The following is a 57,671-nucleotide window of genomic DNA, read 5'->3' as shown; positions in this document are numbered from 1 at the left end:
GGGGCCGGTTTCGCGGAAGTTCAGATGGGCACGAGCTGCCGGATCGAGGGCATACACTCGCGCTCGGGCACTTTGCTCGGAGAGTCGATACAGGTGGAAAGCGGTGGGGGAGAGCGGTTCGAGCACGCCGCCCGAACTGATCTGGAACCAGGTGCGGGTGCCGGCACTGTCAGCAAAAGCAACCAGGTCACCGACCCGCGCCTCCCCGATACCGGGAAGATACCCGGCCGGCTCACCAACGGTGGGAACCTGGAGCGGCGTGAGAGGCGGCCCTTCCGCCCAGAGTTCCACCCACGCAGGCGGCGCCTCAAACACAGGTAAGCCCGGAAATTCGCTACGGAAAGCCGCTTCTGGAATGTCCACCCGGTAGCGCTGGCCAGTAGCAATGAGCCACAAAATTCCCGGTGTTCGTACCAGCACCGCGCCCCGATATTCCGGGAGCGGAGCTGAGGCCGCCAGGGATAACGGCGTGGCCGTGCCCTGCATATTTTCTTTGTCGTCCTCCCGTGAAGCTGTAACAGTTGCGGGGCAAGCCACCAGCCACGGGTCACGCAGCTCGGCTGCGCTCGGTAAAGAATCGGGGGCGCCCGGGATTCCCACGGGCACCCCGCGCGGTACATCTGCGAGCCGGGAAGCTGGGAGCGCATGGGTTTCCAGCCCTTCGGGGTACAAAAGGTAAGCGGCAGCCAGGGTGGTGAGGGGATGGAGAATTCCACCGGAACTGAGATAGCGTGCCCCGCTATCCGTGGCGATCACAATCGCGCCATCTTCCCAACCGTCAGGAAGCTGCGGGGAGAGCACCCGCGCTGCACCGGTACCAGCCGCGGTTACCAGGGCAAGCCCAAGAGCTCCGGCTAGCCCAGCTAATCCGGGGCGGGGAGCTTCCTCATGAGCCGGCAGCCCCCACCATAACGCGCCCTCGATGCCGCGGCGCCGGAAACGGCGGGAGCTCACAATAGTGCGCGCGTTTACCATGGGCTGACCGCAATAACTATCCCGACTCCGAGCAGCGCGGTGAGAGCCTGCTCAGCGATCTCCACTCGCCGGGTGAGAAGAAGCTGAGCCTCGGAACGCTCGCCGCGGCCCCGATCCTCGGTAGACTCCAGGGTCTCCGAGGCTTCCCGGTGGCTCCCATACCCGAGGAAAAGAGCGGGAATACTCACCAGCGCTGGAGCTACCAGGCACGCAAGAAGACCCGGTGCTGCGTACGTTGCCGGATTCCGCATGGCCAACACGCAGAGCTCCATAAAAAGAAGAAGGAAGAAGACAAGCCGAAGTACAAACGCGGCGTCGGCGCGCATACTTAGGGCACGCAGCCCGAGCACAGTTACTGCCGTGCAACAGGTGGCCGCGCTGAGAATATCCGGGCGGTAGGCCAGCGGTAGCAGCGCGGCGATCACGAAGACGGCGCCGGCTTCGCAGCCCAGGGCGCGCAGGGCGAGGATGCGGGCCCAGTTTTCCGTACTGTGCTCCGCGGGTGATTCCGCTATACCGGTGGCGGGTATTTCCGGCGGGGGCGCGCTCAACCGCAAGACAAGCGGCGCAATCAGGCGGGCCGTGCAGACCAGGGCCACCACGATCACGAGGGCGGCCGGTTCGGCAAGCCGGGCGTCGAGCAGGGCGCTGCCACCCCAAGCCAGCAAAGCAAGTGCCCAGGGCAGCAGCATACTGCGGCTACCCGGCACGGGGACTACCACCCGGGCGAGCAGCGCGATGAGGAGAAGAACAATTCCAGCTGCTATCCCGCGTAGTCCCACGCCAGTTTCCGCCTCTGGTAATACCAGCGGGGCAGCCCGCCACCCGCAGGCGGCTCCCGCCCAGCCACTGGCCGCAAGCGGTGCTACCACCACCAGCTGTGCCCGTGCGCTCGCGCTCGGGCCTTCCCGCCTGCGAGCATGCGTCCAATTCATGCGGGCAAGACCGAGAAAAACGAGCGCAAGGCTGGCTAGGACGGGAAGTGCGAGCGCGTGGGGAAGCGGAGCCAGGGCGCTACATCCGGCCAGGCCCAGTCCTGCTACCGCAGCTGTTCCGGTAGCGCAGATACGGATCGTAGCCGGAGCAAGTTCGCCGCGCTCGGTCAGGGTGGAATGGCTGATACAGCTGAGAATCGGGTCGCTGCGCGGGGGCGTGGGCGGCGCGGGTCCGTCAATAAAAAGGCAGATTCCGGGGGAGAGCTGGTCGGCCGCCGGCAGGCTCGGATCCAGGCGTCTCCCGGTGGCGGTACGAACCGTCCAGCTGGGAGCCGCGAAATCCGGGGCGAGGAGGCGCAGCACCTCGGGAATGAGCGCGGTTAATGAGAGCGAACTGGCCAGCTCGAATTCGCCGCGCCGGCCCGCGCAATGCACGCAGACCGGAATCGCAATATCCACCGGTCGCGCGCCGCGTATTCCTTCGAGCTCTCCGGCCATCTGCCCTCCTTTCTGCGCTGTTACTGACCCCGGCTATTCGCCTGCGTTCTCGCCACCTCGCACCCTCGCCCTCGGCACCCGGAAGCCTGCTCGCACGGCCGCAGGTGCGCGGGGTGAGGGCACGGTATCAAGAAGGCCACAACCTGACCAGAGCTCATCCACAGGCCAGAGAGTTATCCACAAGCCCAGCTGGCCCGTTGCGAGAGAAATGCGTCGTCGTACCGAAGCTGTGGATAGCACCTCGCCAAGAATCCATAGCCCCGCTAGGGTGTGCCGGAAGGAGAGCGCGCTCGCGAAAGGAGGAATCCATGGAGGCCCTGTGTATTCCCGCGCCACCCGCGTGTTATCACGGCAGCGGGCAGAAAATGAATGCCGTCATGTTCCTCCCCGCGCTGCTATCCGTGGTGATGCTCGTGATTCTCACGTCCACTACCCGGCGCTCTCCCCACCTGCTTCTCCTCATGGGAACGCTCGGGGTTCTCATGCTCGCGCTCGCGCTGCTCAACGTGGGCCTGGGGCTGCGGCGTAACGCCGGGGAACGCGAAGGCGCGCGGCGGGACTACCTTGCCGCCCTGGCCAGGTGCGAAGCCGAAGCCGAGCGCATACTGGAGGCTTGCGTTCGCGAGGAAACGCAACGCTATCCGGCCCCGCTCGTGCTCCCGCTGCGCCTGGGCCGCAGCAAGCCAGCGCCACCGGGACCGATCCGGGTGGGGCAGGCGCTGCTCGCGCCGCCGTATACCGTCAAGCTTGCGGAGGATCCACCCGGGGAGCGCGACGCCGCCGCCCGCCGGGCGCGGGACCGCTGTGCCACGGAGGTGCAGCGCCAGATCCCCGGCCCTGCCCTCCTCGACCTGCCCGCGTATTCCACCGTGACGGTGGAGGGGGATGCGGCCTGGGCCTGGGCGCGGGCCCTCCTCTGCCAGCTCGCGGCGAGCATTACGCCTGGTGATCTCGCTATTACCCCGGGCGATCATGTGCCCGCGGCCGAGGCGGCTTGGCTCAGTTGGCTGCCCCCGTACGCCGTCTCGGAGCCGGGGCTTGGAAAGGTCATATACCTTATTATTAAGGGTCATTTCGGGGAGCCTGATTGCCCAGGTTCCTCTTCCCACTTCACTTTGCATTTCCGGGAAAAATCAGAGCGCGAAAAATCGCATCCGGAAGAAGCTGGCCTGCCTGATCAACCCCGCGCGCTCGCACGCGATTGGCCGGTGCAGCGCGAGCCGGGCACGCTCCCCGAACCCGGCAGTCTCGTTGTGCTTGTGGATTATCCGGCCGGCGCCCAGCCAGCACATCTCAGCCTCGCCGATAGCACCGGGGTGCACCGGGGCATTCCCGATCTGCTCGACCTGGACGGAGCTGCCTACTGTGCCCGGGCGCTCTATCGGGCTCGTGGCACGGCAATGCGGGATTCCACTAGCGCGCAGGGTTTTGCGAAGCTGCTCGGATTGCCATCCCTCACGCCGCCTTCGCCAACTCACCGCACGGACTCCCCGCTGCGCGTGCCGCTCGGGCTCGATCCGCCGGGCGCCCCGGTGTGGCTCGATCTCAACGAGGCCGCGGCCGGTGGGATGGGCCCGCACGGTCTGCTCGTGGGCGCAACCGGCTCCGGGAAGTCGGAGTTGTTGCGTACGCTCCTCCTCGGGCTTTGCCTCACCCATTCACCCGAACAGCTCAATCTGGTCCTCATCGATTACAAGGGCGGGGCGAGTTTCCATCCTTTTGCCGAGCTGCCCCACACCGCGGCCCTGGTCACCAACCTGGAACGCGATAGCTCCCTGAGCGAGCGCATGGAGGAAACTCTGCGCGGGGAAATGAATCGCCGCCAACACCTGCTTGCTGAGCATGGCGAGCACTCCCACCTGGGAGAATACGAGGCGGCGCGTGCTCGCGGTGCCCACAGCGGCCCGCGTCTTGCGCCACTCCTTATTATTATTGACGAATTCGCCGAGCTCCTCAGCGACCACCCCGATCTCATCGACACCATCGTGGCTATTGGGCGCCTGGGCCGCTCGCTCGGCATCCACCTGCTGCTCGCCACCCAGCGCCTGGACGAAGGCCGGTTGCGCGGCCTGGATTCGCACCTGTCCTACCGGATCGCGCTGCGCACTTTTTCCGAGTACGAATCCCGCGCGGTGATCGGCACCCCGGATGCCGCACACCTCCCGCCCCAGCCCGGTTGCGGTTTCCTTGCCTGCGGCGGCGCGCCGCATCGCTTCACCGGGTTTTATGTTTCTGCGCCGCTCGCGGCCCGCCCGGCTCAGGTTCCCGCGGTACGACGACGCAGCTCCGGGCCGCCAGCCACTCCTCCCATTAATGCCGTTCCCGGGCTGGGCGCTGTTCAGAACGGACCATCCGCACTCGCCGCGGCACTCGAACCCCTGCGGGGGATCGGGCCGCGGGCCCACCCGATTTGGTTGGAGCCGCTGACTCGCCCGCGTCACCTCACCGAGCTCATCGCGGTGCGTACCTCAGCCCGGTTTGGGATATATGCGCCGAGCCAGCGCGCCGCCCCGCTCCGGCTCACGCTCGGCGAACGCGATCTTCCGCTGCTCCAACGCCGCGAAGCGCTCCATATTGATCTCGCGGATTCTCATCTTTTGGTGCTCGGTGCACCGGGAGCAGGATGTGATGAAGCGCTGCGGACCATTGCCGGGGCCATCGCGCTGGGATTTACCCCGGCCGAAGCGCACTACGCCCTGTGCGATGCTTCGGGGGCGGAACTTACCGCGCTTATTAATGTGCCGCATATATGTTTCCGGGTAGATCATTCCGAGCCGGAGCGAATGCGCGCCGGATTGGTCGAGCTGAGGAACGTACTTCGCGCTCGCGAAGCCGCGCGCAGCGGGGAGTCAGCCAGCTCCGATCATTTCGGAGAAATATTTATTTTCCTGCGCGGTTGGTCGGCGCTACGGGCACGCCCTGAGGTGGACGAGGCCTTAACCGAACTCATCGAGCGCGGCCCGGCCAGCCGAATCCACGTTATTACCACGGCAGCTCGCCCCACCGAGATCCCCGCGCACCTGCGCGATTTCTTCACTACCCGGCTGGAGCTGCGCCTGGCTGATCCCTATGACTCCCATGCCCCGCACCGGCGGGCCGCCACCGTGCCGGTGGGTTGCCCGGGCCGGGGGATAACTCCCGCCGGGGAACATTTTTTGCTCGCCACCACCCAGCCGCCCCCGGACTCACCCGGCCTCGGCAGGGGCGATCTCCTCGCCGAGATCCGCGCGGCTTGGTCCGGGCCGCCCGCACCCCAATTGTGGGAACTACCCGCCAACTTCACCTACCAGGAATTACTCGCGGGAGGTTCTCGCCACAAGCCTTCGCTACAGTCGCTGCAGCTGGGATTGAGCGCCCGGCATCGCGGGCCGGCCCTCCTCGATCTTGCCGCTACCGGGCACGCTCTTATTATTGGTGAGGCAGGTTCGGGAAAAACCGCGGTGCTGCGCCTCCTCGCCCGGCAATTCGCGCACGTATCCCCGCTCCCGCGGCTTTTCCTTATCGACCCGCATGGCCACTTGCGCACGTGCCTCCCGCCTGAACTCATCGCGGGAAGTTACCGCAGTGCCGCGCAGGCCCGGGCGGATATGGAAGCCCTCGCCCAGGTGCTCGCCGCTCGTCGCACCCAAGCGCACAGCACGGCGGACCGTGCCCATACTCCAGATACAACCGGCCGCACCGAGCCCGCCCCGCCGCTATCCCCGTCACCCGCGCCGATTATTGTCATGGTGGATGATGCGGAACTCCTCGATCCGCAAAGTTTTCCGCTCGCACCCCTCGCCGAGGTATTCGTGGATGCTGCGGAACTCGGGTGGCACCTTATCCTGGTCACCGCGGAACCGGCGCACCTCAGCCATCTCCCGCTGTGGCGGCGGCTCCTGGCCACCTCCCCGGCGGTCTTCCTGCTTTCCGGAGATTTTCGTTATCGCGGTGTGAGTTCCCGCCGTGATATTCCGGGCCGAGCCCAGCTCGTAATCGGCTCGGCAGTAGATACCGTACAGATTGCGTGGACCCCGCCTGCACCGAAAAACCCGCGGGCTAACGTTGGCAGCCCGGGCACCAGAAGAGGCGCCGCCCCGCCATGAGTTCCTCCCGGATAATTGCGCCGCAGCGCACGCACGGGCGGCCGGTGCGGTGATACACCGCGAAACGTGAGAGCTCCGGATCCCCTTCGGGAATCGGGTCGGGCTGGAATTCGGGCGGGATCGTCACAATAATCCCGGAATCCACATCGCGGCCCATGCACAGCACCAGGTCATCCCACAGCTCGCGATACCGGGATTCGGAAACTTTATTGGCCGGCCGCAGCGGGGAAATCCCGGTGCGCCACAAACAATCAGCCCGATAAATATTGCCCGGGCCCGCCACAACAGCCTGGTCCATCACCACCTGGCCGGCCGGGATTTTCCGGCGGCGCGCCCCGGCCACGAACCGCTGCCGGTCGCCCTCCTCATTGCGAATAGGATCGGGGCCGAGCCGCGCAATCACCCCCAGGACTTCCTCCCCGCTGAGAATCTCACAGCGGGCAGGGCCGGTGAGCTGGGCAACCGCCTCCGGCCCGGCGAGGCGCAAGCGAGTTGTCGGCGTCGTCGCCAATTCTCCCAGGACTTGAATATTGTCTTCCGGTAGACCATCGCGACCACCCGTCGGCACCTCTACCAGGCGCGTGGTGCCATCTTGCCCGCCGTCGATGGTTTTACGCATGCCCGAATCTTCGGTGGGGCTCACCCGAATCCCGGCACCGTGCAAACCGGCCACCCCCGGCCCCGCAAAAGCCCATTTTCCGTAAAGGCCCAAATGAATATGGAGCCAGGTGGCCTGCGGGTCGCCAAGCTCAACGGCAGGAATACCACCCGCCGCGGCGGCCTGTTCAGAAGCGGGAAGAAAAGGCCAGAAAAGGTGCTTGCCCCAGGCATGAGCCTGCCCGGCACGCAATCCGTCCAGCAGGGCCGCACCTTCAGCGAAACGCCCCTGCGGGGAACTGGCGGCCACGGCGTCCCCGCCAAAAAGCGCCGTGAGAATACGTCCGTGACGATGAATAGCGTGACCTTCCGGCACCGCTCCTCCTCCATTCGGTATGCAATTCATCCAGTATAGGCGGGCGGGTTTGGGTGCGTCGCTTGCAGGAGTAAGGAGAACAACGCAATTAGCACATCTTCTAACTTGAGTGGAATAGACTCAAGAAAGCTTGCGTTGCTATGAGTGGATCGGCGAAGTGGTGAACAGGTAGCCGCCGCCGATGTAAGGAGTTGTCATGGATAAACTAACAACGAAGTCGCAGGAAGCTTTGGCGCAGGCCATTCGCACGGCGACGGATGCGGGCAATCCCCAGGTGGAGCCGGTGCATCTCTTGAGCGCTTTGCTCGCCCAGGAAGGTGGGATTGCCCTTGCTCTGCTCGAAGCGGTGGGTGCTAATCGCGTGGAGATCGCGGAGCGGGTATCCGGGGCGCTGGCTTCGCTGCCGCGTTCGGCGGGGGATTCGGTGCAAAATCCCGGGGCATCGCGCCCGCTCTCGCGGGTGATTTCGGAGGCCGGCAAAGAAGCGACCAGCTTGGGGGATGCCTATATTTCTACTGAGCATCTCCTCATGGCGATTGCGGCTTCGCAGTCCCAGGCGGGGGAGATCCTCCGGAACGCCGGTGCCTCGCATGAGGCGCTGCGGGCTACCCTGCCGCGTGTGCGCACCTCGAAGGTGGATAGCGCGGATCCGGAAGGCACGTTCCAGGCGTTGGAGAAATACGGTCAGGATCTCACCGCGATGGCTCGGGAAGGGAAAATGGATCCGGTGATCGGCCGCGATAGCGAAATTCGCCGCGTGATCCAGGTCCTTTCTCGGCGTACCAAGAATAATCCGGTGCTTATCGGGGAACCGGGCGTTGGGAAAACCGCTGTTGTGGAGGGTTTGGCGCAGCGCATGGTCAATGGCGATGTGCCGGAATCTTTGCGCGGCAAGCGGCTTATTCAGCTGGATGTTGCCTCCATGGTTGCCGGTGCGAAATACCGTGGTGAATTCGAGGAACGCTTCAAGGCTGTCCTAAATGAGATTCGGGAGGCAGCGGGTGAAATCGTTACCTTCATTGATGAGATCCACACTATCGTGGGGGCCGGTGGAGGTTCCGAAGGTGCTATGGATGCCGGAAATATGCTCAAACCGATGCTCGCGCGCGGGGAATTGCGACTCATTGGTGCTACCACCCTGGATGAGTACCGCGAAAATATTGAGAAGGATCCGGCTTTGGAGCGCCGCTTCCAGCAGATTTTCGTGGGCGAGCCCTCGGTGGAAGATACCATCACAATTTTGCGTGGTATCGCCCCGAAATACGAGGCACACCATAAAGTAACAATTACGGACGGTGCTCTTGTTGCCGCGGCGCAGCTTTCGAATCGCTATATTACCGGCCGTCAGCTTCCCGATAAGGCCATTGATCTTATTGACGAAGCAGCTTCCCGCCTGCGCATGGAATTGGATTCCTCCCCGGAGGAAATCGACGTTTTGCAACGCCAGGTGGATCGCCTCACCATGGAGGAGTCCTATCTTTCTGAAACTCAGGACGACGACGCAGCTACCGCCGACCGCCTAGAAACCATCCGCGGGGAATTGGCGGATCGCAAAGAAGAATTAGCTGCCCTGACCGCTCGGTGGGAAAATGAGAAGGCCGGGCGCAACCGGGTGGGTGATTTGCGGGTCAAGCTTGATGAGCTGCGCACCGAGTTTGAGTTAGCGGTCCGCGAGGGCCGGTATGAGGATGCCGGGCGGCTCCAAAATGGCGATATTCCGGATGTGGAACGCCAGATCGCGGCGGCGGAAGCTGCCGAAGCGGATGGCCAGGCTCGCGATCATGAACCGATGATTGCCGAACGGGTGGATTCTGAGGAAGTCGCCGAAGTGGTGGCGGCCTGGACAGGCGTGCCGGTGGGTAAACTCATGCAGGGCGAAACGGAGAAACTCCTCCATATGGAGGAGGAGATCGGGCATCGCCTTATTGGCCAGCAGGATGCGGTGCGGGCGGTTTCCGATGCGGTGCGCCGTTCCCGTGCCGGGGTGCAGGATCCGAACCGGCCCGATGGTTCCTTCCTCTTCCTCGGGCCTACAGGTGTGGGGAAAACGGAATTGGCGAAGTCGCTGGCGGACTTTATGTTCGACGACGAGCGCGCCATGGTGCGTATCGATATGTCGGAGTACGCCGAAAAGCACTCGGTTTCGCGGCTGGTCGGGGCACCTCCGGGATACGTGGGTTATGAGGAAGGTGGTCAGCTCACCGAAGCGGTGCGGCGGCGGCCTTACTCGGTGATTCTGCTTGATGAAGTGGAAAAGGCCCACCCGGATGTGTTCGATATTCTGCTCCAGGTTTTGGACGACGGGCGCCTCGCGGACGGCCAGGGCCGTACCGTGGACTTCCGCAATACCCTCCTCATCTTGACCTCGAATTTGGGTTCGCAGGCTTTGGCTGATCCCACCATGGATGCGGCGACCCAATATGACACGGTCATGGCTGCGGTTCGGGCGCACTTCAAGCCGGAGTTCCTCAACCGCTTGGATGACGTGATTGTTTTCCATCCGCTGAGCATGGAGGAAATCGGCAAGATTGTGGATCTGCAAATCACGCAGTTGGAGCAGCGGCTGGGTGAGCGGCGTATGCACCTGGATGTGAGCCCGGCGGCGCGCGATTACCTGACGATGGACGGATACGATCCAGCCTACGGGGCCCGCCCGCTACGCCGGCTCATCCAGCGGGAGATCGGTGACCAGCTAGCTCGCATGATCCTCGCCGGTGACGCTCATGACGGGGATACCATCCGGGTGGATACCCAGGAAAATGCCACGGCCAGTGGTGGGACTTTGGGCCGTAGCTATGCCCTGCGGCTCAGCACTGAATCCTAATAACTAAATGGCCCTATCTATGTCCGGGGTGCGCCGATGCGGCACACCCCGGACGTTCTGTTTACGTGAAGTGTGGTAGCGGCAACGCCATTGAGTGAGATATTGCGACAGATGCGCCGTTTTCTGCGATGCCGGTGCACGCGATGTGGTTGCCGAAATTAAGTGGCGCCAAGGTATTGACAGATGGTTAAGATGTCCTTTAGCGTAGCCTTAACGGCGCTTATCCGAGCGTCGTCAGGGGTCATAAGTCCCAACCGTTCAACGGCGAACAGGAGGCAGATCATGAAGACTATCCGAAAAGTAGGTGCCGCATTCGCGGCAACAATGCTATCAATCGTGGCGTTTATGCCATCAGCCAGTGCTATCCAGGTGGGTGGCTACAAGAAGTGCAACTTTAATCAAGCCCATGTTGGTGTGTATGCAAAGCAGCAAACCGCGGAATACATGGTGGTAAAAGTCCGAAGCGACGTGCTTTACAATGCGGCGGGTCGGTTTGAAGTGAGCGTTGTTTCTAATCACTTCAATGGTAATTGGAGTGCTGCGGCACCGGAGCTTCTTCGTGCGCCTACCCATGCTACCTGCACTCCAATAGACTGGTAAACCATATCTCATACGCGTGCGGTGGCGGGGAAGCGCTGTCTTCCTCGCCACCACGTGTATCACGAAATGTGGTGGCTTATGAAGTGTAAAAAGTTGGCCGTTTTGTTCGTCGCTCTTATGGTGGCGGGGGGCTGTGGAACTAGTAGTTCCGGTTCCGGAAGCGTGGGAGAATCTGGAAATCAGGCGGCTGCGGCTTCAGCATCCGAATGGGATCCAAATAGTTGGAAGGCGAAGATAAAGATTTCGCCGCGTTACAAGACGGAAGAGGAGAAACTCGCTTTCCGTGCCCAATGGTTGAAACGTGATGCGGAGTTTTTGGAATTGGAGACTCCGCCGGATGTTCCGCTTGTGGAATGGCAAGAATCTCTGGAATTGATGGATCATAAGAATGCTGAGTGCTTCAGGGAAAGAGGTTTTAGCGCTCATGCGATACCGCAGGGTGGAGTTATTTTTAACCCAGCTATTCCAGAGTCTCAATATGAGGCGTACAAAGTTGCTGCGTACGAGTGCCAAGCGATGTATTTTCCTAATCCGGAATTTCTTACTGACTGGTCGGAAGATCAATTGCGAGTGATATGGGATTACTGGGACGAATACTATATTCCCTGCTTGGCGGCACACGGGTTTACCGTTGATACGTCTAAGCGGCCTGCCCGGGAAACGTTTGTGGCAACATTTCACACCGATGCTGCAAACCGATGGTTCCCCAGCAATGATGGAGCTCTCCTGACTCAGATTCCTCCTGAGGTATGGAAAACTTGTCCGAAAACTCCTCCAGCTTCCCAATTTTATGGATTGGAATGAGGCGCGGTTGTGAAACACAAGATCGGATCTGCTCTCGGACTCGTACTTACAGTACTGACTGGCTGCGCTGCTGGCGGTTCTGATTCCGGAACTGCTGGCAATGCTGACAGTGAATTGGCAGCGTCCGCTGCATCCGAATGGAATCCGAATTCTTGGAAGTCTGATATAGAGATTTCTCCTAAGTTTACAAGTGAGGAAGATAAGCTAGCTTTCCGGAAACGCTGGCTGGAGCGTAATGCCGAGACGATCGGAGTTATGAACCCACCTGATATTGCTTTAGTTGAGTGGATGGATTCTCCGCGCGCGGACAATGAAAAGAATGCGGAGTGTTTGCGGAGTAGAGGGTTTTCCGCTGAGGTTCCCCCGCAGGGGGGAATTCTGTTTGATCCTCCGATCCCTGAATCGCAGCAGGAGGCTTTAGGTATGGCAGCCTATGAATGTAAATCGATGTACTTCCTTAACCCAGAGTTTCTTGCGAATTTGACAGAGTATCAGTTGCGGATGTAGTGGGATTACTGGGATGAATACTATATCCCCTGCCTGGCGGCGCATGGCTTTACCGTTGATACTTCCGAGCGTCCGGGGCGGGAAGCTTACGCGACGACGTTTTACTCTGATGCTGAGCATCGCTGGTGGCCGGATAATAAGGGTGAGCTTTCTTTCCGAATCACGCCGGAAGTTATGAAGGTGTGTCCGGAAACGCCGCCGATGACAGAGTTTTATGGGATTGACTGATCTGCTGGCGATAGGGGTGTTGCATGAAGCATAGAGTTCTACCTGTTTTTAGCTCGCTACTCATAGTGGTGGGCGGTTGCGCCGCGGATGGTTCCGATTCTGGAAGTGCCGGCGTAACCAGTCACGGCACCGCTGTAGCTCCAGCATCCGAATGGGATCCGATTAGTTGGAAAGCGAAGATCAAAATCTCGCCCCGCTACACCACCGAGGAGGAGAAGTTTGCCTTCCGAGAGCGATGGTTGAAACGTGATGCAGAGTTCTTGGGAATTGACGATCCTCCCGATGTTCCCTTGGTTGAATGGCAAGAGTCATCGGAACAGTCGGATATCAAAATGGCTGAGTGTTTGACCGGCAAGGGTTTTGGATTCCACGTCAATCCCAAAGGTGGGATCGCTTCCAATGGGAGTATTCCAGAATCGCAAGAGCAGGCATATAAGTTAGCTAGTTACGAATGCAATGCGATGTATTTCCTCAATCCGGAATTTCTTACTGACTGGTCGGAAGATCAATTGCGGGTGGTCTGGGACTACTGGGATGAATACTATATTCCGTGCCTCGCCGCGCATGGTTATAAGGTTGATATCTCCAAACGTCCCGCTCGGGAAACCTATGTTGCTAAGTTCCATACCGATCCGGAGCATCGCTGGTGGCCGGATAACGGCGGTTCTCTCGGATTCCGAATCCCGGTAGAGGTATGGAAAGTCTGCCCGGAGACTCCTCCCGCCACAGAATTCTATGGCATAAAATAACCCCATGATATTTACCATTCACGTGTAAGCGCGTGGCTACCACGAAAGGCGTGCCGCCATGAATAAGAAAATTACTCAGATCCTCGTAGGCGTGATAGCGCTCCTCCTCGTGGCGGCACTGGCATTCTGGGCGGGCCGCACCACCCTGAAACCCCCGGAGCGGATCACCCAAACGGGAGCGGAGACAATGACCGTCACCGTAACTGAGCAAAATATTGGTCGCACCCTCACACTCTCCACCACGGTAGAACGCGCGGCACAACCAGTTGCCGTGAACCAGCTCAACGGCACCATCACCTCCGTTGCCGCAGACGGAGAATTCCACGCCGGCGACACCCTCTACACCGTTGGAAACACCGAGGTAATCGCGGCAGAAGGTTCCACCCCCTTCTGGCGGCCCCTCGCCGAAGGAACCGAAGGTGAGGACGTCTCCCAATACCAGCGGCTCCTTGCCACCCTCGGTTATTCGCGAACCGTGGCAGATGGGAAATTTGGCCCCGCCACCACCGCGGCAACGAAAGCGTGGCAAAAAGCGCGCGGGCAGGAACAGAGCGGCGTCGTCGGCCTGGGAGAACTTGTGGCAGTGCCGCAACTACCAGCTGCGCTCACCCTGGACCGCAGTATTGCCTGGCCCGGTGCGGCCCTGAACGGAAGTGAAAATATTATTAACTCGGTGTCTGGAACACCCAGTTTTTATATGGAAATCACGCGCGAACAGCAGGCCATGATTCAGCCGGGAATGGGTATTCGCGTCAAGCTGGGTGAACAGCCCCTCATCGGTATTACCGGTGAGCCGGAGGAAACAGAAGGGGGCCAGGTCAAGGTCCCTGTTACCGCGGAAGACGGCGGGCTGCTGTGCGGCACTCGGTGCGGGGAATTGCCGGCCAGCCAAAAAGCCTATCTCCTTACCGATATTGAGATCGTGCCCGCGGTGACCGGGCCTACCGTGCCGGTCTCTGCGCTTTCTACGATGCCGGATGGGACCGTGAGCGTGAGGGTCGTGGGGGAGGCGGCGCCGCGCACCGTCACGGTTCAGACCGTGGCCGGCGGTCTGGCGGTAGTCGAGGGCGTGCGGGCCGGGGAAAGCGTGTATGCGCTGGCCGACGCGAAGAAGGCCGGCGCGCCCGGTGGGTCCGGCGCTGATACCGACCCCAGCGCAGATGCAGAAACCGAAGCCACCCCGAGTCCGGAAAGCACGAAGTAATGGACGCGCCCGGTATCGCCACCCGTGAGCTGCGCTTCCGCTACCGGAAAGGCGCCGAAGAACTCTTCGACGGCCTCACCCACGTTTTCGCCCCCGCCGCCATTACCGCGGTTACCGGGGCCTCGGGGCGCGGCAAATCCACCCTGCTCTACCTCCTCGGGCTCACCCTCACGCCCAGCTCCGGGCAGGTCCTTATCGACGGCGCCGCCGCCAGCGAGCTCACCGACCGGGAACGCTCGCGCCTGCGCGCCCGCCGCATCGGCTTCGTTTTCCAAGATTCCGAACTTGACCCCACCCGCCCCGTGCTCGATTCCGTGATGGAACCCGGGCTTTACGCGGGCCATTCGCTGGCAGCCACCCGCACCCGCGCCCGCGAACTCCTGGCCGGCCTGGGCCTGGAGCACCGCGCCGACCACCGGCCCGGGCAAATATCCGGCGGGCAGGCCCAGCGCGTGGCGGTCTGCCGCGCCCTCGTCAATTCCCCCACCTTTATCCTGGCCGACGAACCAACCGGAAACCTCGACCCGGATAATGCCAACCTTGTGCTCGGCGCCCTGCGCGAAGCCGCGGAATCCGGATGCAGTGTCATTATTGCCACCCACGATCCCACGGTGGTCAACGCAGCAGATGAGGTGGTGCGGCTATGAAATTCTCTGTTCTGCTACGCGAAGGCGCGAAAAATGCGCGCGGGGCCCTGGTCACCACCATCCTGGTGGCACTGGTGCTCGGGGTGATGTGCGCGGCATCGCTGGTGACGGTGGGCCGCCAGGCCGCCACCGAAGCCGAGCTGCACCGCCAGCTCACCGGCCCGCAAGCCCGCCAGCTCACCCTTGTCGATCAGAATAATGCCGGGCTGCTCCCCGAAGCATTCTTGGAAACCCTGCACGGCACCTCCGGGGTGGCCGGGGCGGTGGGATACCGAAGCACGGTAGACGTGGTCAATGGGCCGCTCGGCCCGGCCTCCCAACTGTTTGCCCTGGTGGAAACCGGCGGAGACATCTCCAAAATAATTACATTAACTGCTGGGCGTTATCCCGGTCCGGGGGAAGCGATCGTGCCCGAGGCCATGCTGCCGCAGCTGCGCCTGGCCTTCCCCAGCGGCTACGTGGAATCGCGCGGCGGGCGGCAATGGGCCGTGGTCGGCTCCTTCACACCCGGCGGCGGATTTGAGGACCTCGATAATTACCTTCTGGCCGGGGGCGGCTCGGGCGCCTACGTGCGGGTGACCGCGCTGGCCAACGACGTCGAAAATATTGGCGCGGTTACCGATGTTGCACTCGCGGCCATCGGTGATTTCGACCCCACCAAACTCATTATCCGCAGTTCCGTCAGCCAAGCGAAACAGGGCGTGGCCGTGACCGGGCAGGTCGCGGGCATGGGCCGCGCCCTCCTCATCCTCATTCTCGGGGTGGGGGCGCTCTTCATCGCCGCGGTGGTGCTGGCCGATGTGCTGATCCGCCGCCGCGACCTGGGCCGGCGCCGCACCCTCGGCATCACCCGCGGCGGGCTGGTGGCCCTGGTGATCGCGCGTATCGCCTACCCGGCTGTGGGCGGCACCGCGCTGGGAATAGCCGCGGCCTGGGCTTATTGCCGGCTGAGTGGCAATCCGGTCGCCCTCGATTTTTCGGTGGCGGTGGGGGTGCTCGCGGTGCTCGTGGCGCTGCTCGCCTGCATTCCCCCGGCGATTTTCGCTGCCTACCGTGACCCGGTGGAGGTCATGCGCACGCCGTAGCCGCGCGCATTACACTGGCTGTCATGTACGTGGCGAGTCGTTTTGCGTTGGAACCGGAACGTGCGGTGGAACTAGCTGCCCAAATCGGGGTGGGAGAATTAATAACGGCCGGCCCGCGCGGCCTGGATGCCACACTCCTTCCTTTTAATATTTTTTACGACGACGCCGGCACCCTTCACCTCCACAGCCATATGGCACGTATTAATCCCCAGGCAGCCGATACCGGACCTTGCCTCATGGTGGTGACCGGCCCGAATACCTATATATCGCCCTCCGATATGCCACCCGGCCCGGACGATGCGCCGCTGGCTCGGGTTCCCACCTGGAATTACCTCACCGTGCACCTACGCGGCGAACTCACTATCCACGAGGATCCCGCCTGGCTCATCCCCACCCTGCGCGAACTGGTTGACGCCCACGAAATTGCTCACCACGGAGGTACCTGGCGTCCGGATACCCACGCGCGGCCGGACCAGCTGCGGCGCATGCTGCGCGCCATCGTGGGCGTGGATGTTAAAGTTACGGAGATTATTGGCAAGGCCAAGCTCTCCCAGAACTTATCCGCGGAGGAAATTGCTGCCACCGCGGCCAACTTGCGGCGGCGTCGTGACAAGAGCGCATCCACGCAGATAGCCGAGCTCATGGAAAACCTAGCCATCCCCACTGCCGCGGCGCGTGCAGAAGCCGTGGAGCGGGCGAAACACGGCCGTTGGGCCGCACGAGCCCGCACGGAAACCGAATAAACCACGGCAACCGAATAACCCGCTCGCGGCGGCAAACGTGCCCTATCTCACGTACACTGTGAGCATGGCATTTCTTGAGGACAGCGTGGACCCCCTGGATCTTTCTGCCGTGCAGCTGGCGCGGCTCATGCGCACCGGCCGCCTAGACCCCGTTGCGCATACCGAACGGGTACTGGAGCGCGCCCGCAGCCGCGGCGCCGCGGTGGGCGCATTTACTCACATCGCGGAAGAATTTTCGCTGCGCCAGGCCCGCGCCGCCACCGCGCAACTCAAGGAGGGCAAAGGCGGCCCGCTCACCGGGGTACCCTTCCCCATCAAAGACCTTGACGACGTAGCCGGCCTGCCCACCGAATACGGCTCGCGGGCCATGCGCGGAAATATCGCCACCACCACCGGCGGGGTAGCCCAGTCGATCCTGGACGCCGGCACCGTGACCATCGGGAAAACCACCACCCCGGAATTCGGCTTCGTCGGCTACACCGAACCGGCTGGCCTCGCCCCTGCCCGCACCCCGTGGGACCTTACACGCAGCGCCGGTGGATCCTCCGGGGGGAGCGGCCGCGGCGGTTGCGGCCGGCGTGGTCCCCATTGCGCACGGGAACGACGGCGGCGGCTCGGTCCGCATTCCCGCTGCCCACTGCGGGGTACTCGGCATCAAACCCAGCCGCGGGCTGGTCTCGCCCGGCCCCGCTTCCTCTTTCTTCTCCGATAGCGGGCTGGCTACCGCCGGAGTACTGGCACGCACCGCCCGGGATCTCGCGGCCGGATTGGATGTTATCGCCCGGCGCCGGCCCGGGGATTGGAGTCCCTACCCGGGCTCGGGAGACTACCTGGCCACTCTGGACGCGGAATTTGGGTGCGGGCCGCAATCACGCAGCCGCGCCCTCGCCCTGGCCGATCTGCGGGTCGGGGTGCTCACCGAACCGCTCAATGTTGATACTGAGATTCACCCCGCCTGCCTGGAGGCCGTGGCGCGGGCAGCAGAAGATTTCGGTGCCATGGGCGCGCGCGTGGAAGGCATCGCGCGGCCCTTCGGCCCCGAAGCCTGGCAGTCCTTTATGCCGATCTGGCAGGCGGGTGCTGCCGCCATTCCACTCCCGCCCGAAAGTGAGTCCCTCCTCACCCCGATGAGCCAGTGGCTGCGCGCTCGCGGGCGGGAAGCATCTGCGCCGCAGCTCATGGCCGGCTTGCAGGGGATGTACGCGATTGCGCGGCGCATGGGGGAGGCGTTCGCGGGTTTCGACGTGATCCTCAGCCCGGCGCTCGGCACCCCGCCGGCCGATCCTACCTGGGTGTGCTGCCCGGATGATCCGGCCGAGGATTTCCGCCGCCAGTGCATCGTGAGCCCGTGGACCAGCTCCTGGAATATGTTTGGGCCCGCCGCGGTATCCATCCCGATCCACCGCGCGGAAGTGGGCGGCACTCTGCTGCCTTTCGGGGTACACGTGGGCGCAACCCGCTTCGGGGAAGAACAACTCCTGCTCGCCATCGTGGCCGCCCTGGAAACCCTGGATCCCTGGCCGCTTATCCGGCCACCGCACTCCGAATCGTAGGCGTATAAATATCAACCGGCTCAGGGGAGTGTTCACGTTGTAGACACTCTGGACAGATGCGCACCATTCTGTGCGATGATAGCCTGCATCCGGTATTCCCACGCGTCACGCACTGCCGGTCTATCGCTCAAGGGTGAGAGGCTGAGCGGGAGGGGTGCATAACTTCTCCACTGGTTGGTAGATATGCGCGGCGGGGTGGGGAGGCTGCGCCGTGTGCGCCGTCGTCCCAACTCTGCCCGAACCCTGGCCGCCGTGCAGGAATGACATCACCGGATTCCCCGACGGGATCCCTCCCGTCACGAAGTTAGGAGAAGGTGTGACAGGTTTTAACTGGCGCCGCCTGGGCGGATTATCCGTCACGGCTGCGCTCGCCTTAAGCGTACTCACTACTCCGGCGCTCGCTGCGGATCAGCCTGCGCCGTCGAATCCCGCCGGCGCTTTCGCCGGTCTCTATCTCTCCCGATAACCCCGAGCTGGCTGCTTTCCAGGATCTGCAGGGCTCCACCGAGCGGGTGCGGGTTATCGTGCTCCTCAAGGACCAGTCGCGCCTGGGCAGCGATGCTGGTGAGGCGCAGAGCTTGGCCACCCAGGAAGACCTGGTGGCCCAGTGGTCGGAGAAGTACGGTCTGCAGCCTGAGCGCCAGTTCGGCTACCTCGTCAACGGTTTCGCCGCGACGATGCCGGCGGACAAGATGGCGGCGCTGGAAGCGGAAGCCGCGGTGGCCTCGGTCAAGCGTGAACGTGTCTATCAGACGACCAACGTTGCCGCTACCGAGCGTGCGGCGGATATTTCTCGCGCCGTCGCTCAGAGTGCGGGTGCCACGAAGGCCCTCGTCCAGGGTGCCCTCGCAGCCCAGCCGCAGGAGAATGTGCCCCTCGAAGATGCCTCGCGTGATATGCAGGGCGCGCCCGCGGCCTTGGCGGATGCCGGCGCGGATGGCACCGGCATGGTTATTGCGATTGTGGATACGGGTATCGACCCGAGCCACCGCGATATGCGGATCGACAATTGCGATACCGCGAAGATTAAGAATATTAACACCGCTGCGAACCCCGCCTTCACGTGTAAGGTTCCCAACGGCTACAACTACGCCGACGATAATTTCGAGATCATCGATACCACCTCGTCTATGCACGGCATGCACGTGGCCGGTATTGCCGCGGCGAACGGCTTGGATGAGGGGCAAACTTTTGCCACCACCGGACGGGTGGAAGGCATGGCCCCCAATGCCCAGCTGCTGGCCATGAAGGTCTTTTCCAATGACCCGGCGCGTTCGCGCGGCGCGGCCGACGGCGATATTATTGCCGCCATTGAAGATTCCGTGAAGCTCGGCGCTGACGTTATTAATCTGTCGCTGGGCTCCGATAACGGCTTCGGATACTCCAACGGCGCGGGCCTGGCTATTGAAGAAGCTCGCGCTAAGGGTGTGCTTCCGGTTATTTCCGCAGGTAACTCCGGGCTCAACTTCTCACCGGGCGGCACCGAAGACGATATGTTCGGTAAATGGGACGACGGCGTGATCGGTTCGCCTTCGGCTCACGACGCCACTCTCTCGGTCGCCTCGATTGATAATAATCTGGAAACCCGCTCGGTCGCCCGCGTGACCGTGAACGGCGCAGCCGAAGACCTCTTCTACGAACTCGCCACCGGCAAGCCGGATAATGTGGCCCGCGAAGCGGTGGCCGCAGGAACCGGTAAGCCGGAAGAATTCCCGGAAGGTACCGCCGGTAAATACGCTCTGATTGAGCGCGGCGGCATCACCTTCGGGGAGAAGTTCGGTAACGCACAGAAGGCCGGTGCGGCCGGCGTTATTATCTACAACCACGAAGCCGGCGGGGATTCCATGATCTCCATGGGCGGTATTGACGAATACACCTTCCCGGGTGGCGTTATGTTCCGCTCCGATGCGCTGCGCCTGGTGGAGGCCATCAAGGCCGGCACCCCGGTCACCATCGCCCTCACGGATGAAGCCCGGACCACGCCCTCGGCCACGGCCGGTGCGCCCTCCAGCTTCACTTCCTGGGGCCCGACCTCCAACCTGGACTTCAAGCCGAATATTTCTGGTGTGGGCGGTAACGTCTACTCCACGCTGAATTCCAATACCTACGGCTCGATGTCCGGTACCTCCATGGCCGCCCCGAACGTGGCCGGTTCCATGGCCAGCGTGCTTCAGGTGCTCGGGCAGCGCTTCCCGGATATGTCCCGGGCGGATCGCCTCAGCCTGGCGGAAACACTGCTCATGAATACCGCGGAAATTCCGCGGCACGACGGCGTTCCGTACGCCCCGCGCCAGATCGGTGCCGGTTTGGTGCGCGTGGATCACGCCCTGGCATCCCAGGTGCACGCCCGTGTAGATGGTGCCAATTCGGTGGCCCTGGGCCAGGTGAACGGGCCGGTGTCCTTCACCGTGACCCTGACCAACCACGGCGATAAAGAAGCTGCCTACGCGATTCCGCGCCAGGAAGTCGTCAACGAAACGAATAATGCTAACGACATTACCTCCACCTTCATTTCCAAGGAAACGCTGACGGCGGATCGTAAGGTCCTTACCGTGGCGCCCGGGGAAACCACCCAGGTCACCTTCACGCTCACCCCGAGCAAGGGTAACCACTTCGTGGAAGGCTGGGCGGTGCTCGCCGGCGTGCAGGAAACCCCGGATATTAAGGTGCCCTACCTGGGCTTCGCCGGGGACTGGAACGCCGAACCTATTTTCGTGGCTCCGGGCCAGACCTGGGGTGAGGGCAATACCTCCACCTCCCAGCTGACCACCACGATCTTCGGGATGACCCTCCCCGTGAAGAACAATATCTTCGGGGAATTCTGGCTCTCGCCCAATAAGGACAATAACGTTGATGCGATTGTCCCGAATCTGACGCAGCTGCGTAACGCGGAAGAAGCCCAGTTCGAAATCTACGATGCCAACGGTAAGCTCGTCACGCGCGTGGGTGAGGAACAGGAACTCTCCCGCCAGATCGCCGGCACTGCCCTCGGCACGAAGAATATTGCGCAGCCCTACCGCAGCCACGCTTTCGATGGCACCGTGTGGGAAGCGGCCAGCGCGAGCTTCAAGGCGATTCCGGACGGGCGCTACACCTATCGCGTCAAGGCGCGTCTGGGTGACCGCTTCGACTGGCAGACCCTCGATATGCCCTTCGGTGTGGATACCGTTGCTCCCGAAGTTTCCGTGGGTGAACCCTTCGAGCGTGATGGCCAGAAGATCCTGCCCTTCACCGTGACCGAAACCGGCTCGGGGATTTTCTCCTCACCGATGGTGGAAACGGATAAGGGCACCGATATCAAGCCGGTCACCAAGAATTCCGATTCTTCCTTCGAAGTGGTGCTCCCCGAGGGCGTTTCCTACGTCATCGTCACCGTGGCCGACAAGGGCATGAATAACACCATGGTCACCAAGGTGCTCGGCGCGAACGCCATTGAGATCCCGAGCCTGAACACCTACAACACCCAGGTGTTCACCCCGAATCACCGCCTCGTCAAGGACGGCAAGCTGACCGTGTTCGGCCTGGCCTCCGATGCGGTGGCACGCGTGAGCGTGGCCGGTGCGGATGCGGAGCTCGGTGGCGGATTCTTCGCCGCCCAGGTCCCGCTGACCGAAGGCACCCAGAACATCCCCGTGATTGCCTACGGTGATAACGGCCGCGAAATCACCCGCACGGTGCTGACCGTCACCTACGATACGGTGGCCCCGAGCGTGGCGATTACATCCCTCAATGCCGGCGGTAAGCAGCCGGTGGCCGAGGATGGTTCGGTTACGATCACCGGTAATGTGCGTGATGAGCGCGCCGGCGCTACCCTCACCGTCAAGGTGAACGGTAAGGCCGCTGAGGTGGATGCCACCGGTGGATTCACCAGCACTTTCACCCCGGAAGCTGATGCTCTCAGCGCCACCGTGGTGGCCTCCGATGGTGGAAATACCACCACCGAAACGGTTACCTACGAAGGCCGGGAGGTCGTGGCGGAAGATACGTCGTCGTACCAGGCCCCCACGTTCACGAATGTGCAGTGCTTCGGCACCACCTGCCTGCCGGATATGTCCACCGCGGAAAAGACGGCGGACGGCAAGCTGGTGCTGCGCGGTACGGCGCAGGGCGTTTCCGCCTTCGTGCTCCAGCCGCGCGTGACCGTGAACGAGGCCGGCGACTACGTGGTTCCGGACGCGATCAACGTGACGGTCCAGGCCGATGGCACCTTCGAAGCCGCCGTGCCGGTGACCACCGGTATTAATGCCTTCCACATGAAGGTGACCGATACCGCGGGCAAGGTCCGCATGGATACCATCCTGCGGGTGTTCTGGGATACCGGGTACCCCAAGGTTTCCTTCACGGAACCGACCCTGTACAACGGCGTGCTCTACGCGAATTCGGATGAGGTCACCTTCGCGGGTACCGCCTCCGATGATGCCTGGGGCTACGACCTGAAGATCAACGGCTCGGTGGTGCGCAGCATTATCGACCACACCGTGGGCGGCACCAAGACCAATACCCGCAGCTTCAACCAGGCATTCCCGGTTGCGGACGGCGATACGGTCCTTGTGCAATTCGGTGACAGCATGGGCAATACCCTCCTCAACACCATCCCCGTGGTGGTGGACAAGGAAGGCCCGGCGGTGAGCATTAACGGCACGGACGGCGCGGTTATTCGCGACGGCGCTGCCATTGCCACCAGTGTGACCGACCCCAACCTCAAGGCCGCGCGCGTGCTCCTCAACGGGGACGTGCTCAGCGAACAGAGCACCGATGCGGGTCTGCTCGGCCAGTCGGTGGAGGACAGCCTCGTAGACGTCAAGACCTACTTCGGTGGCGGAAATAACGAGGGTGCGAACGGTGCCGATGCGGCGAAGGCCGTGCAGGTTGATGCCAACGGTGTGGCGGATAAGAACGACGCCGCCCGGGTGGTTGCGGGCGTGAAGGACGCGGCCGGACTCATGGCTGAGGCCGATGCTCCGGTTGCCGACGACGCAGCAGCTGGCGATACCGCTGGCGATGCCGCGACCGCTCTCAACTACACCGTGGAAACCGCGGAGCTGCCGGCCGGCACCTACACCCTCACGGTGGAAGGCACCGACCTGGCCGGGAACTCCACCGCGCAGTCCATTTCCTTCACGAAGGACAGCCTGCCGGTTATCGAGGGCCCGGACACCGTGGAACTCACGGCGCCCGCCGGCGCTCTGGACCGGCAAGCCCTGGCCGCCGAGGTACTCGCCAAGTACACGGTGAAGGACGACGGCGCAGCTGGGGCCGCGGGCGATACCGCTCTTACCCTGGCACCGGGCACGGTGCTCAACCCGGGTGAGAATACGGTGACCCTCATTGCCACCGATGCTGCCGGGGCTGCCGTGACCAAGACGGTGAGCGTGACGGTGACCCAGGAGACCGCTCCGGCGCCGGAGCCCACTCCGGGTGAGCCGGGTACCCCGGGCACCCCGGATCCGACACCGGTTCCGAACCCGACACCTGTTCCGAACCCGACGCCCGCGCCGAACCCGACGCCGGCACCTGAACCGGGCACGCCCGGTAAGCCGGGTGATACCGGAAACGTGTTCTACCTGTCGAATGACTGGGTTTCCACGGTTGCTCAGCAGGTCTTCTCCTACGGGCGAGCCGCTGACCAGGTCCTTATCGGTGACTGGGATGGCGATGGCAAGGAAACCTTGGCCGTGCGCCGCGGGAACCAGATCTTCATCCAGAACAGCCTTAACGGCGGAGTTGCTGATGAGGTGATTTCCTTCGGTAAGGCCGGGGACACGATCGTGGTTGGTGACTGGGATGGTGACGGTAAGGATACCTTCGCGGTGCGCCGCGGCAACCAGGTGTTCGTCCTCAACTCGATTCGTTCCGGAGATGCCGATCAGGTATTCAGCTTCGGCCGCGACGGCGACGTGCTGCTGGCCGGTGATTTCGATGGCGACGGTAAGGATACCTTCGCGGTCCAGCGTGGAAATGTGTTCTTCGTGAACAACACCCTCGCGGGCGGCAAGGCTGAAACCTCCTTCTCCTATGGCCGGACCGGTGACCAGATCTTCGTTGGTGACTGGGATGGTGACGGTAAGGATACCTTCGCGGTGCGGCGTGGTAACCAGGTGTTTGTGGCGAACTCGCTCAAGAGCGGGAACGCTGATATCACCCTCCACTACGGCCGGGCCGGTGACCAGATGCTCGTTGGTGACTGGGATGGGGATGGCGTTGATACGCCTATCGTCCGCCGCTAATAACTAGCGCCCGCGGGATGCTGGCCCACCGGCCAGTATCCGGCCCAGGGTAAAGGGAAAGGGGAGGCCCCGGAATTTCCGGGCGCCTCCCCTTTTCGCTTTCCTGCGTTCGCTGCGGGTTAATAGGCAGAAGGGGGTCTAATTACGGTGTGTTGTTGTCTTGGATCGGGTGCGGAACCGAACGCACCCCCGGTCCGTAACAGGGTGCAACTCTACGCACCATTTTGGCCCGGTTTCTGTCCTGGGCTTGCACTACGCGACCCCGACCGTCCGGAATTTGCACTATGTTTGCCCCGGACTCGGTGACGAGCCTTCGTCGCGAACAAAGTGTGCGTGTGAGTACCTTTTTCACCTGATTTCATGTTCCTCACGCACACTTTGCGGGCTGCGAGGTTCGGGACGCACACTTTGACTTTTCTACCCACGGTTCGGTTATGGTGCGTGGCGGACCGGACGGAATGCGTTTTCCGTCAAGGCATGTCATGCCACGGAGGTCAAGGAAGCAAGGGGCGCGGACTATCTATTTACGCTTAGCTACCTTGAGCGGGCCCGCCGCACCTGCCGCTGGCAAAACTCGCGAATCTCCGCGAACCCGGCCTCCCGCACCGGTGCGCGGGACAGCAAGACGTCATGAACGGCATTATCCAATTTCAGGATATGCACATCGCTCGCTATGTCCGCGGCTCGCGCCCACATTTGTTCGACGTCCAACACGGTATCGGCCCCGCGTAGCTCCTCGCTCCACGCGGTAGCCACGATGCTACGCGCCGCGGTGAGCATGAGAACCGGCAGCCGCAGTCGCACATTTCGAGCTACATATCGCTGCGCTCGGATGACCGCGTGCAGCCACCCACCGCGAATCGGTGCCGGATCCGGGCGCATATCCCAGGCCGGCGTCCACCCGGTAGTCCAAAACGGATCGGTGGTATCTTCCGGCGCCCCTGGCACCCGCGTCATTCCCTCCGGGCGCCACGCGTCGAGCACCATCCCGTAAAAGCCCGGGTCGTGCACGGGCAGTGGTTTTTTCGGTGCGGCGCGCGCCGCCAGTTCAGCTACAGGTACGACGACGGCGCTCCCCGCCGCGCCCACCTGCAACTCCAACCACGGTGAATTAAGCACCAGGCCAGCCAGGTTTTTCCCGCGGCGTGACCCGGCGTAGAGGGCGGCGGTGAGGCCACCGGTGGAATGCCCGTACAAGATGGTGGGGAGCTGGGCAGCGCCGGGGCCGAACCGGGCCGGGAGGTCTGTTCGCATGGCGGCCAGCGCGGCATCAATATCGGCAAAATACACCCGCATGCTATCTGTATACCCGTAGCTCTGCCGCTGCGGATCCCAGGACCGCCCATATTTACGCAGGTCAATTGCATAGAAAGCCCCGCCGGCAGCCGTTACTGCGTCAGCGAGGGCCCACTGGTAAAACATGTCATTCCAGCCGTGAATAGCGAGGAAAGCAAAACTCGGGGCAGGCGCGTTGGCGGGCGGCAATGCGCGGATGAGGGTAGCGATGACGGCGCCTTCGTCGTCGTCGGGAAGAGGAAGGGTGAGGCGTTCATAACCGGCGCCGAGGAGGTCGGGCTCCCACGCGAGCGCGGGGTTGTGGGGCGAGGCGGCTCGAGTCACGATCATCCTTTCGGCTTTTCCTCGATTTTACCGCCCGCGTGGTGTTGTGCGGGCCTTTCGCAAGGCCAGGATGGCGGTGACGAGCGTGACCACTGGGAGGCGTAGAGAATTGTCCCGATAACAATCGCGATTCCGCCAGGGAAATAATCGAGAGAACACGGTTGAGTTTCATGATTCTTCGCAATCTCGAGGAAAGTGATGAGAACTCCAGTGTTCTCGGAAGAAATCTACTATCCGTCGGGGCATCGGGTCGCGACGATGCTCGGGTCGTGGGTGCCAAGCGGCAGAGTCTGAGGCAGCGGCACAATCAGCGAGCATAATCATCATTAATCTTCGAGTTAGTAGTCGAATGAAGCATTTACACAAACTATTTGACACCCTCCAGCAATACGGTGTGTCGAATATTTTGTAGAATCCCCATAACGGCCCATCGATTCGGGAGGAGCAGCCCGTGCCCACAACACAACGCCAGCCCGGCTTGCGGGAAACGGCCACCCGGCTGCTACCCGCCCTCGGCTTCGGGCTCATGCTCGGCGCCCTCCCCCTGCTCTGGATGAACGACTGGCACGGCATCCTCTACATCAGCCTCATCACAATAGGCGCACTCATCGTGCTGGGCGGCATTATTTATTTGCGTTACCGCTACCTCCACACCGCCGCCGCGCACGACCACCCACTTCGCCTGCTCACCGCCGTGCTCACGAGCATCGCATTATTCCTTGCTGGCGCCCTCCTACCCACGCTCTGTAACCCGCCCCAAGCCGTCCGCATCGTCACCACTCAGATCAAAGACTGGGGCGGTGGCCCGTTGCGCTCCTATTTCACGGGCGGGGCTGAAGACTTGGGTGTCGCCGTCGTCGATATTGAAAAAGAAGCCGGAACCACGCAAGCGTTCCGCGCCTTCGTGCGCGAACGCCGCCTCGAAATTGACGTTCCGGTGGACGACCACAACGACACCGCGGTCACCTACTCGTGGTCCCTGCCGCGCGATACCACGCCCTACGGTTTCGCGGCCTCGCGCCCCTTCCGCTTTGAACGTATCCCCACTTTTGACTACACCCAGCTCGACGCCGCGCTCTTCACCCGCGCCACCACCCTTGTGCGCGAGCGCGCCGCGCGCATCGGCCTAACACCCGCGCAGCTAGAAAACGCGGAAGTATTCGTGCGGGTGAAAGCCGCGGCTGCTGAGCTACCCGAATGCGAAGGCACCTGCCCCGCGCCCGCGGACCTTATCTATACCGGATGGTTGCGCGCCGGTGGCAAAGCCGGGCACGTGATGATCGACGCGCGCGGCACTGTGCTCAGCGAAGACTGGTCCCAATTCGGCGGCTAGGGGAGCAAAAGCTACGGGGCAGCGCGGTGGCTAGAGAGCCGCGTCCACTGGCGCATCCACCGGCGCGACCTCGCTAAGGAAATCTGCAATAATCGCGGAAACCTCATCGTTTTCAATGAGGAAACCGTCGTGGCCGTGCGCGGAGTGCACGGTCTGGAGCGGGCGCGCCCCGGGCAAAGCCGCGGCCAATTGCGCCATGTGCTGCGGATAAAACAGCCGATCCGAATCAACAGCGACGACGAGCGCTGGCTGCTGCAGCCCCGCCACCACCTGCGCGGTGCCGCCCCGCCCGCGCCCAATATCGTGGGTGATAAACGCCTGGCTGATCGTCAGGTAGGAATTCGCATCGAAACGCGCCACCAATTTCGCGCCGTGGTAATCCAGGTAGGACTGCACCGCGTAACGGCCCCCGCGTAGCGGGTCTTCGCCCTCCTGCGGGGTGCGGCCGAAACGCGCCGCCAGCTCCGGGGCGCAGCGATAAGTTAAATGCGCTATTTCACGGGCGAGGCCGAGCCCGGCAGCCGGGCCGCTCACCCCGCTCTCATCGGGTTCAGCATCGTAATAATGCCCGCCGCGCCAGCGCGGATCCAGGCGAATCGCCAGGTTTTGCAGGTGAGCATAAGCGATATGTTCCGCGGTGCTGGCCGGGCCGGCTACGAGCACCGCGAAAGCCCCCACCCGCTGCGGGTACGACGCCGCCCATTCCATCGTGCGGCACCCGCCGAAGGAGGCACCCGCCACCAGCGCCCAGCGTTCCACCCCGAGCAGGTCAGCGAGCCGAGCCTCCGCCGCGGCCATATCCCGCATGGTAATTTCCGGGAAGCGCGGGCCCCAAGGCTGGCCATCGGGAGCGGGTGAAGCCGGGCCGGTACTTCCCTGACAGCCACCCAGCACATTGGGGCACACCACGTAGTACCGCTCGGTATCGATGGCCAGACCCGGGCCCACAATATCTTTCCACCAGCCGCTCTGCCCATCGCGTGCGGCAGCGTGCGAATCCCCGGTGAGTGCGTGGCAAAGCAGCACCGCATTGGAGCGGTCCGCATTGAGCTGCCCCCAGGTTTCGTAGGCGAGTCGCACCTGCGGCAAGCGGCCGCCCAGCTCCAGTTCCAGGGGGCCAAGATCCGCGAAGCGGCGCTCACCCGGTTCGTCCCCTTCCAGCCAGGCGCCGGTAGGGCGCTCGGTGAGGCGGGGTGCGGGAGTGTAGCCGGTATCAAAATCACCGATAGGCGCGGCATCGGTAACCGGATCCAGGGGAGCGTGTCCCACGAGGAACTGGGGGCTGGGCGTCATGATAATCCTCGATCTCTGGTCTCTAGGCGATGGACTCGAGGCCCTGGCGAATATCGGCAATCAGATCGCGCGGATCTTCGATACCGATGGACAGGCGCACGGTGGCCGGGCTAATACCGTTGGCCGCCAGCTCTTCCTCGGTCAGCTGCGAATGCGTGGTTGATGCCGGGTGAACCACCAGCGACTTCGCATCCCCGATATTCGCGAGATTGGAGAAGAGCTGGAGGGATTCCACGAAAGCCGCGGCCTTCTCAAAACCGCCCGCAACTTCCACCGTGAACACCGAACCGGGGCCCTGCGGGGCGTACTTGGTGGCCAGCTCGTGATAGGGATTATCGGGCAGCCCGGCCCAGTTCACCGAGTCAATACCGGGGTGTTCGGCCAGGAACTCCGCCACCGCGCGGGTATTGGAAAGGTGGCGTTCGACGCGCAGGGAAAGGGTCTCCAGGCCCAGCCCGATGAGGAAGGCGTTGAAGGGAGAAATCGCGGCGCCGGTATCACGGAGCAGGGTGGCGCGGATACGGGTAGTGAACGGCGCACCGGGCAGATCGCCCCAGACGATGCCGTGGTAGGACTCGTCTACCTCGTGGAAACCGGGGAACTTCCCGTTCTTCCAGTTGAAGCCCGCGCGCTCCACCACCGAACCGGCAATCGAGGTGCCGTGCCCGCCCAGGAACTTGGTGGCCGAATCCACCACAACATCCGCCCCGAAATCGAAGGGATTGACATTGGCCGGAGTGCCGATCGTGTTATCGACGATCAGCGGAATATCGTGGGAATGGGCGAGCTTGGCCAGCGTCTCAATATCGAGAATATCCTGCTTGGGGTTCGGGATGGTCTCTCCGTAGAGGGCCTTGGTGTTCTCATCAATCAGAGCTTCCCAATTGGCCGGATCCGAAGGATTCTCCACGAAACGGGCCTCGATACCGAAGTTCTTGAGTACGTGCTTGAACTGGTTGTAGGTGCCGCCGTAGAGCGAATCGGAGGAAACAATATTATCGCCGGCCTGTGCCACATTCGTGACCGCGTAGAAAATAGCAGCCGAACCGGAGGCGAGCAGCAGCCCGCCCGTGCCGCCGTAAAGCGCGGAAATACGTTCTTCGATAGCGCCCTGGGTGGGGTTGGTGATGCGGGTGTAGATCATGCCCGGATCGGTGAGTGCGAAACGTCCGCGGGCCTGCTCATTATCCTTGAATACGTAGGACGTGGTCTGGAAAATCGGCAGTGCCCGGGCGCCGTGATCGGAATCGAGGACCTGGCCGGCATGCACCTGGAGGGTGTCGAAGTGCAAAGTGTTCTGGGAGTTCTGGCTTTCTGACATGGTGCTCTCCTTCAAAAATGTGATGGGGAGCGGGCGGCAGATAACGCCCCGGCATAAACCTAGGAAAATATTTTTCTCAGGTGCAGCAATATCCATGATCCATTCTGGATAAAACCAGAACTGTAAAAGATGAGGAATGGAATGCTGCGATGCGGCGAATGCGCTCTGACCAGCCCGCTTATTTTTCTACTTGGTGTTCTTTTCCAAAATCAGCAGGGCTGATAGCGCACGTTAGGGCGGCCGGGCCGCGGAACGTGCGCTAGTTGGGCATTCGCATGACGAACATGATGCAAGCATAGGCAGCTGAGGGCTGTGTTCGTCAAGTTCACGACGTGAATCACATTCTCGATTGGGCGCGCGGTGGCGGAGCTGCGCCGTCGTGCTGTCAATCTTTCGGGATGTTTACGCGTCCGTAGATACGCGTGCAACCCCGCTTTTCTCACACCCTCTCAACCCTGTGACAATTGTGGCTCCTGATAAATAAAGGTAAGCGGTGTGACGGAAAAGAACAGAATTACACCTGTGAAATTATGGGGTAGATGTTTCGTTTTGGACTGGTGTGAGGTATGTTCTTAGTGTTTATATCGAATTGTGGGCTGAGTCTGCGCGCAGCTGTGGTGGGCGCGGGAAAGCCTGCCCTCTGGAGGTCGTGTGGAGAATCGTTCTCGGCGCCTAACGGCTGTACTAGCCGCCTGCGCCCTCGCTCTCTCAGTGCTACCCGGTGCCCGTGCGGATAACGTTGATCGCGATATTGATCGCTCGCGGGCCGCGGAAAAGCAAACAGCTCAAAGTATCGGGCAGATCGAAGCCTCGCTGGCCGGGCTTGCCTCCCAGGCCGAAGCCGCGCGGACCGATGTGGTCATCAAGGCCGCCGAAGCCCAGCGCGCCCAGCGCAACCTGGAAGATTCGGTCAATACCGCGATGGATGCCCAGGTGGTGGCCAATAGCGCCCGCGCGGAAGCCGATGCCGCCCGCGGGGAGCTCGGCTCGATTTCTTCAGCGATGTACCGGGATTCCTCCACCACGCTCACGGCAGCGAACGCGCTGCTCGGGGCGCAATCCCTGCGCGATGCCGATGACCGCCAGCGGGCCTTCCGCACCGCCGGCCACGCCACGGACCAAAAGCTGCAGCGCTACCAGGCCGCCCGCGATATTGCCGACACCCTCCAGGGCGAAGCGGATCGCAAAGCCAATGAGCAAGCCACGATTGCCGCGCGCGCGGAAGGCGCCGCGCAGGACGCTAGCTCGGCCGCCTCCCAATTGGATAGCCAACTGGCTTCCATCGAAGCGCAACGCGACCAACTTTTCGAAACCCTTGCCCGGCAAAAGGGTACGACGGCGGCGCTTGAACGCGCCCAGCAAGAACAGAAAGAAGCCGCGGCGCGTGCCCAGGCCGAAGCCGAACGCCAGCGTATCGCGGCCGAAGCGGCAGCCCAGGAACAGGCCGCCCGCGAGGCAGCAGCTCGGGAAGCCGCAGCTCGCCAGGCAGCCGCAGAAGAAGCGGCACGGCGCCAGGCGGAATCGCAGCCTGCGCCCGCCCCTGCTCCCGCGCCAGAACCTGATCCGGAACCTGCTCCCGCACCGGCGCCAGCCCCGGATCCTGAACCGGAACCCGAACCCGAACCGGCCCCGGCACCTTCGGGTGACGGTTGGGCGATTGTGAACTTCGCGCGGCAATTCGTAGGGGTGCCCTATGTGTGGGGTGGCAATACCCCCTCGGGCTGGGATTGCTCCGGTTTCACCCGCTATGTGTACGGGCACTTCGGCTACTCCCTGCCGCGTACCTCCGGGGCGCAGCGCTCGGCCGGCTACGAGATTTCCCCCTCGCAAGCCCAACCCGGTGACCTGCTGTGGTGGCCCGGGCACGTGGGCATCTACACCGGCAACGGCATGCATATCGCCGCGACCAACCCCGAAGGTGGTACCCGCGAAGGTCCGATTTGGGGGAGCCCCACCTACGTGCGGATTATCGACTAGATGCGCTCGGGTGGCGCGGCGTGCTGCTGGGCGCGCCGCGCGCGAGCGTAAAGAAAAGCGGGAGCTGTGCCTCGGTGCATAGCTCCCGCTTTATATGCTTGTACGTAGGTAGCGGCCGTTGTGGCGGCCTCTCCGCTACCCGCCTAGTGCTGGCTGGGCGGCTGCGCCTCGTGCGCGGTGTAGTAGCCTTCGTCAATGGCCCGCTGGAAAGAGGCCCGAATTTCCTCTTCCGCGGCTTCCCGGCCTACCCAGTGGGCGCCTTCCACCGACTTGCCCGGCTCCAGATCCTTATACACCTCAAAGAAGTGCTGGATTTCCAGGCGGTGGAATTCAGAAACATCCTCAATTTCGGTACGCCAGGAGGCCCGCTGATCCGAGGCCGGCACGCATAGCACCTTATCGTCGCCGCCCTTTTCATCACGCATGCGGAACATACCCAGCGCACGGCAGCGAATCACGCAACCCGGGAACGTGGGCTCTTCCAAAAGCACCAGGGCGTCCAGCGGATCGCCGTCCTCACCGAGGGTGTCATCAATAAATCCGTAATCATCGGGGTACCGGGTGGATGTGAAAAGCATGCGATCCAGGCGAATGCGCCCGGTTTCATGATCTACTTCGTACTTATTTCGATTTCCCTTGGGGATTTCGATGGTGACATCGAATTCCATCATGTGAAGCTCTCCTCGCTGACGGCTGGCACATAAGAACACCTAAGAATACGAGCTGCGTTCCGTGCAAGAATAGGCCCGTGAAAGGAAAAGCTCAGATCGCTTTGTCCCTGGTGCTCCTTCTTGCGGGCGGGTACGCATTCGCTGATGCCTTTGATCTTACCCCCGGATTGCTCACCCTGGGACCTAGGGCCGATGCCGCCGCGCCGTATCCGCAGCCCACTCCCGTGCCGGCCGTGACTATCCCGGCCGCCCCCGCACCCGCGGAACTCGAGGATGCCACGGCCGCCAAAGTGGCTGCTCTCGGGCAAGAATTCGCCGCGCGCCTGGCACCCACGGGCCAGGTATCCTACGAAATTCGCGAGGCTGCCACCGGGCGGGTCCTCGCCAGCAAAGACGCGAAAGTCCCGCGGATACCGGCCTCCAATATGAAACTGGTGACCGCCCGGGTCGCTCTGGAAACCCTCGGCCCGGATCGCCGCTTCGCTACCAGCGTGGCCGCTTCCGGCACCACCATTCACCTCATCGGCGGGGGCGATGTGTTCCTGGCTCCCGATACCGCCGCCACCCAGGTCCCGGGCACCATTGCCCGCGGCGATCTCTCGGAATTGGCCGCGGCGGCCGCCACCTACGCGCGCGAGCATCCGGGTGGCTCGGTAAGCGTCGTCGTTGATACGTCTCTTTTCGCGGGGCCGGAGTACGCGCCCACCCTCGATCCGGTCAACCACGATTACGTGGCACCCATAACGCCGCTCGCGCTGAACGGTGGGGCGGTGGGCTACCACTACAGTGCCACGCCCGCCCTCGATGCCGGGAACGCCCTCGCGGAGCAGTTGCGCGGGGCCGGAGTGGAAGTGGCGGAGGTACGCCTTGGGCAAGCGCCCAAGGAAGCGGCGGCCGACCCGCTCGCTACGGTGCATTCGGCGAGCGTGCGCGAGCTGGTGGACCGTATGCTCACCGAATCGGATAACACCCTGGCGGAAACCCTCGGGCACCTGGTGGCGCGCGAGCGCGGGGAAAGTGCGGATTTTGCGGGTGCGGCGCGCGCTACCCGCGCGGTTCTGGAGGAGCTGGGCTACCCGCTGGAGGGCGTGGTGATTTCCGATAATTCCGGCCTGAGCGAAACGAATCGCCTCATCTGCGCCCTCCAGCTCGCGATCCTGGAGGACGCTGTGAATCTGAGCGATGGCACGGTGGGGGCGCTGGGGGCCGGTTTGCCGGTGGCTGCGCTCAACGGCACCCTCGCCGACCGCCTCACCGAGGGTGCCGCGCCCGGAATGATCCGCGGGAAAACGGGGACGCTCGCGGATGTGGTCTCGCTCAGCGGGGTGCTGCGCACGCGTTCGGGGGCGCTGCTGACCTTCTCCATCCTCACCGATTCCCACCACGACGTTTCCCTCCTGGACGTGCGGGCCGCCGAGGATGCTTTCCTCACCGCGATGGCGGAGCTCTAATGGCCGGACCCCACCCTGCTTACGCGGCCGGGCGGCGCCGTTTGCGCGCGCTGCTGGCGAGCTGCGGATACCGACCGGGCACCCGCTTAACGGTGGCGGTGTCCGGCGGCTCCGATTCCCTCGCGCTGGCCCGTATCGCGCTTTTCGTGGCGCGCCGGGACGGCTACGTGCTGCGCGCGGTCACCGTCAATCACGGGATTCGCCCGGAGGCGGGGCGCGAAGCCGCGCAGGTTGCGGCTCGCCTCCGTTCCTGGGGGTACGACGACGCCGCGGCGGTCAGCGTGGACCTGGGCGGTGGATCGAGCCCGGAAGGGCAGGCACGGGCGGCCCGGTACGCGGCGCTGGCCGAGGCGGCCGGCGCGGGAAGCCCGGTGCTGCTGGGCCACACCGCGGATGACCAAGCCGAAACCGTGCTCCTGGGCCTGGGCCGAGGATCGGGAGCGCGCTCCCTGGCGGGCATGCCGGAGGCGGGGCCGCTGCCGGGCCACCCGGAGCTCACTGCGTTGCGCCCGCTGCTGGGGCTGCGGCGCGCGGCGCTGCGCGCCGCGCTGCAAAATGAGGGGCTGGCCTGGGTGGAGGATCCTTCCAATGAGCCCGATGGCCCGTGGCGGGCGGCGGGCGGTGGGCCGCTCACCCGCGCCGCGCTGCGCGCACGCGCCCTGCCGGCCCTGAGCGAGGTGCTCGGGCCGGGCACGGTGGAGGCCCTGGCCCGCACCGCTCGCCTGCTGCGCCGCGATAATGAGGCTTTGGACACCTGGGCGGCCCGGGAACTGGCCACCTGGGAAGAACGCGGCGCGGTGCAAGAAACGGGGGAGCCAGGTGGCGGCGTCGTCGTACCTCATGCACTGCTGCGTGAGCTTCCCGCGGCCGTGCGCACCCGGATTCTGCGCGCCCTGGCCCTGCGGGCCGGAGCACGTGCCGGGGAGCTGACGGCCGGGCATATTGAGGCTCTCGATGCCTTGGTGACCGGGCCGGGCGGCGTGCGCCACTGCGACCTGCCCGGGGCGCGAGCGCTTCGGCGCGATAATATTGTCGTCTTCGCGCGTTAGGCTTAGAAGCACAGCGGAACTGCTCAAGGAGATGGTGATGGACCACACCGATATGGGTGATAAGTTGGAAAAAATCCTCGTCACAAATGAGGAAATCCAAGCGAAGCTTGAGGATATGGCGCGTCAGATTGACGCTGATTACGATGGCGACCTGCTCGTGGTGGGCGTGCTCAAGGGTGCCGTTATGGTGATGGCGGATCTGGTGCGGAAAATCCACTCTCCGCTGAATATGGATTGGATGGCGGTGTCCTCCTACGGAATGGGTACCAAATCCTCCGGCGTGGTGCGGATTTTGAAGGATCTGGATGCTGATGTGACCGGTCGGCACGTCCTCATCGTGGAAGATATTATCGATTCCGGCCTTACCCTCGCGTGGCTGAAGAAGAATCTGCTGGATCGCGGGGCGCAATCGGTGCGGATCGCGGCCATCCTGCGAAAACCCGAGGCGGCTAAAGTTGACGTTCAGGTTGACTACCTAGGCTTTGATATTCCCGATGAGTTCGTGGTGGGGTACGGACTCGACTATGCCGAACAATTCCGGCATCTGCCTTTTGTGGGCACCCTGGCCCCGCACGTTTACGGAGGATAAGTGGACGAACAGCAAGAACCTCGCGGTACTGAATCGTGCGGCACTGCGCCGGTTGGTAGCGAAGCTCGTGGTGGTGATGCCCGCGGTAGGGATGCTCACGGTAGCGAAGTGAGCCGCACCGAACCCAGCGCGTATGAGCGCAAGCGCCGGGCCCGCCGCGCCCACCCGCCGCAGCCAGAAGGCCAGGGCGGTTCTACCGGCACGGGCAGTAACAGCACGGGCAATAGCGGCGGCGCTGGGAAGAATAAGAAATCCCGCGGCTCCGGCTCCGGCCATAAGCTCAGTGAAGAAGAACGCACCAGCCGGCGGCGCTGGCGCGTTATCTCCGGCATAGTCATCGCGGCGCTTCTTGCTTTTATCGGAACTAATCAGTACATGGCCATGCAGTGGTCGAATATCTCCACTTCGGAAGGTATCGCGCTGCTGGAAGGCACCACCGTGCAGCGCGTGCAGATCACAGACGGCACCAACCGGGTACGCCTGTGGCTGACCGAGCCAACAAAAACCATGGACGGCGACGGCGATAAGCACGACGCCGGGAAGAAGGTCACTTTCCAATACGCTGACCCGCAGGGCCAGCACATCACTACCCTGGTGGAACGGGCCAATCCGGAGCGCGGGCATAACTCGATTGTTCCCTCCCAGAACGTGTTTGTTTCGATGCTCTTCACGTTCTTGCCCATGATCCTCATCTTCGCTGTGTTCATCTGGTTCATGCGCAGCCAGATGGGGCGCGGCTTCGGGGCAAAGGATGCCAATGCTGATGGGGAAGTCTCCGAAGTGCGCTTCTCCGACGTAGCCGGGGAAGATGAAGCCGTGGAAGAAGTGAAGGAAGTGGTGGACTTCCTCAAGAACCCGGACCGCTACCAGGCCCTCGGGGCGCGTATCCCGCGCGGGGTACTCCTCTACGGCCCGCCCGGAACGGGTAAAACCCTGCTGGCCAAGGCCATTGCCGGGGAAGCGCAGGTGCCTTTCTTCTCCATCGCCGCCTCGGAATTCGTGGAGCTTTACGTGGGTATGGGTGCCTCGCGGGTGCGCGAACTCTTCAAAACCGCGAAGAAAAAAGCCCCGGCCATTATTTTCGTGGACGAAATCGACGCGGTGGGCCGCGGGCGCGGCAGCGGAGCCCTCAGCCACGGCGAACAGGAACAAACCCTCAACCAGCTCCTCGTGGAAATGGACGGCTTCTCCACCGACGAAGCGGTGGTTCTTATTGCCGCCACCAACCGCCCGGACGTGCTGGACCCGGCGCTGCTGCGCCCCGGCCGTTTTGACCGCCAGGTCGCGGTGGATGCCCCCGATATTCGCGGGCGTGAAGCCATTTTGCGGGTGCATGCGCGCGGCAAGCCGCTCGCGGACGACGTCGACCTGGCCGGGGTTGCCAAGCGCACCCCCGGGTTCACGGGCGCGGACCTTGCCAATATCCTCAACGAAGCCGCGCTCCTGGCGGCGCGGCGCCACGCCCACGTTATTACCAACGCGGATGTGGATGAGGCCTCGGATCGCGTGATGGCCGGCCCGCAGCGTTCCAGCCGGGTTATGAGCCCGGAGGATCGCCGGATGACGGCCTACCACGAAGGCGGGCACGCGCTCGCGGCGGCGGCTTTGCGCTATACCGACCCGGTCACGAAGGTAACTATTTTGCCGCGCGGGCGGGCCTTGGGCTACACGATGGTCATGCCCACCGAGGACCGCTATTCGGTTACCCGCAACCAGCTCCTCGACCAGCTCACCTATGCGCTGGGCGGGCGCGCCGCGGAAGAAATCATTTTCCGGGATCCCTCCACCGGTGCCTCCAATGACATTCAGAAGGCCACCGAAACCGCGCGGAAGATCGTGACTGAATACGGGATGACCACCGCGGTGGGTGCCGTGCGGGTAGCTCCCACGGCCCAGGAAGAAGCGAGCTTCGGGGCGGCTTCGCGCACCTCTGACGCGCTATCCGCCACCGTGGATGAGAACGTGCGGGCCCTCCTTGACCAGGCCCTCACCGAAGCGTGGACGATTATCACAGAAAACCGGGATATTCTCGACCACCTTGCCGAGGTGCTCCTCGATAAGGAAACCGTGCTGGAAAACGAACTCGCGGAGATCTTCAAGGACGTTGTCAAAGCGCCCGAGCGAGAGGTGTGGCTTTCCGCTCCGGACCGCCCGGTCTCGCAGCGCCCGCCTATCCCGCTCCCGGAAGGGAAAACCGAGGCGGAAGCGGCAGCGGATTCACGCCTACCCGCCCCGGAACTCCCCGATGCTGCCACCGGGCCGCTCGGCCCGCGCGGTCGGCACGGCGCGGAACATGGGGATGCCTAAATCCCAGCGGGAAGTTAGCGTGGAAATACGGGGCGTGAGCGTGGAAAGGACGAACGTATGAGCGCAGCGGAATCAGCGGGAAATGGCCCGGTAGATAGCCAGAGCGCGGAAACGCAGCGCCACGCCGCGCGGCAGGCTGATACCGCGCGGGTGGTTGATACCGAGCGGGTAGAGCGGGCGGTGCGGGAACTCCTCAGCGCTATCGGTGAGGACCCGGACCGCCCCGGCTTGGTGGACACCCCCGCGCGGGTGGCCCGCGCCTGCACGGAGATTTTCGCCGGGGTAGGCAAGGATCCCGATGCGGTGCTCGACGCCCAATTCGCGGAGGACTTCCACGAAATGGTGGTGGTACGGGATATCACCTTCTATTCCATGTGTGAACACCACCTGCTGCCTTTCTTCGGGGTGGCTCATATTGTCTATATCCCCGGGGAAGAAGGGAAGGTCACCGGCCTGTCCAAGCTCGCCCGGCTGGTAGAAGGCTATGCGCGCCGCCCCCAGGTCCAAGAACGCCTCACCACCCAGATCGCCAATGCGCTGCGCGACCGCCTGGGTGCGGCCGGGGTACTCGTGGTGGTGGAAGCTGAACATATGTGCATGACCATGCGCGGGGTATGTAACTCCGGTTCGCGTACCGTCACCTCGGCGGTGCGCGGGATGTTGCGCAAACCCAGCACCCGCGCCGAAGCCATGAGTCTCATTGAACGGGGAGCCTAAAATGTCACTACCAAGGGCGGAAGTAACCGCATCCGCGAGCGCATGCGCACGTGCATCAGCAAGCGCAGCTACGGGCACGGCCGCGAACACCCCCGCGCCCGCGCCGCTGCGCGATCCGGAACTCCTGGGCGGGTCGCGCACCCGCGTTATGGGTATCCTCAACGTCACCCCCGATTCTTTTTCCGACGGCGGGCGCTGGGACAAAATCGATACCGCTATCGCCCACGGTCATGAACTCATCGCTGCCGGGGCGGACATCATCGATATCGGCGGGGAATCCACCCGCCCGGGTGCCACCCTGCTGAGCGCCGCGGAAGAATGGGAACGCATCGGGCCGGTGGTGCGTGAACTAGCCGCACATATCCCCATCTCGGTCGATACCTACCACGCGCACACCGCGGCGCGGGCCTGCGCCGCCGGTGCACGCATCATCAACGACGTGACCGGCGGGCGCGGGGACAGTGCCATGTGGACAACCGTGGCGGAATCCGGGGCCTACTATGTGCTCCAGCACGGGCGCGGGGACGCGCAAACTATGAATTCCCTGGCCGGCTATCGCGCTATCGGGCGCGAGGTGAGCACGGAAGTGCTTGAGCGCGTGGCGGGAGCAGTGGCCGCCGGAATTGCCCCCACCCGGATCATCATCGACCCGGGCTTCGGCTTCGCAAAAATGGGCGACGACGATTGGCGCCTCGCGGCCCATATTGACGAATTCCTGTGGGCCGGCATGCCGGTCCTCATCGGAGTTTCCCGCAAACGTTTCCTCGCTGAAGTCACCCCGGAAGGCTTGCCGGCCAGCGGGCGGGACGGAGCCACCGCCGCACTGAGCACCTATTTCGCTGAAAAAGGCGTGTGGGCGGTGCGGGTCCACGATGTGGCCTCTTCGCGGATCGCGGTGGATACTGTGGCGAAATTGCGCTCCTGCGGACTGGTATCCACCTCCCAGCCCGGAGTGGCCCGCCCCGAGGTAGCGGGAAGCGAAGCAGCGGGAATCGCGGAGGCCGTGCGCTCATGATGGGAGTACCCCCGCGCGTGCGCGATGCCCTCGCAATGCTCGGATGCTGCCTGGATACCGTGAGCATCACCGGTGTGGAAGTAGCCGCCCGGCACGGTGTGTACCAGTACGAACGCGAAGCGGACCACCCTTTTATTTTCGACGTCGCAGCTCTTGTGGATACCAGCGCGGCCGGACGAACAGATGACCTCGCGGGCACTATCTCCTACGCGGACTTGGCTGAGGACGCTCGCGCGGTAGGGGATAGCGCTCCCGTCAGTTTGCTCGAAACGCTGGGCGAGCGGGTAGCGCAGCGGGTCCTCGCGCGCGGTGCGCTGGCGGCAGAGGTCACCGTGCACAAACCCGAAGCCCCGGTACCGGGGCGCTTCACGGATGCCCGGGTCACCGTGCGCCGCCTGGCTGATATCGCGCGTGGGGGAACCATAAGAGAAATGGTGATCGGGATGGGCGCGAACCTGGGCGAGCGCGAGGAAACCCTGCGCGCCGCTATCAGCCAGATTGCCGCGCTGCCCGTCCATATTAATGCGGTCTCCTCATTCCGTACCACCGCGCCCGTGCTCGCTCCCGGGCAGGCCCCGCAACCGGACTACCTTAATGCGGTCATGCGCCTGACCACCGAGCTAGCGCCCCTCAACGTGCTGGCCGCGCTTCGCGATATTGAGGTGCGGGCCGGGCGCGAGCGCCGGATGCACTGGGGGGCACGCACCCTCGACCTTGATATCGAATGGGTGGAAGGAGTGCGCAGCACCCACCCGCTTCTCACCCTGCCACACCCGCGCGCCCATACCCGAGACTTTGTTATGGAACCCTGGCAGGAAATCGATCCGGACGCTACCGCGAAACTGGCGCGCGCCCGCGAAAGTGAGCACACGAGCGTCGGCGGCGGCGTCGGCCTAGATGCGGGCGGGCACCGTGCGTAATCTGCGGGCCTTCCTGGGATGGGGCGCGGCCGGCGCGCTGGTGGGTGAAGCACTGCGGCGGCTCCTCGCCGCGCATCCGGTAGCCGTGCCCGCCTTCGCCGGGGTGCCGCTGCTCGCTATCGCGGCGGGGCTGCTCTGGTACGGCTGGAGGGTGCGCCGCCTGCGGCGCGGGCGTGCGGAATCGCTGTCGCGGCTGGCGGCCCTGCGAGTGGCGGCAGGAGCTGCGGCCGGGCTGCGCAGCGGGGCGCTCCTGGCCGGCGCGGGTGGCCTGCTCACGATCTGCAGCGCCCTGGGCTCCACCTCTTTTACCCGGGCGAGTGCGCACGTTTGGGCGCTTCTCACCGCCGCAGCGCTGGCACTCGCTGCGGTCGGATGGATTGTGGATACCTGGTGCCACATTGATCAGCGGTAGCCGGGTATCCCGCGCGAATCGTGGGTGCTTGTGGGAACCAATTTTTATGTCGTACCCCTTTGGTAGCGTTAAGCCATGGTGACTACCCCTCTTGATCCCGGGCGGGACTACCGCGCGGTGTCGCGCAAACTCTTCACGGTGCGGTGGATTATCGCCGCGTGCTTCTGGCTCGTGCTCCTCATCGCGCTCGCGGTGCTCGGAATTATTGTGCGCCCCGAACCGCTCGCCTATTACGCGCCGCTTCTCGGGCTGCCCGTCCTCGGGTTCCTGATTCACCTGCGGATCCTGTCCCGGCAGGTGAATCACCTCGGTTATGCGATGGATGACATTGCGCTGCGCCTGTGCCGCGGGATTATGTTCCGCCGCATTGATGTGGTCCCTTACGGGCGTATTCAAACGGTGGATGTGCAATCTGGGCCGCTGCTGCGCCGCTTTGGGCTCGCCAAAGTCACCCTCCATACCGCCTCCATGGAAACGGATGCGGGCATTCCCGGCCTTCCTACCGCAGAAGCTGATGCCGTGCGCGAACGTCTCCTCCACCTCGGCGTGGCCGAAATGGAAGGGGTCTAAATGGCAGGCCCTGAAACATCCCCGGAATCGGGCATCGCGCAGGGAACAACCGGCGTGGTATCGGCCGCGCCCGGTGAACTGCCGGGCGTAACGAACGCGCTGCCCGCAGCGCCTGGCGCGCTACCCACAGCGCCCGGAGTGAGCGCCACGGCTATATCGGGCACCTGGCAGCCGGTCTCGAAATGGACACCGTGGAGCTCGCTGCTCTCGCTGTGGTTCTTTGTCATCGTAGGTGGCGGCTATATTGCGATCAAACGCCTGGAAGATACTGATTCACCCGGAATTGTCTGGAGTGAATTTGTGGATCTGCTCCGTTCTTTCTGGCTGATTGCGGTGGGCATAGCGGTGGGTGTCACCCTCATCACCGGGATTATCGCGGCTATCCAATGGCGCCATATGGCCTGGATGTTCGATGCTGATGGGGTGCATATGCGCAGCGGTGTGCTGTTCAAACAACACCGCCACGTGCGCTGGGATCGCATCCAAAGTGTGGATGTCACTCAAAAACTGCTTGCCCGGCTGGTGCGCCAAGCCAGCCTCAGCATTACCTCGGGTGGAGAAAAAGTAGAGATCGGGTGGCTGGCACTTCACGAAGCGGAAAAGCTCCGGCCGCTCGTCCTCGCCCTGGCGGAAAAAATGCGCAGCGGAGAAAACACCGAAGTCCCCGATCTTGCCACCGTGAGCAGGGCGCAGGCACACCCGCCGCTCTACGCCATGTCCGGGCGGCGTTTCCTCGCCTCCCTGGTGCTCTCCCCGCGGATTATCCTGGCCGTCATCACGGTGGCCGGTTCGGTGATCAGCTACCTGGTCACCGAAGAAGGAGGATCATTCGCCCTTCTCTTCCTCATTATCGCGTTGGTGTGGCAGCCCATTAGCTCCCTGCAAGCCAATTGGCAGGCCCGAATCGCGCCCAATGCCGAAGGAATTGAAAAACAAGAGGGGCTTTTCTCCCGGCGTACCCTCGCCCTGCCCCAGCATCGCGTCCACGCCCTATCGTTCAAGAAACCCAATCTCTGGCCCGGCTGGTGGAAACTACAAGCCTGCGTTATGTCAGGTTCGCTCCTTGAAGCAACCCAAACCGCAAACGACGCACTGGTCCCGGTAGGCACAGTTGAGGACGTGCTCACCGTTGCCCGCGAACTCGGCTTCGCGGAGGGTGCTACCGCACCCGGCAGCGGTGCGGATGCGGTGCCGGAAGCTGCCGGTATTGCGGGAACTACCAATCCTGTGCCGGAAACAGCATTGCAAACCACGCCGGAAACCGCACTCCAAACCGCATTGCAAACCACCCCGCAAACGGGCGTGCCCAACGCCGCGCAGCTACGTACCTACCTGCTGGATGATGGCGCCCTACCCGGGTTCATCCCCAATCCGCGCTCCTCGCGCTGGCTGGATCCCATCGGGTGGAAACGCTCCGGAATCTTCGTGGGCGACGATGTCATTATTATGCGGCGGGGCTGGTTCTGGTACCGCGAAGTAACAATCCTGCTGCGCGAACACTACCAATCAGCGATTATTAGCCAAGGACCGCTAGAACGCCGTTTCCAACTGGCCACCCTGCGTTGGGGAACCGTGGGAATGGCGGTGGAAGCCCGCGCCAAACACATGGACAGCGCCACCGCCAGCCAGATCCTCACCACCACGGTGAGTGATCGCGGGCAGGTGCCGCGCGGCTGGCACCCCGAATTACCCCCGGCTGGCAGCGCCGCGCCCCGGAGGGAATGACAATAGTCCCGGGTCGGGCCGCAGCCCGGTTCCCGAAAGTGATTTCTTCCCGGTACAAGAGTGAAACACGTCGCGTAGCCGCACTTTTATATTTTTCTACATCTAGGATTATTCCTATGCTTAATATCTACGGCCCGGGTGGTATTGGTGGGCTCATCGCGGGGGTTCTCGCGCACAACGGTCAAAAAGTCGCGGTTGTTGCTACCGAGCGCACCGCCGATGCTATTAACCGCAACGGAATTGTCATTAAATCCAAGCGGTTCGGTAATTTCACCGCGCAGGTGCCGGCGCTAACCAGCCCGGCCCGCGGTAGCGAAATCCTGCTCTGCACCAAGGCATACACCCTCCCCAGTATCGAAAAATCCATTCGTTCAGCCCGCCCCAAAGAAGTGGGGGCGCTCTTCAATGGTTTCGATCACGCCCGTGCCATCCACACCCTCACCGAAGGGGAATCCTGGTCCGGCTCCGTCTATACGATTAGCGAACGGACCGCGCCCGGAGTTATTGAACACACCTCCCAATTCCTCAAAGTAGAAATGCCCGACACCGCCATGGACGGCGAAATCGCACGGGTGCTCCTCAACGGCGGAATTGACGTATTCTTCCGCGGTACCGAAAACCAAGTGCTGTGGCGCAAACTCCGCAACCAATGCGCCATGGCCCTGCTGACCGGCGCCACCGGGCTACCCATCGGCCGCGCCATGGAACGCGCCCCGGAACTTACCGAAGCGATGTGCACCGAACTGGCCCGCATCGCCACCATGGAGAAAGTACCCACCCGCCCCGCGGAAATTCACGCCTGGCTGCGTCGCCTCGCTCCCGATGCGCACTCCTCGCTTTCGCGTGACCTGCGGGACGGCAACCGCACCGAAATTCACTCCCTGGGCACCGCGGTCCTCGAAGAAGCCGCCCGCCTCGGAGTCCCAGCCCCGGCCATCACCGCCGCGCTCTCCGCTATCGATGATCGGTTGCGGGGCCGCAAGTGACACCCGGCCGGATGGCCATAGGGATCATCTCGGCCGGAAAAGTCGGAAGCGTCCTCGGCGCTGCCCTGCGGGCCGCCGGCCACACCGTCATCGGTGCGGTGGCCCGCAGCAGCACCAGCCGTGAACGCCTCGACGCCCTCCTTCCCGCAGTACCCGCGCGCGAAACTGAATACTTACTGGCCCGCGCGGATCTCATCCTCCTCGCGCTGCCCGACGCCGCCCTGCCCGGCGTCGTGGAACACGCCGCCGGGCAGGGATGGTGGCGCCCCGGCCAGCTCGTCATCCACACCAGCGCGCGTTTCGGCACGGGCGTACTCCGGGACGCGGCCGCTGCCGGCGCCCTCACCCTCGCCCTCCACCCGGCCCTGACCTTCACCGGGACCTCCCTCGATATGCGCCAACTCATCGGCGCCACCTGGGCAGTCACCACCTCCGCGCCCCTCCTGCCCATCGGCATGGCCCTCGTGAGTGAACTCGGGGGAGAACCCAGCGCGCTCGCCGAAGAAAACCGTGGACTCTACACCGCGGCCCTCACCCACGCCTCCCGGCACACCGCACTCCTGGCCGGTCAAGTCCAGCGCATGCTCGAAGCCGCCGGCCTCGAACCCAGCTTCGCCCGCGGGCTCCAAGAACAGGCGCTCGCCATGGCCGACGCCGGTGTCGAACTCATCGCCCCGCCAGCTGGCGGCGTCGTCGCCACACATGAAGAAGACGCCCCCGCTCCGGACGATATTGCCGCTGTGGAAGCCCTGGCAGCTACCGGAAACTATCCTGATATTCCGCCTGTCTATCGGGTGATACGGGCCGCGTCACGTGACCGGGCGGCGCGGCGTCGTCTACCATGACCATGTGAGTGAATTTCTTGATAGTGAAACCCCGGAACAGATGCGTATCCGGCTGGAGAAGCGCGCCCGCCTGCTCGCGGAAGGAACCGAAGCCTACCCGGCCGAACTTCCCATCACCGCCACCATCCCGGACATCCGGGAAGAATACAGTGATATTGAAGCCGGCGAAGAACTAACCGAGACCTCGGTGGGCATCGCCGGGCGTGTCATGCTGTCCCGCACCGGCGGCAAAATTGCTTTCGCCACCCTGCAAGACGGGCGCGGGAACCGCCTCCAGGTGATTCTCTCCCTCGCGCACGTGGGTGAAGAACGGCTGGCCGCCTACAAACAAGATGTTGACCTGGGCGATTTCATTTTCGTATCCGGGCACGTGGGGGCCTCCAAGCGTGGCGAACTCTCCGTTTTCGCCCACGAATGGCAGATGGCCTCCAAGGCCCTGCGCCCCCTCCCCAAGATCTACCAGAACGAAGCCGGCGAAGACGTTGCCCTCAACGAAGAATCGCGGGTGCGGATGCGCCACCTCGACCTCATCACCCGCCCGGCCGCCCGTGATATGGTGCGGCTGCGCGCCGGGGTTATGAAGTCGCTGCGCGCCAATTTTGACCGCCGCAGCTACGTGGAAATCGAAACCCCGATTCTGCAGCCCATCCACGGCGGTGCCGCGGCCCGGCCCTTCCAGACGCATATTAATGCCTATGATGAGGACCTCTACCTGCGCATTGCTACCGAGCTTTACCTCAAGCGCGCGGTGGTAGGCGGCGTGGATCGCGTTTTCGAAATCGGGCGGAACTTCCGCAACGAAGGTGCGGACTCCACCCACTCCCCGGAATTTACCGCGCTCGAGGCCTACCAGGCCTACGCCACCTACGATACGATGGCCGAGCTCACCCGGAATCTCGTCCAGCAGGCATGCCTGGACACCCTGGGCACCACCACCGTCACCCTGAATGACGGCACCGAATATGACCTGGGTGGCGAATGGCAGAAACTCGATCTTTACGAATCTGTCTCCGCGGCCGTGGGTGAAGAAATCACCGTGGACACCCCGCGCGAACGCCTCGAAGCTCTCGCGGAAGCCCGCGATATCGCGGTTGCGCCTTTCTGGGTGAACGGCAAAATCGTGGAAGAACTCTTCGAAGAATTGTGCGGGGACCAGCTCTACGCACCCACCTTCGTGTACGACTTCCCCGAGGACACCTCCCCGCTCACCCGCCCGCACCGCACCAAGAAGGGCCTGACCGAAAAATGGGACCTGTATGTGCGGGGCATGGAACTGGGCACCGCCTATTCCGAGCTGGCCGACCCGGTTATCCAGCGCGAACGCCTCACCCAGCAATCCATCGAAGCTGCTAACGGCGACCCGGAAGCCATGCAGCTCGATGAGGACTTCCTCGCCGCCATGGAACAGGGCTTCCCGCCCACCGGCGGCATGGGGATGGGCATCGACCGCCTCCTCACCGCCATGACCGGCCTGGGGATCCGCGAAACGATCACCTTCCCCTTCATTAAACCCGGGAAGTAACCCGGCCCGCTGGGGAAGTAACCCGGCCCGTCAGGAAAACAACCCGGCCCGAAAATAGTTTTTCGGTACGACGACGCCCGCGCCGCGGAGGCCCAACCCCCGCGGCGCGGTAGTGTATCTGGCCAACATTAGATTGCCCACTAAAAGAAACATGATGAATTTTCCTATTTATTTTCCGGCTTGTGCGCGGTAATCTTCCAAGTAGTTCGGTGCCACGCCCGGCCTGCCGAACCCTGTTTCCCGTGTGCAAAGGTGCCCGCCCATGAAGAAAACTGACACCATTTTCCAGGTCATCAAACTCCTGCTCGGTCTTGTCATCGCGGCAGCCCTCGTGAAATTCGCATTTTTCCCCAACCAACGCAGCTCCGCGGAACTCGTGGCCCAGGGGGATTTCACCATCCCGACGGTGGTGGCCATGCCGGGGGATATCGATAATTCCCTCACGCTTGATGCCACCGTCATGCGGAATCCGGCCACCCCCGTGCGGGCCACCGCCACCGGCACCGTAGATGTGGTCGATGTCAAGGCGGGCGCCGTCGTCAATGAAGGCGACCGGTTGCTACGTATCCGCCACGAGGAAGAAAAAACCACCGCCGCCACCGTGGAAACTTTTGAGGACGGCACCGAAGTGGAAGTGCCCGGTGAGCCCTATATCGAAGTGAGTTACGTGAATGTGCTCGCCCCGGTGAGCGGCACCGTGGCGGTGGATGTGCTCGTGGGGCAGCCGGTAGCTATCGGGGAAAGCATCGGCTCCATCACCCCGGCTACGTACCACGCTCGGGTGAGCGTGAAACCTGAACAGCTTTACTCGCTGGCCTCGCTGCCGCCGGCCGGGCAGCTCGCGGTCACGAATGGCCCGGCGCCTTTCGACTGCACGAATCTGCGCACGGTCACGGAGAAAACGGGTGCGGGAGCGGGCCTGAGCGGTAAAGAAGCCGAGGCGCGCGGCCTGGATAGCGCCAGCGGTACCGTGCAGCCGGCCCTCATCTGCGATATCCCCGCCGAACAGCAGGTGTATGACGGTTCGGCCGCGAAACTCACCATCCCGGGGAGCAATACCACCGGGGTGCTCACCGTGCCGGTCAGCGCGGTGGAGGGGCGTTTCCGCGAGGGGGTGGTCTACCTGCCCGCGGCGGACGGCGGAAAACCCACGAAGCGCACCGTGCAGCTCGGAGTGACGGACGGGCGCCAGATCCAGATCACCGGCGGGCTGGAAGAAGGCGAAGAAATCCTCCAGTACGTGCCGGCCGCGCAGCCCACGCCCGACCCGATGATGGGGATGTGATGTTAGAGCTTGAGCAGGTGACCCGCACCGTCACTCTCCCCAACGGCCGCCCCCTGCCAATTTTGCGCGGGGTGGATCTGCGCATTGAGCGCGGGGAATACGTGGCGATTATGGGCCAATCCGGAACGGGGAAATCCACCCTCCTCAATATCATCGGGATGCTCGACCTGCCCGATACCGGCTCCTATCGTTTCGAGGGCCGCGATGTGGCGGAGCTGAGTGAATCGGCGCGCGCTCACCTGCGCGGCTCCCTCTTCGGTTTCGTTTTCCAGCAGTTCAATCTTTTCCGTGGCCGCACCGCCGCGCAAAACGTGGAAGTGCCGCTGCTGTATTCGGATACCGCCACTATTTTTCGACGCCGCAGCCTCGCCGCCCAGATGCTAGACCGGGTGGGATTAGGGGATCGCCTGGATGCGATGCCCTCCCAGCTCTCGGGTGGGGAACAGCAACGGGTGGCCCTCGCCCGGGCGCTCGTGCGCCGCCCCCAGGTTCTTCTCGCGGATGAACCTACCGGCGCCCTCGATGTCGATACCGCGGGGCGGGTTATGGATCTCATGGAAAGTATGGCGCGGGAAAATAACGCCACCTTCATTATGATCACCCACGATCCGAAAGTGGCCGCCCGCGCGGATCGCCGTTTCACCATCCACGATGGGCTCGTCTGGCCGGAGGAAAAATGACACGCATTTTCGGGGCCGTTCTCGAAGCCTGGGAAGAAATTCGAGTGGATCGCGGGCGGGTTATTCTCTCCCTCGTTGGAGTGGCGGCCGCGGTGTGGGCAATGGCAACCGTTCTCGCCCTGGGCCAGCTTATTAGCGCCGCCGGGGAACACCAGCTCGCCCAGTGGGATGGCAAACCCGGCACCGTCAATATCGGGGTGTACCGCACCGGCGGGGAGGACCCCTCCGATCCGTACGCGCAGCCTTATGCCGACCCCTATGCCAATCCGTACGCCAATCCCGCGGCGGCGCCCACCGGTGCGCAGCTGGGGACCCTGGCCGGCGCCCAGGCCAGTGAGGATGTTTTCGGCACCACCGTGGCCGAGTACATGGAGAGTGCCGGGGCGAATTATTGGACGCGCTCGCGTATCTCCTATGTGTCCCTCGCCTTCCCGCCGGTGGTGGCGGGGGCCGGTGGCGCCGATATGCAGAATCTGGACGGTTGGGAATCGGAGAGCATGGCCGGAGCGGAAGCCGGCGGCGAGCTGGAAAGCGCCGGCGGCAGCTCGGTAGCGGGCGCCGAAGCCGTGGGGGATGGTTCCGCTAGTACCGAGTTCGGTGCGGGCGGCATCCCCGGGTACGGGATGATGGAGCAGAATTACGAAATGCTCGCGGTGGATCCGGCTTACGGCCCGCTTTTTGACGTGCAGCTCACCCGCGGGCGCTGGCTAACAGAAGCGGACGGTGAGCGGCTCATGAACCCCACCGTGGTCAATGAAATGCTCTACAAAGAAATGGGAGAGCCTTCGCTGGCCAGCTACCCGCAGCTTGCGCTTTCCGGACCCACCGGGGTGCGGATGACGGTGGTCGGGGTGGTTGCGGACCGCTCGCGCTGGGATAGCCCGCGCCTGCACGTGCCGTATGAGAGCATGGCCGCCGCCGCGATGACCCAACTATCACCCATGGATTCCGCCACCGTTTCGGTGCTGGTGCCCCGCGGGGAAGAAGGGGAGGCCCAGAAGGTCCTTGTTTCCGTGCTCCAGGGCCGCCTCGGCAAAAACTACCAGGTAGAAGGCCAGTTCATCGAAAGCCAGATGCGCGGCCAGGAATCCACCGAACGTCAGGTCACCGCGATTATCGCGGCCATCGGCGGGATCGTGATTCTGGTGGGCGCCCTCGGCCTGCTTACTGTCTCCATCGTCACGATGAAGCAGCGGGTGCGGGAAATGGGGATCCGCCGCGCGATGGGCGCCTCCGCGCGCCGTATCTTCACCTCGGTGTTCTTGGAATCCGTGGTGGCGACGACGGCGGCCGGTTTCATCGGGGTGATTGCCTCGATTGTCACCATTCGAACCGCGCCCCTCGCCCGGTGGCTCGATCTGCCCTTCTCGGTGGATAGCGTGGGATACCCGGTGCTGGCCGCCTTTATTGGCCTGGCGATATCCGCCGGGGTGGGAGCGCTGTGCGGAATCATCCCGGCCACCATGGCGCTGCGCATCAAGCCCATTGACGCCATTCGCTTCTAGGTGGGAGCGCGGCGGACTAGGCTACAGCTATGAAGGTACTTCTCCCCAATAGCTTTGACCTTTCCCTCCCGCCCGAAGAAGGCGTCACCTGGGTGACTTTTGACGTGAGTGCACCCATCCCGGAAGAACACCGCGATGCTGAGGCCCTCGTGGTCTGGTTGGACCCCCATGCGGCTGAGCACGTGGCCCAGCTCCCGCACCTCAAACTCATTCAGGGCATGATGGCCGGTGCGGAAAGCCTGCACGCCACCAACCCGCCCGCGGGAGTTATCCTCGCCACCGCGAACGGTTTGCATGATGCCACCGTCTCCGAACACGCCATCGCGCTCGCGCTCTACCTGGTGCGGGACTTGCGCATCGCCACCGAAGAACAGGATAACCACCGCTGGTCACGCGACCGGATCTTCTTCACCGAGCTGCGCCCCGGCGGGCGCCTGACCAGCCTGCTTGGCGCTCAGGTGACCATTTGGGGCTACGGGCATATCGGGCGCCACCTCGCCGGGATGCTTAAAGCTTTCGGGGCGCGGGTGCGCGGCCTGGCTACGTCCCGGCGCACCGAGGGTGATATTGAGGTGTACGACGGCGCTAACCTCGCCCAGCGCGATGAGGTGCTGGCCGATACCGATGTCCTCATTCTCATCCTCCCCGCCACCGAGGCCACCGCCAATGTTGTGGATGCGAGCGTTTTCGCGGCTCTGCCTGAGCGCGCCGTCGTCGTTAATGTGGGGCGTGGGAAAACTGTCAAGGAAGATGACTTGGCTGCCGCGCTGCGCGAAGGAAAAATTGCGGGCGCCGGCTTGGATGTTACGGCTACCGAGCCGCTGCCCGCGGATTCACCGCTGTGGGATCTGGCCACGATTATTACCCCGCATACGGCCGGCGGGCGGCCTGTGGGTGCCGAGGAGTTGATCCTCGCCAATGTGCGGGCGCTGCGCGAGGGAGGGGAGTTTATTAACCGGGAGGCATAAACTGCCGCGGAGCCTCAGCGGGCCGCGCGGCTCGGCTGTGCGGCCCGCGATAGCGCCTGTGCCGCGGGCCGCGCCGCGCAGCACAACCGACAAGAACCCGCCGGGCACTACCACCCGGCGGCAATAGTGCGCTACACTCCTTAAACTGACATACAGTTCAGCTCAAGGAGGAGTAGTGATGTCATCACATGAGGAAACGCGGCAGGGCAGGCCCGCCGCCGAATCTGAGGACACTAGCGCACAGTTCGCTGCCGCGCACCCGGACACTTTCGCGCAGTACCTCAAGCGGCGCGGCATGGTGTTCTTCGTGGCCTACCTCGGCTACGTATGTGCGTACCTGGTCCGCAATAATTTCAAACTCCGCTCCGAAGCCCTGCGCCTGGAGAACGACTGGAGCCTGCCGCAAATCGGCCTGGTTCTCACCATGTTCACCATCACCTACGGCTTCGGGAAATTCTTTATGGGGATGCTGTCCGACCGCGTCTCCCTGCGCCGCATTTTTGCCGGCTGCCTGGGGCTTTCCGCGATCCTGTGCATCGCCATTGGCTTCACCACGAACTTCTACCTGCTCGCGGTGCTCATGTTCCTGCTCGGCTGCGCGCAGGGGGCGCTGGCGCCCTCATCCATGGCGATGATCGCGAACTGGTACCCGAATAAAACACGCGGTTCCGGTATCGCGATCTGGAATACCTCGCAAAACCTGGGCGGGGCGCTGCTGCCCCTCATGATTACCTGGCTGCTGGCCCTGGGTGGGCCCAGCGGCGGGGCGATTGCCTTCTGGGGCCCGGGCCTGGTGGTCTTCGGTTTGTCCATCTTCTTCTGGAAGTACGGCGGGGACCGCCCCGAAGCCGAAGGAATGCCCACCCTGCGCCAGATCTACGGCAAGGCCGGCGAACCGAATACCGACGAAACTCCCGACGAAAGCTACTGGCATATCCTCGTGCGTTTCGTTTTCACCTCCCCGCTGGTCCTCACTGTGGCTTTTATCAACGCCGCGCTCTACTTCCTGCGGTTCGGGGTGCTCAACTGGATGCCGGCCTTCCTCGGCACCGAAATGGGCTTCACGGAAGCCCAGTACTCCACCGCCTTCTCGGTGCTGGAATGGATCGCCATTCCCGGATCCTTCCTCTTCGCTTGGATTTCCGTCAAGCTTCCCAACCGTCAGTCCGTGGTGGGCTTCCTCGGGCTGCTGTGCCTGGCTGGCCTTATCTGGGTCTACATGGGCAACGACAATTACGTGGTGCTCCTCATTGTTTCCGGGCTCATGGGGGCACTCATTTACGGTCCGCAGCTCATCGTCAATATCCTTACCCTCAACTTCGTGCCGCTCAAGGCGGCCGGGGTGGCGGTCGGTTTCGTGGGACTCTTCGGTTACATCGTCGGCGAAATGGGCGCGAACCTCATTATGCCGATCCTCGCCGAGCGCTTCTCCTGGGCGGCGTCCTTCACGCTGCTCGCCGGGATCGCGGTAGCGGCCGGCGTTATGTATCTCTCGCTCTCTAGGCGCGAACAGGCCGTGGTGCAGGCCTAATAGTTACCGCAGCATAATGTACGACGACGCCGGCGCGGGGCCCGAGGATTCGGGCCCCGCGCGGGTGTGCTGGCAGCCATCTAGCTGCGTCGTCGTTCTTAATAACGCAGGCTGCGCATTTCCGGGCCGCGCAAACTTGCGTACCCTGCCGCGCAGATGAGGGCGGTCAGAGCGAGGCTGGTGTAGGCCACCGTCCAGCCGTAGCCGGTCACCAGGTGGGGGATAAGGAAATTCGCGAGGGTTTCACCGGCCAGGTAGCCCGCCGCCCCCACCACCCCGGTGGCTGCGCCCGCCACATTATCGGGAACCAGGGAGAGGGTGAGCATATTAATACTCACCTGGGGCCCGTAAATGAGGGCGCCGAGCAACAGTGCCCCAGCCACCGAAGAACTGCTAAAAGCCAGGTGGGGCCAGGCTGCGAGCGCAACGGCCAGGGCCAGCATCGCTTTCATAGCGGCGGAGGAAGCCCGGTTAGGGTGGCGTGCCGCATAAGCCCCGAAAGCGAAAGAGGCCGGGATTGCGGCCAGCTCCGCGCCCGCGAGCGCGATTTCCCCGGTGCGGCCGGCGGTGTGTGCGGCGGCGAAAATAACCACCCAGTTGATCACGCCGAAGCGGATGCAGTAGAGCAGGGTATTAATGCCCACGAGCGTGAGGATCCAGCGGTTGGTGAGCACTGCCCGCACCACCGTGGGCCAGTAGCCATCCGCGCGGGTGCTCAGCTGCGGGGTGCCGGCCGGGCCGAAAAGCATGGTGAGGGTGGGTAGGCCCTGGCGCCAGGGGCGGTCGGCGCCGGTGCGGTAGGCCCAGATACCCACCGCGATAGTGAGCAGGCCCGGGATGAGGAAAATATGGAAACGGGCCAGGCTCCAGCCGGTGAAGGCCCCGGCGAGCAGCGGGAGGAGAGCGGCCCCGAGGTTCTGGGAAGTATTCCAGATCGCCACTCGCGAACCGCGCGAAGAATTGGGGTACCAGGCACCCAGGAGCACCAGAGCGGCCGGGGCGAGGGCTGATTGCACCAGCCCGTTCGCGAAGGTGAGGGCCGCGAGAGCGCGGGCGGAGCTGGGAATCCCGGTGAGGATGCATAGAATTCCCGATATGATGAGCGCACCGCCAAAAAGGCGGCGCAGCGAGACGCGGTCCGCCACCATCCCGAAAATAATTTTCCCGGTCCCGTACGCGAGGGTGAAAGCGCTGAGCACAAAGCCGACCTGGTAGAGCGACCATCCCTCCTCCGTGACGAAACGGGCGGAGACCACTTTGAGGTTATTGCGGGTGGTGTAGGCAAACACATAGCCGATATACACGACGAGGAAAACGTGGGCACGCCAGCGGTAGTAATCCGGGGCCGGGGTGGGGCCCGGTGGGAACCGCGTGGCGGCCATCATCCCTCCTTTTGGTGTATGCGGCGCGTGGGCGCGTGGAAACTGGCATTCGCGCGGGCAACCTTGCCCACCCGCCGCCAGCTGGCGCACGCGATGGCGTAAAATCACATTGGAAACTGACAGTCAGTTTACCTAGGATAAGGCGAGAGCGGGTACTCGCCCCGCTTGTTATCCCGCGCGATGGAAAGGAGCGCTTATGGCTCGCCGGCTTGCCGATGATCTGGCTGACCACCTGCGCGAACGTATCCTTTCCGGAAATATCGCGCCGGGGGAGCGCCTGGCCGAAGCCGCGATTGCGGAGGAGTATTCGGTGGCGCGTTCCACCGCCCGCATCGCGGTGGAATCGCTTATCGCGGATGGATTAGTGGAGCGCGAAGCGCGTAAACACCCGCGGGTCGTGACCGTGCGCAGCTCCGAAATTCCGGAGATTGTGGCGCTCTTGGATATCAGTGAATCCCTGGCCCTGGCGCGGATTATGGCCGGCCACCCGGATCTGCGCCCGCTGCGCGCGGCCCGCGGGGAGCAACCCAGTCGGGTGCTGCACACCCTGGTGGAAGTGTCCGGTTCCAAACGCCTGGAAATACTCCACCGCCCGCTCACGTTCCACACTATTTTGTATGCGGCTAGCTGCGCTGATGCCGCTTCTCCGAATACCGGGGTGCGCGGCACCGATACCGGCCGCGCTCATACCAGCCATCCCGCGGTTGAAGATCCCGCCGTGGCTCAGTCTCAACATCAGCTGATTGACGCGGTTTTGCTCGGGCAGGAGAGCGCCTGGGAGGCGCTACGCGCTTTGCAACGGGCGCGCCAGGCCCGGCTCGGCGTGGAGGCGGGCGCGGCGCTTTCGGGTACCGGCGGCGTTAGCCAGCAAAAGGCAAGGTAGGCTGGCCGGCTACCGGTCCGTCCATCCACCACAGTGCTCCCGCGCCCCGCGAATCATCATTTTCGCGCGAGACGGTCACGAAAACATCCTTGCCGTCCTTCCCGCCCAGGGTTACCGCGGTGGTCCCGGTGACCGGGAGTTGGTATTCCTGCACGGTCTGTCCGCTCGGATCAAGTACGCGGATGATTCCAGCCCGGTTGAGGGCTACCCACACACTTCCTTCGCTATCCACAGTCAGCCCGTCCGGGCTCGCGCCTTCCACGCGGTGGAAGTCGCTGCGGTGGTGGAGGTTGCCTGCGTCGTCGACCTCAAAAACAGAAATGGCGCGCGTGGAGGTGTCGATGTAGTAGGCGCGGGTGCGGTCTGGCGAAAAGCCGATGCCGTTCGAGGTGGTGACCGAATCCAGCACCACGCTGACCTCGAGGGCGGGGGAGATACGGTAGAGACGCGCGGTACCGCGGGTGGTGGCATCGCGCGTATACGGCATGGAGCCGGCGTAGAGGTAGCCCCACGGGTCCGCGGTGCCTTCGTTCATGCGGTAAGCCGGGCTGTTCCACAGGGTGGTGGCTTCGCGCGGGGCGGCCGTGGCGGTATCGGCTAAGGCCAGGCCGCGTTCGGTGGCGACGACGTAACCTCCGCCGGTGCGCGGGCGCACAAATGCTGCGATTTTCGAGCCGGTGGCCAGGCGATCCACCCCGCCATCGCTACGCAGGGTAAGCAGATCGCCGGCGAGCATATCCACGAAACGCAGCCCGCCCCAGGAACTCGACCACACCGGGCCTTCGGCGTGGAAAGCAACCACGTCGGTAATTTGTTCAAAAGCCATGGTCTCCAGCGTAGGCGAGCGCGCCGAGGCTGGCTAGCCGCACACGGTAGCGCGCCGAGGCTGGCTAGCCGCACACGGGTAGTGCGCCGGGTCTAGTTAGCCGCACACGGTAGTGCGCCCGCTACGCGGTAATGAAGCCGAGCACCCCGCTCGCCGCCAGCACAACGACGATTGTGAGGAGGGCGAGTAACCCGAGGGAATACGCAGCGCCGCGGCGCAGAAGCTCGGGTTCGCTACCCGGGGCGCGCACCGCGGTAGCCGCAATCGCGAGGTTTTGCGGGCTCACGATTTTCCCGAGCCCGCCCCCGAGCTGGTTGGCGGCCAGGAGGAGATGCGGGTCGATGCCGGCCCCGGCCGCGGCGGTGGCTTGCAGGTTCCCGAAGAGTGCGGCCGAGGAGGTGGCCGAGCCGGTCACCGCGGTGCCGATCCAACCCAGGAACGCGGAGAGCGCCGCGAAAGCGGTGCCGGCCAGGGCCATGAAAGCGCCGATGGCCTGGGTCTGACCGGAGAAATTCATGACGTAGGCGAGGGCCATAATGGTGGCAATCGTTCCCACGGTGACGGCCAGGTTCGCCACGGTGGCACCCAGGGTAGCCAAGCCGGTGCGGAAAGAATAGGGGTAACGCCCGCCGGAGGAGCAGCGTGCGTACACGGCAGTGACCACCACTCCGGTGAGGAAAAGCATTGTCCCCGGGGAGGAGAGCCAGTTGAACGTAAAGGTGGTGGTGCTCAGAGCGTTACCGGCCTGGTCCACCAGGTGCCCGTGCAGGCCGGGCCAACCGAAGCTGATATCGGTTTGGGCCAGGAATTCGATGCGGCGCGGGCCGGTCGGGCCGGGCACGGTGACCCGCCACAACTTCGTGACCGCGAGGACCACCACAACCAGCAGGTAGGGAAGCAATCCCAAAAATACCCTGCTCGCGGAAATCTTCTCGCGGGCGGGGGCACTGGCGAATTCGGCCGGGGTGTGGGCCGGGTGCCAGCGCGTGAGCAGCACTGCCGTGAGCGCGAAGGAGAGGAGGGAGGCGATCACCGCGATAAGTTCGTGCGAAATGAAATTCGAGGCGATCACGTGCCCGGCCACCATGCCGATTCCGGCGGTGAGGGCCACCGGCCAGGTGTCTTTTACCCCGCGTTTGCCATCCACGATAAAGACGAGGAGGAGGGGAACGCCCACGGCTACCACGGGGATAATGCGCCCGGCCACCGCGGCTACGTCCATGGGATCGGCCACCCCGCCCATGCGGGCCACGGTGGTGAGGGGGATACCCATCGCGCCCAGGGCCACGTTAATACCGTTGCCCACCATGGTGGCCAGCGCGGCCTTGACCGGGGGCAAGCCGATGGCAAGTAGCATGGCGCAGCTGATGGCTACCGGCGCGCCAAAACCGGCCAGCCCTTCGATGAGGCCGCAGAAAATGAAGCCGATGAGGATGGTTTGCACTCGCATATCACCGCGGCCCAGCGCTGCGAAAACGGCCTGGACGTCTTTGCTGCGCCCTGAACTTTCGGTGAGGTTATACAGCCACACCGCCATGATGACGATGTAGCAAATGGGGAAGAGTCCGAATGCCGCTCCTTGGAGTGCGGAGAGCCCCGCTAGCTCAGCTGGCATCCCGAAACCGGTCACGGCGATGACCAGGGCCAGACC

44 protein-coding genes and 1 pseudogene (2 of these 45 running past the window's edge) are annotated in these 57,671 nt (G+C 63.5%); 35 read left to right on the top strand and 10 right to left on the bottom strand.

The genetic code is table 11. The features are described from left to right. Together HMPREF9237_RS00925 and HMPREF9237_RS00920 are read right to left on the bottom strand one after the other, a co-directional pair. On the bottom strand, positions 1 to 975 hold the 5' portion of the coding sequence (locus HMPREF9237_RS00925) for a type VII secretion protein EccB (RefSeq protein ID WP_016441836.1). 411 nt of this gene lie to the left of the window's left edge; 975 of the gene's 1,386 nt are visible here — the first part of the coding sequence; its start codon is at positions 973 to 975; its stop codon lies beyond the left edge, outside the window. Beyond that, entirely contained in the window at positions 969 to 2,408 is a 1,440-nt protein-coding gene (locus HMPREF9237_RS00920; RefSeq protein ID WP_016441835.1) for a hypothetical protein, read from the bottom strand. Before HMPREF9237_RS00920 ends, HMPREF9237_RS00925 begins: the two co-directional genes overlap by 7 nt. Before the next feature lie 308 nt (positions 2,409 to 2,716). Here HMPREF9237_RS00920 and HMPREF9237_RS08725 point away from each other — a divergent pair, with 308 nt between their 5' ends. Then, positions 2,717 to 6,493, top strand: coding sequence for an FtsK/SpoIIIE domain-containing protein (locus HMPREF9237_RS08725; RefSeq protein WP_016441834.1), 3,777 nt, complete (start codon positions 2,717 to 2,719; stop codon positions 6,491 to 6,493). Here the strand turns inward: HMPREF9237_RS08725 and HMPREF9237_RS00910 are convergent. After that, positions 6,447 to 7,466, bottom strand: coding sequence for an Fpg/Nei family DNA glycosylase (locus HMPREF9237_RS00910; RefSeq protein ID WP_016441833.1), 1,020 nt, complete (start codon positions 7,464 to 7,466; stop codon positions 6,447 to 6,449). The genes HMPREF9237_RS08725 and HMPREF9237_RS00910 overlap by 47 nt on opposite strands. Positions 7,467 to 7,662: 196 nt before the next feature. On the opposite strand from HMPREF9237_RS00910, the gene clpB reads away from it, so the two are divergent. The 13 genes and pseudogenes from clpB (at position 7,663) to HMPREF9237_RS09780 (ending at position 24,637) form a co-directional block, all read left to right on the top strand. After that, positions 7,663 to 10,290: an ATP-dependent chaperone ClpB gene (clpB, locus tag HMPREF9237_RS00905; RefSeq protein ID WP_016441832.1), complete on the top strand. Its 2,628-nt coding sequence runs from the start codon at positions 7,663 to 7,665 to the stop codon at positions 10,288 to 10,290. A gap of 282 nt (positions 10,291 to 10,572) precedes the next feature. Next, on the top strand, positions 10,573 to 10,890 hold the full coding sequence (locus tag HMPREF9237_RS00900; RefSeq protein ID WP_016441831.1) for a hypothetical protein: 318 nt from the start codon (positions 10,573 to 10,575) through the stop codon (positions 10,888 to 10,890). A 78-nt stretch (positions 10,891 to 10,968) separates the two neighbouring features. Further along, positions 10,969 to 11,694, top strand: a complete 726-nt coding sequence (locus HMPREF9237_RS09130; protein WP_016441830.1) for a hypothetical protein — start codon at positions 10,969 to 10,971, stop codon at positions 11,692 to 11,694. A 9-nt stretch (positions 11,695 to 11,703) separates the two neighbouring features. Then, entirely contained in the window at positions 11,704 to 12,201 is a 498-nt protein-coding gene (locus tag HMPREF9237_RS09125) for a hypothetical protein (protein ID WP_016441829.1), read from the top strand. 251 nt (positions 12,202 to 12,452) lie between these two features. Beyond that, positions 12,453 to 13,178: a hypothetical protein gene (locus tag HMPREF9237_RS00885; protein WP_016441828.1), complete on the top strand. Its 726-nt coding sequence runs from the start codon at positions 12,453 to 12,455 to the stop codon at positions 13,176 to 13,178. A gap of 58 nt (positions 13,179 to 13,236) precedes the next feature. Continuing rightward, positions 13,237 to 14,382 (top strand): peptidoglycan-binding domain-containing protein, encoded by a 1,146-nt coding sequence (locus tag HMPREF9237_RS00880; RefSeq protein WP_016441827.1) that lies wholly within the window; start codon positions 13,237 to 13,239, stop codon positions 14,380 to 14,382. Continuing rightward, the gene (locus HMPREF9237_RS00875; protein WP_016441826.1) at positions 14,382 to 15,029 is read left to right on the top strand and encodes an ABC transporter ATP-binding protein; all 648 of its coding nucleotides are present in this window, start codon (positions 14,382 to 14,384) and stop codon (positions 15,027 to 15,029) included. Before HMPREF9237_RS00880 ends, HMPREF9237_RS00875 begins: the two co-directional genes overlap by 1 nt. Next, on the top strand, positions 15,026 to 16,114 hold the full coding sequence (locus HMPREF9237_RS00870) for an FtsX-like permease family protein (protein ID WP_016441825.1): 1,089 nt from the start codon (positions 15,026 to 15,028) through the stop codon (positions 16,112 to 16,114). The genes HMPREF9237_RS00875 and HMPREF9237_RS00870 overlap by 4 nt, the downstream gene beginning before the upstream one ends. 23 nt (positions 16,115 to 16,137) lie before the next feature. Next, entirely contained in the window at positions 16,138 to 16,857 is a 720-nt protein-coding gene (locus HMPREF9237_RS00865) for an FMN-binding negative transcriptional regulator (protein WP_016441824.1), read from the top strand. Positions 16,858 to 16,921: 64 nt separating this feature from the next. Continuing rightward, positions 16,922 to 17,356, top strand: a pseudogene (locus HMPREF9237_RS09675) (amidase family protein); the annotation flags it as partial. 37 nt (positions 17,357 to 17,393) lie between these two features. Next, positions 17,394 to 18,410, top strand: a complete 1,017-nt coding sequence (locus HMPREF9237_RS00860) for an amidase (RefSeq protein WP_016441823.1) — start codon at positions 17,394 to 17,396, stop codon at positions 18,408 to 18,410. Between the two features lie 316 nt (positions 18,411 to 18,726). After that, a complete protein-coding gene (locus HMPREF9237_RS09390; protein WP_155875755.1) occupies positions 18,727 to 18,876 on the top strand; it encodes a hypothetical protein in 150 nt (49 codons plus the stop codon). A gap of 46 nt (positions 18,877 to 18,922) precedes the next feature. Continuing rightward, on the top strand, positions 18,923 to 24,637 hold the full coding sequence (locus HMPREF9237_RS09780; RefSeq protein WP_016441821.1) for a S8 family serine peptidase: 5,715 nt from the start codon (positions 18,923 to 18,925) through the stop codon (positions 24,635 to 24,637). A gap of 534 nt (positions 24,638 to 25,171) precedes the next feature. On the opposite strand, the gene HMPREF9237_RS00850 is transcribed toward HMPREF9237_RS09780, so the two are convergent. Further along, complete coding sequence (locus HMPREF9237_RS00850) at positions 25,172 to 26,263, bottom strand: alpha/beta fold hydrolase (protein WP_155875753.1); 1,092 nt, start codon at positions 26,261 to 26,263, stop codon at positions 25,172 to 25,174. Between the two features lie 445 nt (positions 26,264 to 26,708). On the opposite strand from HMPREF9237_RS00850, the gene HMPREF9237_RS00845 reads away from it, so the two are divergent. Continuing rightward, the gene (locus HMPREF9237_RS00845) at positions 26,709 to 27,590 is read left to right on the top strand and encodes a hypothetical protein (protein WP_016441819.1); all 882 of its coding nucleotides are present in this window, start codon (positions 26,709 to 26,711) and stop codon (positions 27,588 to 27,590) included. A 30-nt stretch (positions 27,591 to 27,620) separates the two neighbouring features. Here HMPREF9237_RS00845 and metX read toward each other — a convergent pair whose 3' ends face one another. Both metX and HMPREF9237_RS00835 read right to left on the bottom strand, forming a co-directional pair. Continuing rightward, positions 27,621 to 28,883: a homoserine O-acetyltransferase MetX gene (metX, locus tag HMPREF9237_RS00840; protein WP_016441818.1), complete on the bottom strand. Its 1,263-nt coding sequence runs from the start codon at positions 28,881 to 28,883 to the stop codon at positions 27,621 to 27,623. A 22-nt stretch (positions 28,884 to 28,905) separates the two neighbouring features. Then, positions 28,906 to 30,204, bottom strand: coding sequence for an O-acetylhomoserine aminocarboxypropyltransferase/cysteine synthase family protein (locus HMPREF9237_RS00835; RefSeq protein ID WP_016441817.1), 1,299 nt, complete (start codon positions 30,202 to 30,204; stop codon positions 28,906 to 28,908). 651 nt (positions 30,205 to 30,855) lie between these two features. Here HMPREF9237_RS00835 and HMPREF9237_RS00830 point away from each other — a divergent pair. Further along, positions 30,856 to 32,181, top strand: coding sequence for an NlpC/P60 family protein (locus tag HMPREF9237_RS00830; RefSeq protein ID WP_016441816.1), 1,326 nt, complete (start codon positions 30,856 to 30,858; stop codon positions 32,179 to 32,181). Between the two features lie 143 nt (positions 32,182 to 32,324). Here HMPREF9237_RS00830 and HMPREF9237_RS00825 read toward each other — a convergent pair whose 3' ends face one another. Beyond that, positions 32,325 to 32,849 (bottom strand): inorganic diphosphatase, encoded by a 525-nt coding sequence (locus tag HMPREF9237_RS00825; RefSeq protein ID WP_026428653.1) that lies wholly within the window; start codon positions 32,847 to 32,849, stop codon positions 32,325 to 32,327. Positions 32,850 to 32,929: 80 nt separating this feature from the next. Between HMPREF9237_RS00825 and HMPREF9237_RS00820 the strand changes: the two genes are divergently transcribed. From HMPREF9237_RS00820 to HMPREF9237_RS00735, 18 genes are all read left to right on the top strand, one after another. Then, positions 32,930 to 34,303, top strand: a complete 1,374-nt coding sequence (locus tag HMPREF9237_RS00820) for a D-alanyl-D-alanine carboxypeptidase/D-alanyl-D-alanine-endopeptidase (protein ID WP_016441814.1) — start codon at positions 32,930 to 32,932, stop codon at positions 34,301 to 34,303. After that, complete coding sequence (gene tilS, locus HMPREF9237_RS00815; protein ID WP_016441813.1) at positions 34,303 to 35,352, top strand: tRNA lysidine(34) synthetase TilS; 1,050 nt, start codon at positions 34,303 to 34,305, stop codon at positions 35,350 to 35,352. Before HMPREF9237_RS00820 ends, tilS begins: the two co-directional genes overlap by 1 nt. A gap of 37 nt (positions 35,353 to 35,389) precedes the next feature. Further along, positions 35,390 to 35,941, top strand: coding sequence for a hypoxanthine phosphoribosyltransferase (gene hpt / locus HMPREF9237_RS00810; protein ID WP_016441812.1), 552 nt, complete (start codon positions 35,390 to 35,392; stop codon positions 35,939 to 35,941). Continuing rightward, positions 35,942 to 38,248 (top strand): ATP-dependent zinc metalloprotease FtsH, encoded by a 2,307-nt coding sequence (gene ftsH, locus HMPREF9237_RS00805; RefSeq protein WP_016441811.1) that lies wholly within the window; start codon positions 35,942 to 35,944, stop codon positions 38,246 to 38,248. A 57-nt stretch (positions 38,249 to 38,305) separates the two neighbouring features. Next, the gene (gene folE, locus HMPREF9237_RS00800; protein ID WP_016441810.1) at positions 38,306 to 38,965 is read left to right on the top strand and encodes a GTP cyclohydrolase I FolE; all 660 of its coding nucleotides are present in this window, start codon (positions 38,306 to 38,308) and stop codon (positions 38,963 to 38,965) included. A 1-nt stretch (position 38,966) separates the two neighbouring features. After that, positions 38,967 to 39,980, top strand: a complete 1,014-nt coding sequence (folP, locus tag HMPREF9237_RS00795) for a dihydropteroate synthase (RefSeq protein WP_016441809.1) — start codon at positions 38,967 to 38,969, stop codon at positions 39,978 to 39,980. Further along, positions 39,977 to 40,900 carry a 2-amino-4-hydroxy-6-hydroxymethyldihydropteridine diphosphokinase gene (gene folK / locus HMPREF9237_RS00790; RefSeq protein WP_016441808.1) on the top strand — a complete coding sequence of 308 codons (924 nt, stop codon included), beginning with the start codon at positions 39,977 to 39,979 and terminating at the stop codon, positions 40,898 to 40,900. The genes folP and folK overlap by 4 nt, the downstream gene beginning before the upstream one ends. After that, positions 40,893 to 41,312 (top strand): DUF3180 family protein, encoded by a 420-nt coding sequence (locus tag HMPREF9237_RS00785; RefSeq protein WP_196800215.1) that lies wholly within the window; start codon positions 40,893 to 40,895, stop codon positions 41,310 to 41,312. The genes folK and HMPREF9237_RS00785 overlap by 8 nt, the downstream gene beginning before the upstream one ends. 75 nt (positions 41,313 to 41,387) lie before the next feature. Next, complete coding sequence (locus HMPREF9237_RS00780; RefSeq protein ID WP_016441806.1) at positions 41,388 to 41,882, top strand: PH domain-containing protein; 495 nt, start codon at positions 41,388 to 41,390, stop codon at positions 41,880 to 41,882. Next, positions 41,883 to 43,607 (top strand): PH domain-containing protein, encoded by a 1,725-nt coding sequence (locus HMPREF9237_RS00775; protein WP_016441805.1) that lies wholly within the window; start codon positions 41,883 to 41,885, stop codon positions 43,605 to 43,607. 116 nt (positions 43,608 to 43,723) lie between these two features. Beyond that, positions 43,724 to 44,593 (top strand): ketopantoate reductase family protein, encoded by an 870-nt coding sequence (locus tag HMPREF9237_RS00770; protein ID WP_016441804.1) that lies wholly within the window; start codon positions 43,724 to 43,726, stop codon positions 44,591 to 44,593. Positions 44,594 to 44,604: 11 nt separating this feature from the next. Continuing rightward, on the top strand, positions 44,605 to 45,438 hold the full coding sequence (locus HMPREF9237_RS08720) for a Rossmann-like and DUF2520 domain-containing protein (RefSeq protein WP_016441803.1): 834 nt from the start codon (positions 44,605 to 44,607) through the stop codon (positions 45,436 to 45,438). A gap of 40 nt (positions 45,439 to 45,478) precedes the next feature. Beyond that, the gene (gene lysS, locus HMPREF9237_RS00760; RefSeq protein WP_051106981.1) at positions 45,479 to 46,960 is read left to right on the top strand and encodes a lysine--tRNA ligase; all 1,482 of its coding nucleotides are present in this window, start codon (positions 45,479 to 45,481) and stop codon (positions 46,958 to 46,960) included. Between the two features lie 262 nt (positions 46,961 to 47,222). Next, entirely contained in the window at positions 47,223 to 48,245 is a 1,023-nt protein-coding gene (locus HMPREF9237_RS00755; RefSeq protein WP_016441800.1) for a hypothetical protein, read from the top strand. Beyond that, positions 48,245 to 48,925 carry an ABC transporter ATP-binding protein gene (locus HMPREF9237_RS00750; RefSeq protein WP_016441799.1) on the top strand — a complete coding sequence of 227 codons (681 nt, stop codon included), beginning with the start codon at positions 48,245 to 48,247 and terminating at the stop codon, positions 48,923 to 48,925. The genes HMPREF9237_RS00755 and HMPREF9237_RS00750 overlap by 1 nt, the downstream gene beginning before the upstream one ends. Then, positions 48,922 to 50,430, top strand: a complete 1,509-nt coding sequence (locus HMPREF9237_RS08715; RefSeq protein ID WP_016441798.1) for an ABC transporter permease — start codon at positions 48,922 to 48,924, stop codon at positions 50,428 to 50,430. The genes HMPREF9237_RS00750 and HMPREF9237_RS08715 overlap by 4 nt, the downstream gene beginning before the upstream one ends. A gap of 29 nt (positions 50,431 to 50,459) precedes the next feature. After that, positions 50,460 to 51,398, top strand: coding sequence for an NAD(P)-dependent oxidoreductase (locus HMPREF9237_RS00740; protein WP_016441797.1), 939 nt, complete (start codon positions 50,460 to 50,462; stop codon positions 51,396 to 51,398). Between the two features lie 178 nt (positions 51,399 to 51,576). Further along, positions 51,577 to 52,929 carry an MFS transporter gene (locus HMPREF9237_RS00735; RefSeq protein WP_016441796.1) on the top strand — a complete coding sequence of 451 codons (1,353 nt, stop codon included), beginning with the start codon at positions 51,577 to 51,579 and terminating at the stop codon, positions 52,927 to 52,929. A gap of 98 nt (positions 52,930 to 53,027) precedes the next feature. Here HMPREF9237_RS00735 and HMPREF9237_RS00730 read toward each other — a convergent pair whose 3' ends face one another. Further along, positions 53,028 to 54,311 carry an MFS transporter gene (locus tag HMPREF9237_RS00730; protein WP_016441795.1) on the bottom strand — a complete coding sequence of 428 codons (1,284 nt, stop codon included), beginning with the start codon at positions 54,309 to 54,311 and terminating at the stop codon, positions 53,028 to 53,030. Between the two features lie 196 nt (positions 54,312 to 54,507). Here HMPREF9237_RS00730 and HMPREF9237_RS08710 point away from each other — a divergent pair, with 196 nt between their 5' ends. Continuing rightward, the gene (locus tag HMPREF9237_RS08710; RefSeq protein WP_016441794.1) at positions 54,508 to 55,194 is read left to right on the top strand and encodes a GntR family transcriptional regulator; all 687 of its coding nucleotides are present in this window, start codon (positions 54,508 to 54,510) and stop codon (positions 55,192 to 55,194) included. Here HMPREF9237_RS08710 and HMPREF9237_RS00720 read toward each other — a convergent pair. Both HMPREF9237_RS00720 and HMPREF9237_RS00715 read right to left on the bottom strand, forming a co-directional pair. Continuing rightward, on the bottom strand, positions 55,172 to 56,020 hold the full coding sequence (locus tag HMPREF9237_RS00720) for an SMP-30/gluconolactonase/LRE family protein (protein WP_016441793.1): 849 nt from the start codon (positions 56,018 to 56,020) through the stop codon (positions 55,172 to 55,174). The genes HMPREF9237_RS08710 and HMPREF9237_RS00720 overlap by 23 nt on opposite strands. A gap of 121 nt (positions 56,021 to 56,141) precedes the next feature. After that, positions 56,142 to 57,671, bottom strand: partial view of an L-lactate permease gene (locus HMPREF9237_RS00715; protein ID WP_016441792.1) — the 3' portion only. 219 nt of this gene lie beyond the right edge of the window; the window shows 1,530 of its 1,749 coding nt (coding positions 220-1,749); its start codon lies beyond the right edge, outside the window — the gene reads right to left on this strand; it ends in the stop codon at positions 56,142 to 56,144.

The sequence above is a fragment of the Actinotignum schaalii FB123-CNA-2 genome (assembly GCF_000411135.1).
Taxonomy (GTDB): Bacteria; Actinomycetota; Actinomycetes; order Actinomycetales; family Actinomycetaceae; genus Actinotignum; species Actinotignum schaalii_A.
This window is presented reverse-complemented; position numbering and strand designations above follow the sequence as displayed.

Coding starts and splice junctions, on each gene's coding strand:
- HMPREF9237_RS00865 (WP_016441824.1), top strand. CDS start 16,138: ATGTACGTGGCGAGTCGTTTTGCGTTGGAACCGGAACGTGCGGTGGAA.
- HMPREF9237_RS00885 (WP_016441828.1), top strand. CDS start 12,453: ATGAAGCATAGAGTTCTACCTGTTTTTAGCTCGCTACTCATAGTGGTG.
- HMPREF9237_RS00770 (WP_016441804.1), top strand. CDS start 43,724: ATGCTTAATATCTACGGCCCGGGTGGTATTGGTGGGCTCATCGCGGGG.
- HMPREF9237_RS00720 (WP_016441793.1), bottom strand. CDS start 56,020: ATGGCTTTTGAACAAATTACCGACGTGGTTGCTTTCCACGCCGAAGGC.
- clpB (WP_016441832.1), top strand. CDS start 7,663: ATGGATAAACTAACAACGAAGTCGCAGGAAGCTTTGGCGCAGGCCATT.
- HMPREF9237_RS00750 (WP_016441799.1), top strand. CDS start 48,245: ATGTTAGAGCTTGAGCAGGTGACCCGCACCGTCACTCTCCCCAACGGC.
- folP (WP_016441809.1), top strand. CDS start 38,967: ATGTCACTACCAAGGGCGGAAGTAACCGCATCCGCGAGCGCATGCGCA.
- HMPREF9237_RS08725 (WP_016441834.1), top strand. CDS start 2,717: ATGGAGGCCCTGTGTATTCCCGCGCCACCCGCGTGTTATCACGGCAGC.
- HMPREF9237_RS09130 (WP_016441830.1), top strand. CDS start 10,969: ATGAAGTGTAAAAAGTTGGCCGTTTTGTTCGTCGCTCTTATGGTGGCG.
- HMPREF9237_RS00780 (WP_016441806.1), top strand. CDS start 41,388: ATGGTGACTACCCCTCTTGATCCCGGGCGGGACTACCGCGCGGTGTCG.
- HMPREF9237_RS00775 (WP_016441805.1), top strand. CDS start 41,883: ATGGCAGGCCCTGAAACATCCCCGGAATCGGGCATCGCGCAGGGAACA.
- HMPREF9237_RS00920 (WP_016441835.1), bottom strand. CDS start 2,408: ATGGCCGGAGAGCTCGAAGGAATACGCGGCGCGCGACCGGTGGATATT.
- HMPREF9237_RS00870 (WP_016441825.1), top strand. CDS start 15,026: ATGAAATTCTCTGTTCTGCTACGCGAAGGCGCGAAAAATGCGCGCGGG.
- HMPREF9237_RS00735 (WP_016441796.1), top strand. CDS start 51,577: ATGTCATCACATGAGGAAACGCGGCAGGGCAGGCCCGCCGCCGAATCT.
- HMPREF9237_RS00850 (WP_155875753.1), bottom strand. CDS start 26,263: ATGATCGTGACTCGAGCCGCCTCGCCCCACAACCCCGCGCTCGCGTGG.
- HMPREF9237_RS00900 (WP_016441831.1), top strand. CDS start 10,573: ATGAAGACTATCCGAAAAGTAGGTGCCGCATTCGCGGCAACAATGCTA.
- folE (WP_016441810.1), top strand. CDS start 38,306: ATGAGCGCAGCGGAATCAGCGGGAAATGGCCCGGTAGATAGCCAGAGC.
- HMPREF9237_RS00730 (WP_016441795.1), bottom strand. CDS start 54,311: ATGGCCGCCACGCGGTTCCCACCGGGCCCCACCCCGGCCCCGGATTAC.
- HMPREF9237_RS08720 (WP_016441803.1), top strand. CDS start 44,605: ATGGCCATAGGGATCATCTCGGCCGGAAAAGTCGGAAGCGTCCTCGGC.
- hpt (WP_016441812.1), top strand. CDS start 35,390: ATGGACCACACCGATATGGGTGATAAGTTGGAAAAAATCCTCGTCACA.
- tilS (WP_016441813.1), top strand. CDS start 34,303: ATGGCCGGACCCCACCCTGCTTACGCGGCCGGGCGGCGCCGTTTGCGC.
- HMPREF9237_RS00875 (WP_016441826.1), top strand. CDS start 14,382: ATGGACGCGCCCGGTATCGCCACCCGTGAGCTGCGCTTCCGCTACCGG.
- HMPREF9237_RS00755 (WP_016441800.1), top strand. CDS start 47,223: ATGAAGAAAACTGACACCATTTTCCAGGTCATCAAACTCCTGCTCGGT.
- HMPREF9237_RS00740 (WP_016441797.1), top strand. CDS start 50,460: ATGAAGGTACTTCTCCCCAATAGCTTTGACCTTTCCCTCCCGCCCGAA.
- metX (WP_016441818.1), bottom strand. CDS start 28,883: ATGACGCCCAGCCCCCAGTTCCTCGTGGGACACGCTCCCCTGGATCCG.
- lysS (WP_051106981.1), top strand. CDS start 45,479: ATGCGTATCCGGCTGGAGAAGCGCGCCCGCCTGCTCGCGGAAGGAACC.
- HMPREF9237_RS08710 (WP_016441794.1), top strand. CDS start 54,508: ATGGCTCGCCGGCTTGCCGATGATCTGGCTGACCACCTGCGCGAACGT.
- HMPREF9237_RS00835 (WP_016441817.1), bottom strand. CDS start 30,204: ATGTCAGAAAGCCAGAACTCCCAGAACACTTTGCACTTCGACACCCTC.
- HMPREF9237_RS00825 (WP_026428653.1), bottom strand. CDS start 32,849: ATGGAATTCGATGTCACCATCGAAATCCCCAAGGGAAATCGAAATAAG.
- HMPREF9237_RS00880 (WP_016441827.1), top strand. CDS start 13,237: ATGAATAAGAAAATTACTCAGATCCTCGTAGGCGTGATAGCGCTCCTC.
- folK (WP_016441808.1), top strand. CDS start 39,977: ATGATGGGAGTACCCCCGCGCGTGCGCGATGCCCTCGCAATGCTCGGA.
- HMPREF9237_RS08715 (WP_016441798.1), top strand. CDS start 48,922: ATGACACGCATTTTCGGGGCCGTTCTCGAAGCCTGGGAAGAAATTCGA.